Source organism: Larkinella sp. C7, assembly GCF_006149005.1.
Lineage (GTDB): Bacteria > Bacteroidota > Bacteroidia > Cytophagales > Spirosomataceae > Larkinella.
The window spans coordinates 1,209,948-1,257,546 of sequence record NZ_VBSL01000001.1; the positions used below are offsets into that span (position 1 = coordinate 1,209,948).

The 47,599-nt window shown below is 54.3% G+C and carries 32 protein-coding genes (1 of these 32 running past the window's edge); 14 read left to right on the plus strand and 18 right to left on the minus strand.

What is annotated here, in order from left to right; translation table 11 throughout:
- The 10 genes from FH871_RS04875 to FH871_RS04920 form a co-directional block, all read right to left on the minus strand.
- On the minus strand, positions 1 to 973 hold the 5' portion of the coding sequence (locus FH871_RS04875; protein WP_138990169.1) for a bile acid:sodium symporter family protein. The gene continues 140 nt to the left of window position 1, outside the view; 973 of the gene's 1,113 nt are visible here — the first part of the coding sequence; the start codon lies at positions 971 to 973; the stop codon falls past the left edge of the window.
- 208 nt (positions 974 to 1,181) lie between these two features.
- A complete protein-coding gene (locus FH871_RS04880; RefSeq protein ID WP_138990170.1) occupies positions 1,182 to 2,462 on the minus strand; it encodes an amidohydrolase/deacetylase family metallohydrolase in 1,281 nt (426 codons plus the stop codon).
- Positions 2,463 to 2,503: 41 nt separating this feature from the next.
- The gene (locus FH871_RS04885; protein ID WP_138990171.1) at positions 2,504 to 3,736 is read right to left on the minus strand and encodes an aminotransferase class V-fold PLP-dependent enzyme; all 1,233 of its coding nucleotides are present in this window, start codon (positions 3,734 to 3,736) and stop codon (positions 2,504 to 2,506) included.
- A 10-nt stretch (positions 3,737 to 3,746) separates the two neighbouring features.
- The gene (locus FH871_RS04890; RefSeq protein WP_229317050.1) at positions 3,747 to 5,195 is read right to left on the minus strand and encodes a sorbosone dehydrogenase family protein; all 1,449 of its coding nucleotides are present in this window, start codon (positions 5,193 to 5,195) and stop codon (positions 3,747 to 3,749) included.
- A 17-nt stretch (positions 5,196 to 5,212) separates the two neighbouring features.
- Positions 5,213 to 5,650: a cytochrome c gene (locus tag FH871_RS04895; RefSeq protein WP_138990173.1), complete on the minus strand. Its 438-nt coding sequence runs from the start codon at positions 5,648 to 5,650 to the stop codon at positions 5,213 to 5,215.
- A 358-nt stretch (positions 5,651 to 6,008) separates the two neighbouring features.
- Positions 6,009 to 7,766: a c-type cytochrome gene (locus tag FH871_RS04900; RefSeq protein ID WP_138990174.1), complete on the minus strand. Its 1,758-nt coding sequence runs from the start codon at positions 7,764 to 7,766 to the stop codon at positions 6,009 to 6,011.
- Between the two features lie 37 nt (positions 7,767 to 7,803).
- Positions 7,804 to 9,051 (minus strand): amidohydrolase/deacetylase family metallohydrolase, encoded by a 1,248-nt coding sequence (locus FH871_RS04905; protein ID WP_138990175.1) that lies wholly within the window; start codon positions 9,049 to 9,051, stop codon positions 7,804 to 7,806.
- A gap of 27 nt (positions 9,052 to 9,078) precedes the next feature.
- Positions 9,079 to 10,299, minus strand: a complete 1,221-nt coding sequence (locus tag FH871_RS04910; RefSeq protein WP_138990176.1) for an aminotransferase class V-fold PLP-dependent enzyme — start codon at positions 10,297 to 10,299, stop codon at positions 9,079 to 9,081.
- A gap of 72 nt (positions 10,300 to 10,371) precedes the next feature.
- Positions 10,372 to 10,833, minus strand: a complete 462-nt coding sequence (locus tag FH871_RS04915) for a RidA family protein (protein WP_138990177.1) — start codon at positions 10,831 to 10,833, stop codon at positions 10,372 to 10,374.
- Positions 10,834 to 10,936: 103 nt separating this feature from the next.
- Complete coding sequence (locus FH871_RS04920; RefSeq protein WP_138990178.1) at positions 10,937 to 12,067, minus strand: FecR family protein; 1,131 nt, start codon at positions 12,065 to 12,067, stop codon at positions 10,937 to 10,939.
- Between the two features lie 290 nt (positions 12,068 to 12,357).
- Here FH871_RS04920 and FH871_RS04925 point away from each other — a divergent pair, with 290 nt between their 5' ends.
- Both FH871_RS04925 and FH871_RS04930 read left to right on the plus strand, forming a co-directional pair.
- Positions 12,358 to 13,581, plus strand: a complete 1,224-nt coding sequence (locus FH871_RS04925; RefSeq protein WP_138990179.1) for a DUF5009 domain-containing protein — start codon at positions 12,358 to 12,360, stop codon at positions 13,579 to 13,581.
- Positions 13,582 to 13,702: 121 nt separating this feature from the next.
- Positions 13,703 to 15,229 carry a gliding motility-associated C-terminal domain-containing protein gene (locus FH871_RS04930; RefSeq protein WP_138990180.1) on the plus strand — a complete coding sequence of 509 codons (1,527 nt, stop codon included), beginning with the start codon at positions 13,703 to 13,705 and terminating at the stop codon, positions 15,227 to 15,229.
- Positions 15,230 to 15,261: 32 nt separating this feature from the next.
- Here the strand turns inward: FH871_RS04930 and FH871_RS04935 are convergent, their stop codons facing one another.
- Both FH871_RS04935 and FH871_RS04940 read right to left on the minus strand, forming a co-directional pair.
- Positions 15,262 to 16,887, minus strand: coding sequence for a S8 family peptidase (locus FH871_RS04935; protein ID WP_138990181.1), 1,626 nt, complete (start codon positions 16,885 to 16,887; stop codon positions 15,262 to 15,264).
- A 212-nt stretch (positions 16,888 to 17,099) separates the two neighbouring features.
- Positions 17,100 to 17,723 (minus strand): RNA polymerase sigma factor, encoded by a 624-nt coding sequence (locus FH871_RS04940; protein WP_138990182.1) that lies wholly within the window; start codon positions 17,721 to 17,723, stop codon positions 17,100 to 17,102.
- A 240-nt stretch (positions 17,724 to 17,963) separates the two neighbouring features.
- On the opposite strand from FH871_RS04940, the gene FH871_RS04945 reads away from it, so the two are divergent.
- Positions 17,964 to 19,085, plus strand: coding sequence for a FecR family protein (locus FH871_RS04945; protein ID WP_138990183.1), 1,122 nt, complete (start codon positions 17,964 to 17,966; stop codon positions 19,083 to 19,085).
- Positions 19,086 to 19,157: 72 nt separating this feature from the next.
- Here the strand turns inward: FH871_RS04945 and FH871_RS04950 are convergent, their stop codons facing one another.
- On the minus strand, positions 19,158 to 19,337 hold the full coding sequence (locus tag FH871_RS04950) for a hypothetical protein (protein WP_138990184.1): 180 nt from the start codon (positions 19,335 to 19,337) through the stop codon (positions 19,158 to 19,160).
- Between the two features lie 77 nt (positions 19,338 to 19,414).
- Here FH871_RS04950 and FH871_RS04955 point away from each other — a divergent pair, with 77 nt between their 5' ends.
- The 6 genes from FH871_RS04955 (at position 19,415) to FH871_RS04980 (ending at position 30,506) form a co-directional block, all read left to right on the plus strand.
- On the plus strand, positions 19,415 to 22,684 hold the full coding sequence (locus FH871_RS04955) for a TonB-dependent receptor (RefSeq protein WP_138990185.1): 3,270 nt from the start codon (positions 19,415 to 19,417) through the stop codon (positions 22,682 to 22,684).
- 31 nt (positions 22,685 to 22,715) lie between these two features.
- Complete coding sequence (locus FH871_RS04960) at positions 22,716 to 24,383, plus strand: RagB/SusD family nutrient uptake outer membrane protein (RefSeq protein ID WP_138990186.1); 1,668 nt, start codon at positions 22,716 to 22,718, stop codon at positions 24,381 to 24,383.
- A 281-nt stretch (positions 24,384 to 24,664) separates the two neighbouring features.
- On the plus strand, positions 24,665 to 26,527 hold the full coding sequence (locus tag FH871_RS04965) for a glycoside hydrolase family 97 protein (RefSeq protein ID WP_138990187.1): 1,863 nt from the start codon (positions 24,665 to 24,667) through the stop codon (positions 26,525 to 26,527).
- Positions 26,528 to 26,668: 141 nt separating this feature from the next.
- Positions 26,669 to 26,860 (plus strand): cold-shock protein, encoded by a 192-nt coding sequence (locus FH871_RS04970; RefSeq protein WP_114409215.1) that lies wholly within the window; start codon positions 26,669 to 26,671, stop codon positions 26,858 to 26,860.
- 255 nt (positions 26,861 to 27,115) lie between these two features.
- On the plus strand, positions 27,116 to 29,038 hold the full coding sequence (locus FH871_RS04975) for a histidinol-phosphatase (protein WP_138990188.1): 1,923 nt from the start codon (positions 27,116 to 27,118) through the stop codon (positions 29,036 to 29,038).
- A gap of 58 nt (positions 29,039 to 29,096) precedes the next feature.
- Entirely contained in the window at positions 29,097 to 30,506 is a 1,410-nt protein-coding gene (locus FH871_RS04980; RefSeq protein ID WP_138990189.1) for a cellulase family glycosylhydrolase, read from the plus strand.
- Here the strand turns inward: FH871_RS04980 and FH871_RS04985 are convergent.
- Positions 30,503 to 31,630, minus strand: coding sequence for a hypothetical protein (locus FH871_RS04985; protein ID WP_138990190.1), 1,128 nt, complete (start codon positions 31,628 to 31,630; stop codon positions 30,503 to 30,505). The genes FH871_RS04980 and FH871_RS04985 overlap by 4 nt on opposite strands.
- A 352-nt stretch (positions 31,631 to 31,982) precedes the next feature.
- Here FH871_RS04985 and FH871_RS04990 point away from each other — a divergent pair, with 352 nt between their 5' ends.
- The 3 genes from FH871_RS04990 to FH871_RS05000 are packed head-to-tail and all read left to right on the plus strand — an operon-like array spanning position 31,983 to position 36,465.
- Positions 31,983 to 33,431 carry an N-6 DNA methylase gene (locus FH871_RS04990; protein WP_138990191.1) on the plus strand — a complete coding sequence of 483 codons (1,449 nt, stop codon included), beginning with the start codon at positions 31,983 to 31,985 and terminating at the stop codon, positions 33,429 to 33,431.
- Positions 33,428 to 34,981 carry a restriction endonuclease subunit S gene (locus FH871_RS04995; RefSeq protein ID WP_138990192.1) on the plus strand — a complete coding sequence of 518 codons (1,554 nt, stop codon included), beginning with the start codon at positions 33,428 to 33,430 and terminating at the stop codon, positions 34,979 to 34,981. Before FH871_RS04990 ends, FH871_RS04995 begins: the two co-directional genes overlap by 4 nt.
- Positions 34,978 to 36,465 (plus strand): restriction system-associated AAA family ATPase, encoded by a 1,488-nt coding sequence (locus FH871_RS05000; protein ID WP_138990193.1) that lies wholly within the window; start codon positions 34,978 to 34,980, stop codon positions 36,463 to 36,465. The genes FH871_RS04995 and FH871_RS05000 overlap by 4 nt, the downstream gene beginning before the upstream one ends.
- Positions 36,466 to 36,538: 73 nt before the next feature.
- Here FH871_RS05000 and FH871_RS05005 read toward each other — a convergent pair whose 3' ends face one another.
- The 4 genes from FH871_RS05005 to FH871_RS05020 form a co-directional block, all read right to left on the minus strand.
- Entirely contained in the window at positions 36,539 to 37,672 is a 1,134-nt protein-coding gene (locus FH871_RS05005) for a hypothetical protein (RefSeq protein ID WP_138990194.1), read from the minus strand.
- A 345-nt stretch (positions 37,673 to 38,017) separates the two neighbouring features.
- The gene (locus FH871_RS05010) at positions 38,018 to 39,952 is read right to left on the minus strand and encodes a glycoside hydrolase family 2 protein (protein ID WP_229317051.1); all 1,935 of its coding nucleotides are present in this window, start codon (positions 39,950 to 39,952) and stop codon (positions 38,018 to 38,020) included.
- Between the two features lie 79 nt (positions 39,953 to 40,031).
- A complete protein-coding gene (locus FH871_RS05015) occupies positions 40,032 to 41,516 on the minus strand; it encodes a hypothetical protein (protein ID WP_138990195.1) in 1,485 nt (494 codons plus the stop codon).
- 79 nt (positions 41,517 to 41,595) lie between these two features.
- Positions 41,596 to 43,785, minus strand: a complete 2,190-nt coding sequence (locus tag FH871_RS05020) for a M28 family peptidase (protein WP_138990196.1) — start codon at positions 43,783 to 43,785, stop codon at positions 41,596 to 41,598.
- A gap of 136 nt (positions 43,786 to 43,921) precedes the next feature.
- On the opposite strand from FH871_RS05020, the gene FH871_RS05025 reads away from it, so the two are divergent.
- Positions 43,922 to 45,655 (plus strand): DUF885 family protein, encoded by a 1,734-nt coding sequence (locus FH871_RS05025; protein WP_138990197.1) that lies wholly within the window; start codon positions 43,922 to 43,924, stop codon positions 45,653 to 45,655.
- 117 nt (positions 45,656 to 45,772) lie between these two features.
- The coding region (locus tag FH871_RS05030) for a M1 family metallopeptidase (protein WP_138990198.1) at positions 45,773 to 47,599 on the plus strand (1,827 nt) is incomplete at its 3' end.

The window sequence follows — 47,599 nt, forward strand, 5'->3', positions numbered from 1 at the left end:
TGGCCATTTTTCCCATCTGGTTGGCAATCCCCGACGCCAGACCGCCGTTTTGCATCCCGACCTCGATGGCGATGGTTCGGCAGTCGCGCTCGCTCATGCGGAACAACCGGCCCGACCAGTAGCCCAGAAAATAACCGGACAAATTGTGAATCAGAACCAGACCCAGCAGAATGGGGCCGATCGACAGCAGGCTGTTGCGACCCGCCGACGTGATGATCACAATGATAAACGTGATGCCAAACATCGACACATACGGCATGGCGTCGTCCAGCCATTTGGCTTTCCCGCTCAGAAACTTGTTGAACAGCAAGCCCGCACCAATCGGCAGAATTACCATTTTCGTAATGTCCCACATCATCGCCAGCGTGTCGATTTCGACGAAAGCACCCGCCAGCGTCCGCATCAGCAGGGGCGTTACGAAAGGAGCCAGCATGGTGGAAATGGCCGTAATCGTGATCGACAACGCCAGATTGGCTTTGGCTAAATACGAGATCACGTTGGAAGCCATGCCGTTGGGCGAGCAACCGATCAGGATGATACCGGCAGCAATTTCGGGCGGCAAACCGCTGATGCTCGCCAGGGTGTAGCCGATGGTCGGCATGATGATGAAGTGGCTAACGACACCGATCAGCACCCCGCGCGGCATTTTAACCACGCCGACAAAATCATCGAGACTCATCGACGTTCCCATTCCAAACATGATGAGTTGGATCAGGGGCGTAATTAACGTACTGAATTTAAAGCCGTTGTAGGAAACAAAATACGTGGGATAAAACAAGGCCGTGGTGACGGCGGCAAAAATCATAACCGTATAGGAGAACCCTTTCAGGTTTTCGAACCCCCGAAAACCGATGGCGACCGCGAGAAAGAAAGCAATCAGAAACGGACCCGCCAGCGGAAGATTTCCGGTGAACATCAACCCCAGTGCTACCAGCAGACAGACACCCGCCAGACCTAAAATCAGTTTATACATGATACTATTTTCAGAAGGTTTAGGAATTCCCCCCAAATATAACAGTTTGAGGTATTCGGTTTACAGTTTTCGGTAGACTGACGCATTAACCTAAACCCTTGCACTGGTCGGCATTTCAAATGCCGACCGAAACTGTTGCAGATTTAAAATCCGCAACAGCCACAATCAAGATTGCAAATCTCGATTAGCCCCGGAATACCATAAACCGCTACTGCGGCCGCTGACGAACGACAATCGGTTCAGCAATACCGTTGAGGTCGTATACGATCCGGCCTTTGCGGATCGTCATTTCGCAGGTGAGCTTCTGTTTTCCCTCAATCTTGTGGCCGGTGTAATCGAAGAAACCAAAATAACCGGTGTCCCGAACCGCAAATTTGCCGTCCTGCAAATCCAGAATGGCCACGTCCGCTTCCGAGCCTTCGGTCAGGCTGCCCAGTTCGGGCCGTTTGATGGCGAGCGCCGGGCTCCACGTACTGGCTTTGATGACTGCCGGCAAATCCATGCCCATCGCCATGAATTTCGACATTACGTTCAGCATGTCTTTCATGGCATTATTCATGCTACCGGTATGAATATCGGTACTGATGGTGTTCGGAAAAAAACCGCTTTTCAGGGCCGGAATGGCTTGCGAGAACGCGAAACTAATCCCGCCGTAGCCCACGTCGAAAATGACGCCTTTCTTCTGCGCTTCCCACACGAACGGTTTGACTTTGTTGGTTGCCACATCCAGAATCGGCTCGCGGGTGGCCAGTTGGCCGAAACAGTGGGTAAAAATATCGCCCGGACGCAGGCGTCTTAGAAACAATTCTTCGATGGAAAGCGTCGGTTTGCTGCCACCGAAGTCGATCATCACCGGCTTGTTCGCCAGCTTTCCGGCTTCCACCGCGCGGTCGGTGGGCGTCCAGTCGTGGCCGTTAAAATGCGCCAGCTTCACACCGACCACCAGATCGGGGTATTTTTGAGCCATTTCCGCCGTCGCTTTGGGGTCCATGTCGTCGATGTTCTGCTCAAATTTGCCGCCCCGCATCCCGCTGCCGACAATGTTGAGCAACGCCAGCACCCGCGTTTGCGATGCATCGATGGTTTGCTTCTTGAACGCTTCAAAATCCCGCCAGCCCGAGCAACCGGCATCCACAATGGTCGTCACGCCGTTCCGAAACGTAAAACCGTCGGGCGGCAAGGCATTCGGTCCGTTGCTGTAGGTCTGGTCCATGTTCGTTCCGAAAAAAACGTGCGTATGGATGTCGATGATGCCGGGCGTTACGTACAGCCCTTTGGCCTTGACCACCTGCCGGGCGCCCGTCGCGTCGATGTTTTTCGCCACCTTCGCGATTTTGCCGTCCAGAATGGCCACATCCATAATCCCGTTGATGTTGTTTTTCGGATCGATCACGTGACCGCCCTTGATGACGACGTGATAGGGCTGCGCCAGTGCGAGACTGGCGAGAGCGAACAAGCCGGTGAAAATGAAAAGAAACCGTTTTTTCATGGAGTTTAGGGTTAATTCATTGAGGAAGTTGGGGATATTTTTCAAACCGCCTTCGAAAGTTCTTCCTTGATTCGCTTCGCCACGATTTTTTCCTGCCCCGGTTTCATCATCCAGACCGTAACGCCGATGCTGCTGGGGCCACCGCCACCGACTTCGATGGACGGATCGCCGTTTCGCAGGGCTTCCTGCACCTGTTTTCCGGTCACTTTCACCAGCGCCGGGTCCCAGGAGATGCGGAGCGAGGGCGTGTGGTTGCCCAGCGGATTCACGCGCACCTCGGTTTTGATCCCGTTGATGGTTTTGACGGTATTTTCAACGTGCGCAACGCCATCTTCCCACGACTTCCAGAGCTTGGTGTAATCCTGCGAAATAAATTTTTCCAGCGCGACGTACATGCCCAGAATCTCTTCCTTGTTCACTTTCATGCCGCGACCGATGTTGAAACCACGCGGAGGCATGTGCATCCGGGCGGCTGCAATGATGTCTTTCTTGCCCATCAGCAAACCCGCACTCTGGGGTCCACGCATGGCTTTCCCGCCCGAAACCACCACAAAACTGAATCCCATGTCGTTGAATTTCCAGAGGTTTTCGGTTGGCGGCACGTCGGCGGCAATATCGATGGAGGTCGGAATGTTGTGTTTTTTGCCCAGCGCCACCCACTCTTCGTGCATGATTTTACCTTTGTCCGACTGGATGTGCAGAAAGTGCATCAGCGCGGTTTTTTCGTTGATCGCTTTTTCCACATCCTCGACGGTTTCAACCATCACCATTTTACAGCCGGTATTGGTCAGCGCATGGTTATACACAATGTCGTGTCCTTTCTGGCAAATCACTTCGGATTTCATCCCCGTTCCTTCCAGATGCGGCAACGCTTCCACTTTTTTCTGATCCGTTCCGGTCAGAATGCCGGCCAGTCCCAGGGTCATCCCGGAAAAGGCACCAGAGGTTACTACCGCAGCTTCCGAGTGCACCATTTTGGCAATCTTCTCCCCGACTTTATCCTGCAATTCGTCCAGCAAACAGAACTCTTTCGAGGCATAATTAATCGCTTCGAGCACTTCGTCGTGCATCAAAGAACCCGTCATGTAGGTCAGCGTTCCGGCGGCATTGATGAACGTCCGCACACCAAACTCCTTGAACAAATCACGCCTGGGAGCCGCCACCGCAGCCCCTTTGGATAAAGCGGCTTCGGCCGGTAATGAAAAACTGCCCACCAGTCCGCCCAACAACGGGACACTCGACAGGCGTTTAATGAGTTTTCTTCTGCTTAACATACGTGTGTCGTTAATCGGTTAATTTGGATTTCTTACGCTGTTTCTTTGCCGCTTTCGGATCGGCGGGTAAGGTAATTTTCCAGAGGTTGCCGCCCTTGCCGCCGTATTCGATCACATAGACGGTATTTCCGACCAGCAAAGCGTCCGTTGGTTCCGTGAAACCGTCGACCAGGCGGGTGGTTTTAACGGAATAATTGTCTGTGGTTTTGTTGTACGTTAAGTCAAGATGCAACAGGTCCCGCCCCTGTTTTTTCAGCGGATTGATCGCCGTCGAATTGCGTCGCGGCCCGGAATACCGGATCACAAAACCGTCGCCTTTCAGATCATCCGCCAGCACGTTTTTGGTATCGAAAAACAAGGCCAACGGCGAGCTGTGCGCATTGAACGTGCCAACCGGAACGCCCGTTGAATCACCATCCATGACGACGCCGGTCGCCCGGTCGCGGTATTCGTTGGCATCGGGGCCGACGTTCAAAACCGGCCCTGTAAATTTCACCCCTGCCGGTTTTTTCGGAAACTCGGGATCATTCCGGAAATACCGCATCAGCCAGGCGTGGGCGAACTTGCTCAGGAACGGATCTTTTTCCGGATCGGGTTGCCAGTCGGGATTCTGCTGCGGATTGTCGATGCCGCCCATGACCCACGGAAAACCGTAGTGATGCCCTTTCTGGACCCAGAACATATCTTCGGCGTGGTCGTAGTCGCCGGAATTGGAAACCGCAAACAGCCTGCCGTCGCCATCGAACGCCATGTCGTAGGCATTCCGGATGCCTTCCGCGTAGATGTAGCCATCGGCTTTCAGCTTGGCTTCGTCGTTCGGCAGCTCCAGGTTTTTGGCATCGACCGGAAACCGGAAAATTTTGGCGGTCAGCGCATTATCCCGCGCATTCGGATAGACTCCGCCGTTGTCCTGCACCTCGCCGTGGTCGGTTCGCGCGCCGGTATTGACGTAGATGTATTTCTGATCGGGACTGATTTCCAGCGCGTTCCAGCCGTGGTCGAAGGTGGTTTTGTTCGTCCCGTATTCAACCGTATTGAACACAACGGTCAGTTCCGGTTTTTCGCCCGACGCCAGGTCGTAGCGCACCATCCGGCCTTTGGTTCCCTTGTTGTCGTTGACGCTGATGTTACCCGCCAGAAACAGCGTATTTTTCAGAAAAGCCGCCCCCTGCAGGCGCGTAATGCCATGATCTGCTGCCGAAAAAACCTTCTCGGCCACCGGCGGCTGGCCGTTCAGCTTCACCCGGAACACATCCCCGGTAAAGGTCGTGTAATAGATATCGCCGGTAGTCGGATGCTGAATCAGCCGCACGGCTTCGGGGCCAACGGTCATGAAATGCTCGACCTTGATGTCCGGGCGCAGGGCCGTCGGCGGAACAGGAGTTTTGGCATCGGGGCCTTGTGCGTGGAGCAGAACCGGGCAGAATACCACGGCCGTCAGCAGGTTTATTTTTCGCAAAATTGCGTTGAACGCCCTCATTTCGTGTCGGTATTCTTTTTGGTTAATTTACGGAGGTAGCCGACCAGTTGCCACCGCTGTTCTTCCGAAAAAACATCCTTAAACGGCGGCATATTTCCGCGGCCAGTCGACAGTTTCCAGAACAAGGCACCGTCGGTTTGTTTCGTCACTTCCGGGTCGTGGAAGTTGGCCGGTTTGGCCCCCAACGCCCGGCCCGCAGCGCCATCGCCGTAGCCCGCTTCGCCGTGGCACGACGAGCAGTATTCCATGAATAATTCTTCGCCCTGTTCCAGCGTCAACGGCTCGGTCGGGAAGTGGCTTTTCAGCGTATCGGCCCAGACGGGGGCTTTCCATTTCTCCTGCTTCGGATCATCGGTTTTCGGGTTATCCGTAAAACTCATTATCCCTAAGCACAACACACAGAAACCGGCAATCAGTAAATTATTGGAACGCATTTAAATGAAAAGTTAAGCGTAAAGGGCAGTCAGTTTTAATAGCCAGTTGGTATTTGATTTTAACTAAATAAACAGGGGCTAATATCCCGAAGGGATTTAACAGCGTAGGGCCGCCGGAGCGGTAGCAGATCCGGCAATTTCCCCTTTCAGCGTGCCTTTAGGTACGCGATCCTGTTGTTACCGCAAACCGTTACGTACCTAAAGGCACGCTGAAAGGGTAGTGATTTTTTTATGCTACCGCTCCGGCGGCCCGGCGACGCTACGCTGTTATTCCCCTACTGGGGCATAAACGGACCTTTTATGAATTGATTATCAATTAACTACATCTGAATATTCAACCTCATGAAAACATCACACTTCATTTCTTTTTCCTGATCGACTTCCGAACGGCTTTCACCTCGTCGGCAGAAACCGCACTGGCCGAATTGCCAAAGCTTTGGCGGACAAACGTCAGCACCTCGGAAATGTCTTCATCTTTCAGAAAATCGTGCTGCGGCATCACGTTGTTGTACGACTGGCCTTTTACTTCAATCGGCCCTTCCAGCCCTTTCAACAGCACTTCGATCAGGCGCGTTTTGTCGCCCAGCACCCATTCCGAATCGGCCAGGGGTGGAAACCGCTGCGAGTCGCCCCGGCCGTTGCGCTGGTGGCAGGCGGCACAGTAGACGCCGTAGACTTTGCTCCCCAGAACCGGCTTGTCTTTGTCGAGATTGTCGTTTACTTTATCCGGCGTCCGGATGTGCGACATCGACTTGCGTTTTTCCATCTGCGCCAGTTGCGCCGAACCGAATTTGCTCTTATCACCTTTGTAGGTCACCTTCCAGATTTTCCCTTTTTCGGTCTCGGCAATGTACAGCGAACCGTCCGGCCCCATCGCAATGCCCATCGGACGATAGACCGCATCGCTCACGTTGACAATCGGATCGACCCCGGCAAACCCGTCGGCGAACACTTCCCAATCGGTAGACGGCGACCCGTTTTTGTCGGGAACGAACCCGATGAAATACCCCGCCTGCGGATAGGGTGCGCGGTTGGTCGAACCATGAAACGCAATGAAGGCCCCGTTTTTGTAATGCTCCGGGAAACCGTTCGAGGCTCCCGTTCCCTGGTAAAACACCAGATCGTTCGGTGCCCAGTGGGCCGGGAAACCGATGATGGGTTGCTCATAATCAGCCCCTTTCCCCGCTTTTTTGCCGTCTCCGCCGTACTCCGGATTGAGCAGTTTTTTCTTCTTTTCCTGATCGTAATAATAATACGGCCAGCCCGCATCCATCCCCTCTTTCACCCGCAAAAACTCTTCGGCGGGCAACACCGCGCTTTCCCAGGGCGAATACAAATGAGACCACAACATCAGAAAATCGTCCCGACCGTGGCCGACCGTGTACAGCGTCTGATCGACCGGATTCCAGTCCAGGGCCACAATGCTCCGCAATCCGGTGGCAAAGAGCTTTCCGTCTTTCTGCGTTTGTCCCACTTTGTTGGCGTCGAACCGCCAGATGCCGCCGTGGTCGGCAAGCAGGCCACAGGGATTCAGACCCGGCGAACTCGGAATGCGGTTTTTCTCCTGACACGCGTTCGAACCCGCTCCGAATGGCACATACATATACCCTTTGTTATCAAACGCCACCGGTTTGGTAATGTGCTCGTGCATCCCGTGGGCGTGGTCGTCGGTCAGAATGATTTCCACCGGGCCTTCGGGAATCAGTTTGCCGGGGGTCAGTTTGTAGCGGTACACGATCAGTTCGGAGCTGAAATACAGGTAGCCGTTGTGAATCCGCATCGCCGTGCCGTACGCCCGTTCGCGCGACAGACCACCGAAGCGTTTGATAATGTCGGCCCGGCCATCGCCGTTGGTATCCCGCAAGGCGATCACCGATTCGTCCTTGTCCCGCGCAAACCGTGCTTTCACGTAAATATCGCCGTTGTCGTTGACCGCCAGGTGCCGCGCGCGACCCGCCAGACTATCGACAACGACCGTGGCTTCGAATCCTTCCGGCAGAAAAAGTCCGCCGTTTTCCGCCGTCCGAACCGGGAGGTTTGTATTCGTTTCAGGCCGGACAAAACCGACCGCAGCAAGTAAAGCCAGAAAAAGGCTACGGGTATAGAGTCTTGACATTCAGAAGTTTCAGAGAATAGGACTAGTCAGATTCATTTTAATTCACCACCAGCGGGTTGGCGATCCCATTGAGGTCATACACGATTTTACCGCCTTTGATGGTCATTTCGCACTCGAATTTTTTCTTGCCTTCCACCCGATAGCCGGTTTTGTCGTAGAAACCGAAATTTCCTTCACGCATGGTCAGGATGGCTACATCGGCGATGGCTCCCACCGACAGGTGTCCCAGCATTTCGCGTTTGATCACCTGCGCCGGGGTCCACGTACTGGCTTTGATGACATCCGCCACCGGAACGCCCATGCCGACAAATTTGGACATGATGCTCAGAATGTCTTTCATCGAACCGTTCATGCTGCCGGTATGCAAATCGGTGCTGATCGTGGTCGGGTAAAAACCGGCCTTGACCGCCGGAATGGCCTGTGAATAATTGAAGCTGGCCCCGCCATAACCTACGTCGAACACAATGCCTCTTTTGCGGGCTTCCCAAACGAACGGTTTTACCTTTCCGGTGGCTTCATCCACAATCGTTTGCCGAACATTGCCTTCCAGGAGCGTATACGTGTGGGTAAAAATATCGCCGGGGCGCAGGTGTTTCAGAAACAATTCTTCCAGCGACAACGGCGGGTCGTGCATCCCGAAATCGATCATCACCGGCATGTTCGCCAGTTTTCCGGCTTCCACGGCTTTGTCAACGGGCGTCCAGGTACCGCCCATGAAGTGTGCCACTTTGAAACCAACCACATCGTTCGAATTGCCGAGGGCCATCGCTGCGGCCATTTTGGGGTCCATATCGGTGGTGTCCTGCTCCCAGTTTCCACCCCGCATGCCTTCGCCCACGATGTTCAGCAGCGAAAGCACGCGCGTTTTGGACGAAAAAATGATGTTCTTTTTGAACGCCGGAAACGACTGCCAGCCCGCCCCACCCGCATCGACGATGGTGGTGACGCCCACCCGAAACGTAAAACCGTCGGGCGAAACCGCCGTCAGGCCGTTGCTGAGGTAATGATTCGGTTCGGTTCCGTAAAAAACGTGGCCGTGAATGTCGATGATGCCGGGCGTAACGAGCATCCCTTTGGCATTGACGACCTGTTTGGCCTGGCTGGCGTCGATGGTTTTGGCGACCTGAACAATTTTGCCGTCGGTGATGGCGATATCCATCACCGCGTTGAGGTTGTTTTTCGGATCGATGACCTGCCCGCCCTTGATGACGAGGCTGTAGGTTTGGGCGTCAACCGAACCGCTGATCAGACCGAGTACGGCCAGTAAAAAGGAAAGTTTGCGCATGGGTTTAGGGAACAATAACCGAAAAAATCAGACCGCAGCTTTGGCGAGTTCTTCTTTCAGGCGGGTCGCAACGATTTTCTCCTGACCGGGCTTCAACATCCAGGTGGTCAGGCTGATACCGCCCTGCTCGCCAACGATTTCGATGGACGGATCGCCGTTGCGCAGGGCTTCCTGCAAGGCTTTGGTGGTCAGGTTGATTTTGGCCGGTTCCCACTTGATCCGTAGCGTCGGCGTGTGGTTGCCGAGTTCGGGCCGGATGGTTTCGGTCGTTACGCCATTGACTTTTTTCACGGCATCGGCGATGTGCGCGACGCGGTCTTCCCACATTTTCCACTCCTTCTGCTGATCCTGCCCCACGAATTTTTCCAGCGCGACGTACATGCCCAGGATCTCCTCCTTGTTCACTTTCATGCCGCGTCCGATGGTCGAACCACGGGGTGGCATGCTCAGTCGGGCGGCCGCAATCAGGTGTTTCTTGCCCATCAAAATCCCGGCACTTTGCGGGCCGCGCATGGCTTTTCCGCCCGAAACACACACCAGATCAAAGCCCATTTCGTGGAATTTCCACAGGTTTTCGACCGGCGGCACATCGGCGGCAATGTCGATCATGGTCGGAATGTTGTGTTTTTTGGCCAGGTTCACCCATTCCTGGTGCATGATTTTGCCCTGATCCGACTGGATGTGCAGAAACCACATCATGGCGGTTTTTTCATTGATCGCCTTCTCGACCTCCTCCACGGTTTCGACGAAAACCATCTTGCAGCCGGTGTTGGTCAGCGCGTGTGAATAGCCAACGTTGTGACCCTTCTGCACGATCACTTCGGATTTCATGCCGGTGCCTTCCAGTTGCGGCAGGGCTTCCACTTTTTTCTGATCCATACCGGTCAGCACGCCCGCCAAACCGAGCGTCATGGCCGAGAAGCAACCCGCCGTTACGACTGCCGATTCGGCGTGGACAATGGCCGCAATTTTCTCCCCGACTTTGGTTTGCACATCGTCGAGCATCATAAATTCTTTGGAAGCCGCCTGAATCGTTTCCATCACCTCGTCCTGCATCAGCGAACCGGTCATGGCCGTGTAAGTCCCGGCGGCATTGATGAATGTTCTGATACCCAGCTCTTTCACCAGGTTGCGGGGAGCGAGCGCCGTTGCGGCCACGGCCGATGACAAGGGAGCGGCACTGCCGATGATACCGCCTAAAAGCGGCATGGCCGACAGTCGTTTGAGGATGGTTCTTCTACTGATCATAAGATGGGTTAGCAAAAAGGTGGGGAAACCGCATACCGCCCCCGCCGACTGGAGAGAGCGGTATGCCGCCAATTAAATATAAGCGATGCAGTCCATTTCGACCAGCGAGTCGCCGGGAACACCGCCGTAAACGGCTACCGTCGTGCGCACCGGCGGCTTGCTGCCAAACCGGCCTTTGTAGACTTCATTCATGGCTTTGTAGTCGTTCAGGTCGTGCAGAAAAACCGTCACTTTCAGCACTTTCTCCATCGAAGAACCGGCTTTGATCAGTTCCTTTTCCAACTCCTTCAGCACCTCGTCCGTATGCACTTTGATGTCCCCATCCTTATGGTATCCTTTGCCGGCCACGAAGACCAGATTTCCCATTTTGGTTGAACCGGAAAACAGTGGCACATCCTGATCAGTCACCACGTTAAATACTTCCTTTTCGGGAGCGGCTTCGGCTTTAGCCGCGGTGGTAGCCACACCCAGGCCAGTGACACCGGCAATGGAAGCAAAGAGTCGTTTTAAAATGGATCGGCGTTGTGGTTTCATTAGAAAATTGAAGAATGGATAAATGAATACTAAAAAATTTAAGTAAATCAACCAATTTTTTACCTATCGTGCCAGTGTTTGACCCAAAATGTATCAGCAATTTTTAGAGCGATCCACACCCGTCGCTGTTGACGATAATGTGGGCGTCCAGTTGCTCGTAGCGGGCATTGATCGTATTGCAAATTAAGTCCAGCTTTTCGAAGAGTGGTTCGTCTTCCAGCGAAGCCGTCAGGTAACACGATTTCATGATTTCTTCATCAAACACGATGCGGATGCCGTACGCTTTTTCGAGGGTGGCAAACACTTCGGCAATGGGGGTGCGCCGGAAGCTAAACGGCTGTTTCTGAACCGGTTTTTCCAGCAAGGCCGGTTCGGCCACCAGGCTCTTGACAATCCGGGTGTCGGTCGGTGTGAAGACAATCTGCTGGTTGGGCGTCAGGACGATTCCACCCAGTTTATAATCCTCCTTCTGCTGGGTTACCGTAGCCTGGTTGCCGGCAAAAACGGAGACTTTCCCGGTTTTAACCACCACCTTCACCTGCTTGTTATCCTCAAAAGTCTGCACCGTAAAACTGGTTCCCAGCACTTTCGTGACCAGTCCGTTGGCGTAAACATAGAACGGTTTATTCGGGTCTTTATGAACCTGAAAGAAAGCCTCTCCGACGAGGTAAACCTCGCGGGTTGTTCCCGGAAACGGATCGGAATAACTCACCCGGCTTTTCGGTTTCAATACGAGGGTACTTCCATCCGGCAACTGAACCTGACGCGATGCATTGGTCGTATTGGCCACTTCCCGAAGTGGATTCGACACCTGCGCCACCAGTTCGTCGTAGGTAACGTTACCACTTTTCGGCTCCTTCGAGCGAATTCCATACTGCCAGAACAGACCCAGCATCAGGACGATACTGGCCGCCATTCCATACCGCACCCACTCCGGGCGGAACCAGCGAACCGACGGTTTTTCGTGGCTATCGATGGCTTGACTCAGCCGCTGGATTTCGTTTTGTACTTCCCGGTCTGAAACCGTTGCCCGTTCGCCCGGAAACCGGGTATAGACGTCATTCAGGGTACTCAACAACTGGTAAGCCTTATCGACAAGTTCCTCTTTATCAGGATTTTGAACCAACCATTCTTTCCAAAAATCACGCTCGGCAGGATCGTCCAGCAATTTCCAACGTTGAAAAGACGGATCAATAGCTAATTCTTCAGGCTCGAAATTCCGATAATCTTGCATACAAAACAGTAATACTTTGCTATTTGTATGTAAAGATGCAAGTGTGTACGGCCAATACTCCTTTTTTCGGAATAAAATTTCGAACTGCATTTTCCCCCGTTTTTGTTTCATCCAACCCACGAATGCGCGTACATTTGACGGTGGGCGCTGGGACGTGATGAAAGTTTACGAACAAAATTGGATAGGAACACGGATCCGGCGGATTGAACGGATTTGTACAGATTCAAATTAAAATCCGTTTTGATCGGTCCAATCCGCTTAATCCGCGTTCCCATCAGCCAGCCATATTCATGAACAAAACCGCAACCCATTCTCCCCAATCCACCCAAACCGTCCTGAATCCGGCGCGGGTCGGGGCCATCGACATTTTGCGTGCGCTGACGATGGTGCTCATGATTTTCGTCAACGATCTCTGGTCGTTAACCGGCATTCCGGCCTGGCTCGAACACGTGCCGCCCGGCGCCGACGGCATCGGACTGGCCGACGTCGTTTTCCCGGCGTTCCTATTCATTGTCGGCATGTCGCTCCCCTTCGCAATCGATAACCGGCGAAAAAAAGGCGACACGGATCTTCAACTCGTCGGGCACGTTCTGCTGCGGTCGGTGGCACTCTTGACAATGGGTGTTTTTCTGGTCAACGGCGAATCCATCAACGAAACCGCAACGGGCCTGCCCCGGCTTTTGTGGAATGTGCTGTGCTGTGCGTCGTTTATTCTGGTGTGGAATTCGTATCCAAAATCAGCGCCGAAGTGGCTAAGCACAGGGTTGAAAACCGCCGGTTTGCTGATCCTGCTGGTTTTAGCCGTCCTGTACCGGGGCGGTGATGCCCAAAAAATCACCCGTTTTGAACCGCACTGGTGGGGCATTCTGGGACTGATCGGCTGGTCGTATCTGGCGGCCGCGCTCGTCACGGTTTTTGCCCGAAACCGGCTTTTCATACTCATCGCAGCCTGGTGCGGTTTTGCACTGCTGAGTATGCTATCCCATGCGGACTTGCTACCCAGTGCCCTCGACTTCATCCCGGCAGCCATTCGGGGCGGCACGCTGGCGGGTCTGAGCATGGGCGGGGTGGTGATCGCAACCCTGTTTCAGTATTACCGCAAACAGGACGACAACCGGCGGATGACTCTTGTTTTTCTGGGAACGGCGGTTTTGCTAACCGGCCTGTCCGTCATTACCCGGCCCTACTGGGGCCTATCGAAGCTGGATGCCACGCCAGCCTGGCTGTTTCTGTGCAGTGCGTTTACGATTCTGGCGTTCACGGCCATTTACGGGCTTGCGGATGTGAAAGGGAAAGGCAACTGGTTCCAGTTTATCAAACCCGCCGGAACGGACACGTTGCTCTGCTACTTGATTCCGTATTTTGCCTACGCGACCACGGCGTTTCTGGGAATCCGCCTGCCGGACGTTTTGCTAATCGGCGGCATCGGCCTGCTGAAATCCTTCCTGTTCGCCCTGCTGTGTGTCTGGATTACCCGAATGCTGGGCAAAGCGGGCATCCGACTAAGGCTATAGACGCCTACAACCGCACAACCCAACGAGATTGACTGTGGATAACCCCGGATGGCATCCAAGGTTATTCGCAAAAAGACCGTATATTAGATGTCCCCGATCACTTTAGCGCGTAGACTGAAACATGCGGAGCCGTGCCGTTTGGATGGTGTGGTGGCTGGTTATGTGCCTGCCCGGAGTCGCTATGGCCCAAAATCTGCTCCAGAACGGCGGTTTTGAGGAGTACCGAACCTGCCCCCGTCAGGATAATTTGCTGGGTGAAGCGGTTCCCTGGTACAATCCCAACGGCGCCACGCCCGATTTTTACCACCAGTGTTTTCCGACGGTTCAGATGGAATTGCCACCCCATTCCGGGCAGGGACTGGCCCGGCTCTTTCTGGACGTAAGCTGGGCCGAATACCTTGCCACGCCCCTGAAAAAACCGCTGGTTGCCGACGACTGTTATTTCTTCGAGATGTACGTCGCGACACCAACGCCGAACAAATATTTAAGCGGAACGATCGGTGCTTTTTTGTCCGAAAAACCGATCACTTCCCCGGAAAAAGGATTGCTTCCCGTAGATGCCCAGGTGATTGACAATGCCCTGACCACCAGCATTCCAATGTTGCGCTGGGAACGGATTTCGGGCTACGTCAAAGCCAAAGGCGGAGAGCAATATTTAACCATCGGGAGTTTCAAAAAGCTGCCGGTTTTTCTGGGGTATTTCTACCTTTTCATCGACGACGTTTCGCTGTTGCCCATTAAAATGGACCTCGGAAACGACACCACGCTTTGTGGCCGGAACAGCACGCTCCTGCTCGATGCCACCACGCCCGGTGCCACCGAATACCGCTGGCACGACGGCAGCACCGCACCCACGTTTCGGGCCACCCAACCGGGCCATTATTCCGTCACGGTCACCACGCCCTGCAAAGTCCTGCGCGACACCATCCGGGTGGATTACGCCCTCGATTTCGACCTCGGCCGCGACACGACGCTGTGTGAGGGACAAACCCTGACGCTCAAAACGCCCGCCGGTGTTCCGCCAACGTTCCGCTGGCAGGACGGTTCTACTACCCTGACCTATCCCGTCCGGCAGGATGGCTTATACAGTTTGCGGGTCGAACAGGCTCGTTGCGTGGCGACCGATAGCATTCAGATCCGGTTTGTACCGCCACCCCGGCTGAATCTGGGCCTGGATCAGAACCTGTGCGGGGCAGAAGTGTATACCATCCGGCCCGACTTTGCCGAGGGGAAATTCAGCTGGCAGGACCCATTCGAAGCGGTTGTCAGAACCGTGGGGCAGTCCGGCTTTTTTCAGGCGTCGGTGAGCAACGATTGCGCCACGGTTCGCGATACCGTTCGCATTTCGTACGCCGATTGCGGCTGCGTGTTGTATACACCGGATATTTTTACGCCCAACGCCGACGGACAAAACGATGTCTTTCAACCCTTTGGCTGCGGAGACATTACCATTACGTCGCTGTCGATTTTCAACCGCTGGGGCGAGCTGGTTTTCCAGACCACCGAGCCGCCATTCGCCTGGAACGGGATGTATCAGGGAAAAACCGCGCCGGTTGGCGTGTATGGCTGGCAGATTCGCTACCAGCTTCAGCAGGGCACCGGCGTGCTGGCCGAACAAAAACGGGGCGCACTCGGTCTGACCCGATAGTGCGCCCCGCCTTCCATGAATACCAAAAACCGTCAGCCTTTTTTCGCGGCTGCTGCGGCTTCTTCGGCCTCGGCCAGTTTGACGGCTTCGTAGAGATTCACGATGGCACCGGTTTTCGATAAATCGGTAAAATTGACCAGATCCGTAGACTCGGGGCGAAGCACCTGCCGGTTTTGCACAATGGCCGATTTCTCGATAATCCGCTTCAGATCGCTGTACGTCAGTTTCGGAAAATACGATTTCAGGACGGCGGCAATCCCGCTTACGACCGGAGCCGCCATGCTCGTACCGCTCAGGTTGTCATACCCGTTGCGGGGTGTTGTTGAATAAATGGCCATGCCCGGCGCAAACACATCGACGGTTTTGCGACCATAGTTGGAAAACGGGGCCACCAGGCTTTCGTTGTTTTTGGACGTAATAGCTCCCACCGTAATCAGGTTCGGAATCGCGGACCCATCCATGAACCGGTCTGATGGAAAACTGGCGGTCGTATCCAGCAATTTGTTGTCATTCCCGGCCGCGTGAATCAGCAGAACGCCTTTGGAAAGCGCGTACCGCATGGCGTCGTCGACGGCTTTGCGTTGGGGCGAAACGTCTTTTCCGAAGCTCATGTTGATGATCTGGGCACCGTTATTAACCGCATACCGGATCGCGTTGGCCACATCTTTGTCCCGCTCGTCGCCATCGGGAACGGCCCGAACGGCCATGATCTGAACCTGATCGGCCACACCCTGCACCCCCAGGTTGTTGGTGCGGTCGGCGCCAATGATGCCGGCGACGTGCGTGCCGTGCAGCGCGTCGGGGCCGGTAATGTCGGGATTGCCGTAGGCGGTTTCGGTTAGATCGTCGGGTTTATCGCCCACAATCGAGCGGCTGTCGAAGTCGGGGTTGTAGGCGTATTCCGCTTTGCCTTTCAGGTCTTCCAGTCCTCTGGTCAGTTCGGCCTGAATATCTTCGGCTTGCCCGAATCCCTGCGCACTGGTCATTTCATAGAGAGCGGCAGCCGCTTTTTTCACAAAATCGTTGTCGGTGGCCGGATTGCGCAGCGTCGCGGTGTCCAGTTTGGAGACGTTCAGGGCTTTTTTCAGCCCATCAATGATCGTCACCAGTTGGGTACTGAACGTGCTGTAAGAATCGTATTGCTCCTTATACTCAGCGCGTTTCTTCTCCATCTCCGTTTTATATTTCACGAACTGGTCGAATTCCTTCTGTTGCGCCGGTTTCAGCGACGACCGGTTTTTGCCTTCATACAAAGGGCGCAGCCGGGCGTATTGCCGGGTCACTTCGGCGGTTTCGTACTGGACGTTCCGGCCGTCTTTTCCGCCGATAAAATTCCAGCCGTGGACGTCATCGACGTAGCCGTTTTTATCGTCGTCGATCCCGTTGCCGGGAATTTCCTTCGGATTGGTCCACAGAATTCGTTTTAAATCTTCGTGCGTGGAGTCGATTCCGCCATCGATCACGGCCACGACGACCGGCGTCGGTTTGCGGTGGCTGAGTAACTCGCGGTAGGTACGATCCGTGCTGATTCCCCAGACGCTGTCGGCTTTCGAATCGAGGTGGAACCATTGGGACGTTTGGGCCTGCCCACGGGCGAAACCAAACAGGATGAATGTATAGAGACCCAGGAGTCGGAATACAAACTTTTTGAACGACATAGAAAAGAAGGTTAGCAGTTGTCTATTTCTGTTAACAACTGAAACAGAAACTGGTTCGCGCTGGTAGCAGTCTAGTATAACGAATCGAAGGCGAATTCCGGTATATTTTACTAATTTTAGCCGGAAGCTGCGTTAATTTCACCCAAATCAGGGGATGGTATGGCCCATCAGGCAATAATTTGGTTATTTTGAACGTGTAGCTTTCTGCCCCGTTATTTCAGAAAACAAATTCCCGGTAAAAGTAAAAGCAGTAACCCGGCATACCAGTATTCCTTCAGTTCTTTCAGGGCCCGCCAGAGCAGGTTGGCAACCGCCCCCCGGCTGAGCGACATGACTTCGGCAATGGCCTCGTTGTCCAGATTTTCGTAAAACCGGAGGTAAATAATCTCCTGCTGACGCCGGGAAAGCTGAGGAATGAGTTGCTGAAGCTTCCGGACGTAATACTGGCTGGTTTCGTCTTCGATAATGGCGGTTTCGATGGGCAAATCGCCCACCACGGCGGCATCAAAATCCAGTTCTTCACTTTGTTCCAGCCACTTGTCTCCGGTTTTTCGCCGGAGAATTCTTCGCCGGATCGAAACCAGCAAATAGAGTTTAACCGAATCCGGTTCGCTGATGGTGCGCCGTTTGTCCCAGATTTCCAGAAAGAGGTCCTGAATGCAATCTTTGATGGCTTCGCGATCGCGGGAGAATTTGCTGCCGTAGCCATACAGCCGTTTGTAATACCGCTCGGCCAGTTCGCCTAATGCCACTTCATCCCCTTCCCTGAACTGATGCCACAGGGCCGCGTCGGTTAGCGATTCAGAAGGACGGTTTTGGGAGGATGAGCGAAACATACAGCATGGTACGACTAATTTCTGGTGGTAGCAACCGGCAAACTAAACCCGTATTCCACCAGGAGCCGCCGGTAAAAGAGGCTATCAACCGGTTTTTACCCGCTCCCGGCGCATTCTGCCAACTACAAAAGTCGGGGTACTGCCGGCATTTATAAAAAAATAAAATGATTTTTTTGATTATTTCCGGCACCATGTTGATTCTCCTTCTCTGAACCGCCTTTTTAACGTTCCGCCTTTTTCATGAAGCTCTACCAGCAGGTTGACGATTTTTTGAACGACGCCACCTTCCACGCCTGGATCGACGGCGACCCGGACGCGACGGCCTTCTGGACGGCCTGGCGCAGCCAGTACCCGGAACAACGGGCGGTTTTGAATCAGGCCAAAGCACTGGTATACGCCCTGAAACAACAACCGGTGGATTTGTCAGACGACGAAGTCCGCCAGGAAGTGCAACACCTGGTGGGGCAGTTCCGTCAACGGAAACAGGCCGAGCGGACAAACGACGACGAATCCCGATCTGAACCCATTGTTTGGTGGGGGCAAAACCGGCGAACCTGGCTGAGTCTGGCCGCTTCGGTTCTCGTGATCATCGGATTGGGCTTGCTGCTGCTGCCGAAACTCCCTTCACCGACCCATCAGACGACCTACCGCCCGCCTTTGAGCGCTGGTTCGACGGTGCTTTCAGAGAAAGTGAATGCGACCAACGAACCGCTGACGCTGGTGCTAAGCGACGGGTCGGCCATTACGCTGGAGAAAAACAGCCGCATCCGTTATCCGAAGACGTTTACCGGTTCGTTTCGGGAAGTGTATTTGTCGGGCGAAGCATTTTTTGAAATTGCCCGGAATCCCGAAAAACCGTTCCTGATCTACGCCAACGAAACCGTCACCAAAGTGCTGGGCACCAGCTTTCGCATTCGGGCGTTCGATCACGAACCGGAAGTGGCCGTGGCCGTCCGAACCGGGAAAGTCTCGGTTTTCGCTGAAAAGACGTTCCGGAAAACGAAGACTCAAACCCGCAACGGCGTTCTCCTGATTCGAAATCAGGAAGTGGTCTTTAACCGAAAAACCGAACAGTTGCAACGCGGACTGGTCGCAAAACCGGAGCTGGTGGCCGTGGCTACCCACGTTCAGGAGCTGGATTTCGAAGATGTTCCGGTGACGCAGGTGCTGGCCAAACTGGAAAAAGCCTACGGCGTCGCTATCGATTACAAGGCGGATCTGCTGGAAAAATGCCCGATTACCGCTCAGTTTTCGGATGAAACGCTGTCCGTAAAACTCGGTTTTATTTGCCAGGCCATTGGAGCGACCTATGAGGTTGTGGAGGGCCGGGTGATTATTCACAGCCAGGGTTGCACGCCCTGACGGTTTCCAAACGCTTTTCGTGATTTGTATCTTTTCAAAACCACCTGCCTTGCCTATGCCTGACTAAAAACTCTACTTCTCCTCACCGCCTTCGCGAAAACGTCGCTGGGTTGGCGTGTCCGACTGCCTGACCGGTAATGGTTCCAACAGCATCGTTCCGACACCCGACCGCGCCCCCCAGCCCGTTCCACCCATTTCCTCATCGGATTGCAAGACGCCCTGTTGGGCGTCGATGAGGGATTTTTTGTCCATTTCGAACCGAAACGACTCAAAAAACGACCCAATTTATGAAAAATCCAGACTGGATTTCACCCTCCTTTATCAAGCTTATGAAACTTTCCCTCCTCCAGGTGCTGCTTGCTGCCTGTGTGGTTAGCCTCTCCTTCGCCCGCGATAGCCGGGCTCAGGAAATGCTGAACAAGAAAGTAACCGTACAGGTGGTCGATAAGGATATTAAAACCACCCTGAAGTCCATCGGCAAAGCGGCTCAGGTACGGTTTCTGTACAGCTCGCTGCTCATTCAGGCCGACCGGAAAGTGACGTTTACGGCGGTCGATGAACGGCTGGAAACCATCCTCGACCAACTCCTGACACCGTTGAAAATTAACTATAAAGTGGAGGGCAAACAGATCCTGCTCACCGCCACACCGGCAGTCAAACTACTGCCTGACAACGAAATGGCCCACACCGCCCCGCTCGACCAGCCGGTATCCGGCACTGTAACCGACGAAAAGGGCGAGGGCTTGCCGGGCGTCAACCTCATTCAGAAAGGCACCAGCCGGGGAACGACCACCGATAAAGACGGCAAGTTTACGTTTCAGGTATCCGACGGGAAGGCGGTTTTGGTCGTTAGCTCCATTGGCTATGTAACGCAGGAAATTCCGGTTACCAGCCGACAGGTTCTCACCATTCAGATGGTATCCGATACCAAGGCGTTGAGTGAAGTTGTCGTGGTGGGTTACGGAACCCAGTCGAAACGAAACGTAACCGGTTCGGTGGCAAAAGTAGACATGAAAGTTACCGAAAACCTGCCCAATACGAACGTCGCTCAGGCCCTGCGCGGGCGCGTCGCCGGGGTGCAGTTTATCGACAACGGACGACCGGGGCAAGGCGGCAGCATTCTCGTTCGGGGCCGTCGGTCCATCACCGCCAGCAACGATCCGCTCATTATTCTGGACGGCATTTTTTTCAACGGCAGTCTGGCCGAAATCAACCCGAACGACATCGAGTCGATGGAAATCCTGAAAGACGCCAGTGCAGCCGCCATTTACGGTTCCAAAGCCGCCAACGGTGTTATTCTGATTACGTCCAAACGCGGCAAAAGCGACAAGCCAACCATTCGGGTGAACAGCTACTATGGCGTGGCCGACTGGAGTAACCGCATCAAAATGCTGTCGCCGGAACGCTACCTCCAGAAAACACTGGATTACCGCGCACAAAGCGGACAGGAAGCCAATCCGGCCAACGTGGCCACTTATCTCCAGAATACCGAAGCCGAGAATTACCGCAATGGTACCATCACCGATCCCTGGGATGAAATTTCGCAGAAAGCCGGGGTTCAGTCCTACGACCTGAGTATTGCCGGCCAGTCGGGCCGCACCAACTACCTGGTATCCGGGGCCTTTGTGAACGAACAGGGACTGATTTACAAGGACATGGCGAAACGCGTTACGCTACGAACCAATCTGGAGACGAAGGTGGCCGACTGGCTGACGGTGGGCACCAATGCGACCTACGCCCGGCGGGATTTGTCAGGCGTCGATGTGGCCCTCAACTGGGCGGCCCAGATCAGTCCCTTTGCCAAAATGTATTACGATGACGCCAAAACAGACCCGGTCCACTTTCCGCAGGATGTGCAACTGGTTCCGAATCCCCTTTTTAACTCCATCCGGCGTCAGAATGAAGAAATATACCACAACCTGTTTTCAAATTTCTACGCCAAGATTGAGGTTCCTTTCATCAAGGGACTTAGTTACCGGATCAATTACTCGCCGAATTATCGCTGGCAACACAACTACACCTTCGAACCGGCGTACCAGCGTTTTGGCGAGAACATTCTGGCGAATGCCACGAAATACAACGTCGAAATTTTCGACTGGGTGCTGGAAAACATTGCTACCTACAGCCGCCAACTGGGCCGCGATCATGCCTTTGATGTGACGCTTTTGTATGGCCGCAACCACAGCCAGTCGGAATCGACCACCGCTACGGCTTCCAATTTCTTCAACGGCGCCAACGGCTGGAATAACCTGGGTATTGCCCAAACCCAGCAAACAACAACGGGAGCCTCCGCGCAGGACGGTGTTTCGTCGATGTTGCGGCTGAACTATCATTTCAAAGACCGCTACCTGCTGACACTCACCGCCCGCCGGGATGGCAGTTCGGTGTTTGGTGCCCAGAACAAGTATGCAACCTTTCCATCAGCCGCCCTGGCCTGGATTGCTTCCGATGAGCCTTTTCTGAAGTCGATGCCCTTCATCGACCTGCTGAAGTTTCGCGTGTCGTACGGGTCGGTGGGGAATCAGGCCATTTCGCCTTATCAATCCCTGAGTCGTTCGGCAATCGCGCAGTATGTTTTCGGCGACGGCAGCCCGACCTACACCGGCACCTATCCATCGGGCATGGCCAACACCGATCTGAAGTGGGAAACCACCACCTCAGCCAACGTCGCGGTTGATTTTGAAATCCTGAAAGGACGGGTTGGCGGAACGCTCGAATATTACAATATGGACACCAAAAATTTACTCCTGGACCGTTCCCTGCCGTCCGCTACCGGTTTCAAATCGGTCATCACCAACCTGGGGGCCACCAACAACCGGGGGTTCGAGCTGACGATCAATACCGCCAACCTTCAGCGGGGTCCTTTTGAATGGAGCAGCAACATCGTGTTTTCGACCAACCGAAACCGCATTGTGCACATCTACAGCCGCGATCTGAACGGCGATGGTGTAGAGGACAATGATCTGGGCAATAAGTGGTTCATCGGTCAGCCCGTGCAGGTTGCTTTCGACTACCTCATCGACGGTGTTTACCAGGAGGGCGATCAGCTTCCGACCGGTTATAAAGCGGGTTTTTACCGCCTGAAAGACCTGAATGGCGACGGCAAAATCACCACCGACGACCGCACGGTGGTGGGGCGGCTGGAACCCAAATACCGCTGGGGGTTGACGAACACGTTCCGCTACAGCAATTTCACGCTGTCGGTATTCCTGAACGCCATGCAAGGCTGGATCAGAAGTTATAACCAGATGATTCCGAGCAACAATTTTCCGGGAAGTGCGTCCAATTTCCCGGACAACGGCTGGTGGACGTCCGAAAACAAATCGAACACGATGGCATCGCTGGTGTATACCAATCCGTACGGACACGGGTATTACGTCAGCCGCGATTTTGTTCGGGTGCAGGATGTTTCGCTGGCGTATGAATTGCCGAAAACGCTCCTGAATCGCTGGAAAGTCGGAACCATCCGGGCCTACGTCAGTGGCAAAAACCTGCTCACCTTCACGAAGTACCCCGGTTTTGACCCCGAAATCGGCTCCGAAGCCAGCGGTTATCCCATGTCCCGCACCCTGACGGGCGGTATCAACCTCAGTTTTTAACATTCCTGTCACCCTGAACGGATTTCAATCTATGAAACATATCCTTTTATTAGCGTCAAAACGGCCTCTGACCCTCCTGGGAACGCTGCTGCTGGTTTGCTGGGCCAGTGCCTGCAAAGACAATGTACTCGACGAAACGCCCCGGGCCTTTCTGAATCCCGACGTGGTGCTGGTGGATAAAGCCGGTTTTGAAACCGCCATCATCGCCATTCACGCGGCTGCCCGGGACGAATTATTCGGAACCGACACCGAGAACCTGCACGCCATGAACATCGGCACGGACGCCTACATGCCGGGGGCCGTATCGACGCTGTTGCGCGACTACAACGTTTCGCTGACGCCGACGCTGGCTTCCGTCGATCTGTGGTGGGAATGGGCGTATCTCAAAATGCTGCCGCGTGCCAACATCGTGGTCGATTATGCCGATAAACCGACCGCCAAATGGGCGAATGAAGCTGAAAAGAACGCTATTCTGGCCGAAGCACGGTTTTTCCGGGGCTATACCTACTCGATTCTGGCCAATCTGTACGGTGGCGTCCCGCTGGTGTCGCATGTCGAAACGGCACCCAAAACGGATTATACGCGGGCCAGTCGGCAGGAGGTGCTGGAGTTTGCCCGGCAGGATCTCGAATTTGCCTCGCAGTGGCTCCCCAAAAAACCGGCGGCTCCCGGCCGGATCGTGAAAGCCGCTGCCGACCATTTTCTGAGCGAAGTCTACCTGGCGCTGGGCAACAACGACAAAGCCATTGAAGCCGCTTCCGCCGTGATCAACGACGGTTCGTATAAACTGATGACGCAGCGGTTTGGCAGCAAACTGGACAAACCCGGCGATGTTTTTTCGGATTTATTTCGGGATAAAAACCAGAATCTGGCGGCCAATACCGAGACCATCTGGGCCATTCAGTTCGAATACCAGACACCTGGTGGCGTTGCCTACACCAATGCGACCAACGCCACGGCTTTTGGCGGAAACAGCAGCATGCGGGCCTGGGGTGCCGGGTATCACAACATCAAAGATCCGGAAGGCAAGTCGGGCATGGTCGTTTGCGACAGCCTGGGCCGCCCGGTGGGTTGGGTAATGGGAACGCCCTACGCCAGTTACGAGGTCTGGAAAGAAGATTGGAACGACATGCGGAATTCGGCGTACAACATGCGTCGGACGTTCTATTACAACAATGCCACCTCCCGTTTTTTCGGACAGAAAGTTGATCCTGTGGCCGCCAAAATCGACACGCTGAACTCCGGCTGGTATTATCCGTATACCCGGAAACTCGAAGGTGATCCGCTGGCCGGCAATACCGCCGGGCGGACGTTCGTGGAGTTTTATAAAATCCGGCTGGCTGAAACCTACCTGCTCAGGGCCGAAGCCTACGTTCGGAAAGGCGACAAGCAAAAAGCCGCCGACGACCTCAACGTGCTGCGCAGCCGGGCCAAAGCCAAACCGGTTACGGCCGACCGCGCCACACTCGACTACATTCTGGATGAGCGCGTGCGGGAACTGATCATGGAAGAACCCCGCCGTCGAACGCTCATCCGGTTCGGTTTTCTGGCCAATGCGCCCCTGCTGGTTGAACGGGTAAAGAAATACAATACCAAAACCGGCAGCAACATCGTCGAAAAACACGAATTATTCCCGATTCCGCAGAAATTCATCGATGCCAATCTGGATGCTAAAATCGAGCAGAATCCGGGATATTAATTGAAAAACCGGAAGTAGATAACTGCCCGGAGAACCTTGATAAGTAGGTATGAGCTATCGGGAATCCTGCCCCATCAGGGGTACAACAGCGCAGCGTTGGTAGTAATAGGTCAGTCGCGTACCTCACTTATGGATTGAGACTAATCACGTTCCTGCTACCGACGCTGTGCTGTTGAGTCCCTATGGGATGAATGGCTCGCCTTTTTAATCCTTCGTATTTAACAATTATCTCTGACGCGCTGTGAGATTTGCGTTTGTACCTTTTTAACTTTTCAACCTGAATGACCCGCATTCTTTGTATCCTTTCCTGCCTCATTTTACTTCAGAAAGGGCGGGCGCAAACGCCGGATTCCCTCCGGATCAGTTCGCCCGACGGCCTGCTTACCTGGTCGATGACCCTGCGTGACCTGCCGGAATCGCCCCAAAGCCCGGTGTACGAAACAACGTACCGAAACCAGTCCCTGATTCTGCCTTCGCGGCTGGGGCTGGGCGGCAATCCCGCCACTTCCCGGCCGTTGAACTGGGATAAGAACCTGCGGATCGTATCGGCGACGAAACGGAGTCAGCAATCGAACTGGAAACCGGTCTGGGGCGAACGCGCGGAGATTCCCGATCGCTACAACGAGCTGGTAGTCAGCCTGCGCAACGGGCCGGGGTCGGGGGGCATGATGCAACTTGTGGTCCGGGCCTACGACGAAGGCGTGGCTTTCCGGTATTTTTTCCCGGAAGACCTGCGCATGCAAATTCTGGACGTTGGCCAGGAAATGACCTCTTTCAACCTGCCGCCGAAAACGAAAGCCCTTTACACTGATCACGCGCAGGGGAGCTACGAAGAACGGACCGTGGAGAACTGGACAAAAGCCGCCCAGATGCCGCTTACCCTGAAACTCGACAATGGAACCTGGGCCTGCATCACACAGGCCGAGCAGAGCAGCTACCCGCTGGTGCGGCTCAAAACCGCCGGTCTGAACCAACTCGTTAGTCAACTGGCGGGCGAAATCACCGAAGCCTCGCCCTTTGCCAGTTCGTGGCGGGTGGTGATGGCAGCCGACCGGCCCGGCGACTTGCTGGAACACAACTATCTGATTCAGAACCTCAATCCGCCGAATGAAATCAAGGATGTGAGCTGGATCAAACCGGGAAAAGTGATGCGGGAAGTAACGCTGTCGACCACCGGAGCCAAAAACCTGGTCGATTTTGCGGTGGAACAAAACATCGACTACCTCCATTTCGACGCGGGCTGGTACGGTCATGAATACGAAATCGCGTCGGATGCCACCACCGTGAAGGTCGATCCGCGCCGGAATCCGAAAGGCGATCTGGATTTACCCGAAGCCATTCGGTACGCCAAATCGAAGGGAAAGAAGGTCATTTTGTATGTCAACCACCGCGCCCTCGAACGGCAACTGGATACACTGCTGCCACTCTACCAGCGCTGGGGCGTTGCCGGCATCAAATACGGTTTTGTGCATACGGGTTCGCACCACTGGACGGTCTGGCTGCACGATGCCATCCGCAAAGCCGCCAGACACCAACTGGTGCTGGACATCCACGATGAATACAGCCCGACCGGTTTCAGCCGGACGTATCCGAACCTGCTGACGCAGGAAGGCGTGCGGGGCAACGAAGAGTGGCCCAATGCGACCCACAACACGGTTTTGCCCTTCACGCGGTACGTTGCCGGAGCCGCCGATTATACGTTCTGCTTCAACCAGCCACGGTTGACCAACACCAAAGGCCATCAACTGGCGTTGCCGGTGATCTATTTCAGTCCGCTTCAGTATTTGTACTGGTATGGCAAACCGGCCGATTTCCCGGATCGGCAGGAAATTGAATTCTGGAAAGACCTCCCGACGGTTTGGGATGAAACGAAAGTGCTGGATGGAACGCCCGGCCAGTATGTGTCGGTAGCCCGGCGGAAAGGAAATGACTGGTTTGTCGGCACCATTACCAGCACCGAAGCCCGGAAAATCGACCTGTCGCTGGCCTTTCTGGAACCGGGTAAAAAGTATTCACTCTGGGTGTATGAGGACGACGGAACCGGAAAGATCCGGAAGCAAAACCGGACCGTCACGTCGAAAGATCGGCTGACTGCCAATCTGTTACCTTCCGGTGGGCAGGCTGTGGTCTTGAAAAGAAACTAACGAACTGATCTTCGAAAAACGAGAAAACCAGACAGGACGGTTTTATTCAGCGTGCCGTGCATCAAAATAAATAAAAGACATGATGCGGTTCTGACTTATTCTTGTTACCTTTGGTGAAATTTTAAAATACAATACAATATAATGCAAACAGGAACTGTTAAATTTTTTAATGAACTCAAAGGTTTTGGGTTTATTACCCCTTCGGATTCAGACAAAGACATCTTTGTTCACGTATCAGGTTTAATTGACGAAGTTCGCGAGAACGACAAAGTTCAATTTGAAGTTGAGCAAGGTAAAAAAGGTTTGAATGCCGTTAACGTAGAGGTTATTTAATCGAAAGATATAATAATTTGAAACGCTTGAAAAACATGCTTCCCGGCATGTTTTTTTTTGTTTTATGCCTTCCCCAATTTATTTCGAAATTCGGTGTTCGTTATTCATTATTCGATAGTAAGGTGAAAAATGAAATCACTATCGAATATTGAATAACGAACACCGAATTTCGAAGTTAGTACCGAATAACGAAGTGGAAGAGGTTAGAAAACGCCCTCAAATCCCTTTCCCGGTTGCATCCTCATTTATGCTCCCATGCGACCGGTTTTCCTCTTTCTTTTCCTTCTGTTGTTTATTCCGCTTGCCCAGGCCCAGCACTGGTATAAAGGCAACCTCCACACGCACTCGCTCTGGAGCGACGGCGACGATTATCCCGAAATGATCATGGACTGGTACAAGGCCAACGGCTACCATTTCATCGGTTTGTCGGATCACAACACGTTTCAGGAAGGCGAAAAATGGATCAAAGTGCCGCGCGCTCCCGACCGTCGGCGCACCTTCGAACGGTATTTGCGCACCTTCGGCCCCGATTGGGTGAAATACCAGACCGGCCCCAATGATTCCCTGAAAGTGCGGCTGAAGAACCTGAGCGAATACCGAAACTACTTCGAAGAGCCGGAGAAGTTTCTGATTTTCAAGAGCGAAGAAGTCTCGACGGGTTACCAGGGCAAGCCCATTCACATCAACATGACCAACCTGCAAAACCTGCTGAAACCGCTGCCGGGCAACAGCGTGGCCGAGGTCATGCAGAACAACATCGATGCGGTGGTGGCGCAACGGCGGCAAACCGGCCAACCGATGTTTCCCCACATCAATCATCCCAATTTTCATTACGCCATTACGGCCAACGACCTGATGCAACTCCGGCACGAGCGGTTTTTCGAGGTTTTCAACGGCCACCCGCAGGTGCATAACTACGGCGACAGCACCCGCGAAGGCACCGAGGCCATGTGGGACAAAATCAACCTGACGTTTTTGCGGCAGGGTCGACCGCTGATGCTCGGCCTGGCCACCGACGACAGTCATCATTATAATTTCTTCGGACCCACCTACAGCAATTCGGGGCGGGGTTGGGTGATGGTGAACGCGCCCGAGCTAAAACCCAACACGATTGTAGAAGCCCTGGAAGCGGGCCGGTTTTACGCGACCACGGGCGTCACCTTCGAAAGTCTGACGCAAACCGCTAAAACCGTGACGTTTAAAATTAAAACAGAACCGGATGTCAAGTACCGGATTCAGTTTATCGGGATTCGGAAAGGGCAGGAAAAGGCGGAAATACTGCGAGAGCTGACGGGCACGGAAGCGAGTTATACGCTGACCGACGAGTTGCTGGTGCGGGCCAAAGTCATTTCAACCAAACCCAAATTCAATCCGTTTGAACCGGGTGATGTCGAAACCGCCTGGACGCAACCGATGGCTCCGTTGCAGACTCCGCAGCCACTCGCCAGCGTGGTGCCACTGCCCAACGCCCACGCGCACAATGATTACGAACAATCGCGCCCCCTTTGGGATGCGCTGGATCACGGTTTTACGAGTGTGGAAGCCGATGTGTATGCGCACAAGGACACCCTGTACGTTGCCCACAACCGCCCGCCATTCTGGAACACGGATAAGTCACTCGAAAATCTGTACCTGCGCCCGCTGGCCGAGCGAATTCGCCAGAACGGCGGGAAAGTGTATGCCAATTACAGCGGTCCCGTTTACCTGATGATCGATTTCAAAACCGGGGCCGACAGCACCTACCGGGCTTTGGAGAAAGTGTTGCAACGCTATCGGTCGATTCTGACCACCTGCAAGGGAAACCGCTGCCAGCCGGGTGCCGTTACGGTTTTTATTTCCGGAAATCGCCCCATCGAAACCCTCAAAAAAGCGAAAGAACGCCTGGTGGGCATCGACGGACGGCCCGCCGATCTGGGCAAGGGATTCAGCCGCGACCTGATGCCGGTGGTGAGTGATGCCTATGGCAACCAGCTTCAATGGCGCGGACAGGGCCCGATGCCGGACGACCAGTTTCAAAAACTCCGGCAACTGGTTCAGCGCGTTCACGCCGAGGGCAAGAAACTGCGGCTCTGGGCCTGTCCCGAAGATCCGGCGGTGTGGGCCAAACTCCGCGAAGCCGGTGCCGATTTCCTGAGCACCGATCAACTGGAACTGGCAAGGGATTTTTTGTTAAAATAGACTTGAGAGTGAAGACAAGAGAATTGAGATAGCCCTTTATCCATTCGACTCCTGAACCATGAGAAACCGGTTTCTAGCGACCCTTGCCTTGACTGGCCTATCCGGCTGGCTTTCAGCGCAACCCATCCGTTTACACCCCGACAATCCGCATTATTTCAGCTATCAGGGCAAACCCACGGTGTTGATCACGTCGGGCGAACATTACGGAGCGGTTCTGAATCTGGATTTTGATTTCATCACGTATCTCAACACGCTTCAAAAAGACGGTTTGAACCTGACCCGCACCTTCACCGGTGCCTACCGCGAAGCCCCCGGCGATTTCGGGATCGAACACAACACGATGGCACCGGAAACGGGGCGGTTTGTTTGCCCGTGGCCTCGCAGCGAACAGGCTGGCTATGCACTGGGCGGCAACAAGTTTGATCTTTCGCGTTGGGATGAGGCTTATTTCAACCGGTTGAAGGAGTTTGTGGGAGCCGCTGAAAAACGCGGCATTATCGTCGAACTGGCGCTCTTCTGTCCGTTTTACGAAGAAAAAATGTGGGTCATCAGCCCGATGAATGCCGCCAACAACGTCAATTCGGTTGGAACGGTCGGGCGGAACGAGGTCTACACGCTCGACAAAAACGGCGGGTTGCTGGCCATTCAGGAAGCCATGGTGCGGAAAATCGTGACGGAGTTGAACGGTTTCAGCAATGTGCTGTTTGAAATCTGCAACGAACCGTATTTTGGCGGGGTGCAACTAAACTGGCAGCACCACATCGCCGACCTCATTGTGCAAACCGAGACGAATTTACCAAACAAACACCTCATTACGCAGAACATCGCCAACGGTTCGGCCAAAATCGAAAAGCCGCATCCCGCCGTGTCGGTTTTTAACTTTCACTACGCAACGCCACCCAAAGCTGTCCCGCTCAATTACGGGCTGAACAAAGTCCTGGGCGACAACGAAACCGGTTTTAAAGGCACTGCCGACTCCACCTACCGCAAGGAAGGCTGGGAGTTTTTGCTGGCCGGGGGCGGTCTCTACAACAACCTCGACTATTCGTTCACGTCTGTTCAACCCGACGGCACCTACACACCGGGGCCAAAATCGCCCGGCGGGGGCAGTCCGGCGTTTCGGAAGCAACTGGGCGTTCTGAAAGACTTTATGCAAGGGCTGGATTTCGTTCGGATGAAACCGGATACGGCTTTGCCGGGCGGTTCGTTGCCGTCGCGGGTTCGGATTCACGCCCTCAGCGAAACCAGGAAACAGTACGCTCTGTACGTCTACAACGGCAATCACCCGAAACAGCCCGAGCCGATGGACCTGACGCTGAATCTGCCCGCCGGTCGCTATACGGTCACATACGTTGAGCCGGAAACCGGCCGGAAGCAGAAGGAAAAACTTCGGCATTCCGGCGGTTTGGCAACGCTTAAAACCCCTGCTTTCGGGGCCGATCTGGCGTTAACCGTACAAGCCCGTTAATTCAGCAGAATCTTTTTGGCATATTTAAACTGATGGGTCCGCATCTGGACGATTTTCAGGGTCGGCGTGGCCCGACCCGAGGGCGTTACGTGAAGAATATACCGGGTGGCACTGACCTTTTCAATCGTCCCCAGATTCGGAATTCCCTGCAAATCCACCACCGAAAACGCGGGGTCCGGTGCATTGGTTTTCACTTCAATCCGGCCCCGTTCCTGCGCCAGCACCTCGAAATAGAACCCGTCGGCATCGTATGTCAGTCCCAGAATTTTCGAAAACTCAAACCGTCCGTCGCGGTCGACCAGCCGCAAGCGGTAGTAATTTGTTCCCTTTTGGGGAGCGTCATCCGTAAAACCGTATACCTGCATCGATTCGGAGAACCCTTTTGAAACCACCCGCCCAATGGCTTCAAAGGATTTGGCGTCGGTGCTGCGTTCCACGGCAAAATACGCACTGTTGGATTCGAAAGTGGTTTGCCAGCCCAGCAGCATCTGGTGTTCGACCTGCTTGCCGCTGAACGACGCCAGCCGCACAGGCATGGCCGCAGCATCGTCCCAATTGAAATTGGAAATGAAAATAAACTGTCGCTTCGGGTCGACCCAATCCGGCCCGGCGCAGTATTGAATGGTCACCTCGGTCACCGGACTGCTGAACGCAATCGTGTTGACCGCATTGTTGACGGTACTGTTGATTCCCGTGATGGTATTGCCGCTGACGGTATTGGTTGCTGCCGACCCGATGGCCGGATTAACCGGTGTTCCACCGTTGCTGCCCGAAACCGTTACCACGTCCTGATACTGGCTGTCGCCATCGATCCGGTCAATATCGAGCAGGTTGAAATTCAGGTTACTGACGGGCTGCGAAAAGGTAATTTTGACGGAAATACAATTGCCATTCGTGGGAAAGTTGGCATTTAGCTCCAGCCCGTTGGCGCTCGGGCGCGGATAATCGAGATAAAAGGAACCCGTCAGACCGGTTACATCCACCGTGGCATTGACCGGAATATTCCCGATGTTGGTATAGGTGTTCGTCAACTCCCCTTCCGGATAGGTATTCCAGTTGAGGTCCTGCGCCCAACCCACCGATACCGATAGCCAAAAAATGGCCAATAGTACAAATTTTTTCATGATCTTAATGTTTATTTGTGTGTACATGCGAATTAACAATAATTCCGGTTAAACACAAGTAAAAGTCAAATACCGTAGCAGAAAAAGACAAAAAAGGTGTCCGAGAAGATTCCCAAAGGATTCTTTCTGTAAACAACAAAGAGCGGTTTTACCCGAATCAGTAGCTCCAGCGAATCGTCACCACAGTTACCCCATGTAACTTTTTCCGGAAAATGAGGATACAGAATACCGCTTTCTGCTTTGTTTTTCGCGGGCATCCTCTTTAGATTGGGCCGTTGATCCATTTAACCCCTGCAGTTTCGCAGCCTAACCGGCTTTTTACGTCCGGCGACACCTCCCGGAAAACGACCCTATGAAACCTATTTCCAACGACATCATCGCCCGGCTCTGGAATCTCTGCAATGTGCTGAAAGACGATGGCGTGACGTATCACCAATACGTTACCGAACTGACCTACCTGCTGTTTTTCAAGATGGCGAAGGAAACCGGTACGGAGGGGCAGATTCCGAAGGGCCACCGCTGGGATAACCTGATTGCCAAACCAAAACTGGAACGACTCGAAGCCTACAAAATCACCCTGATTCACCTGGGCGCACACGGGGAGCAGATTGTGAAGGAAATCTTCAGCAATGCCAGCTCGTTCATCAAAAAACCGGCAACCCTGTCGGCGCTGGTGGAAGGAATTGACAAACTGGCCTGGTACAATGCCGGCCGGGAAGATCTGGGGGATATTTACGAAGGGCTACTGGAAAAGAGCGCGAACGAAAAAAAGTCGGGAGCCGGTCAGTATTTCACCACCCGCTCGCTAATCGACAGCCTGGTGACGGTGATGAAACCCACGCTGGATGATCTGATTCAGGATCCGGCAGCCGGAACGGGTGGTTTCCTGATCGCGGCCAATCATTACATTCGTGAACACCAGAATCCGGAAAACTGGAACAAAAACCAGCTTGAAAAATACCGCACCCGGACCTTTTTTGGCATGGAACATGTGCAGGATACGCATCGACTGGCACTCATGAATCTATTTCTCCACGGTATTGATTTCAACCCCGATGCGGGTGGTGTTCACTACGGCGATACGCTGTCGCCCGACGGTCAGAAGCTGCCGGAAGCCACGTTGATTCTCTCCAATCCGCCTTTTGGCAGTAAAAAAGGCGGAGGGTTGCCCGAACGCACCGACCTCCCCTACCCAACCAGCAACAAGCAATTTTGCTTCTTACAGCACATTTACCGGGGCCTCAAACCGGGTGGCCGGGCCGCCGTCGTGTTGCCCGACAACGCGCTTTTCGAAGGCAACATCGGAAAACAGATTCGGGCCGATTTAATGGATAAATGCAATCTCCACACCATTTTGCGCCTGCCGACGGGCATTTTCTATGCACAGGGCGTGAAAACCTGCGTGATTTTTTTCACAAAAGGCCACACCGATCAGGGCAATACGAAAGAAGTCTGGGTGTATGATTTGCGGGCGAACATGCCGCAATACGGAAAACGCACCCTCCTGACCCGGAATCACTTTTCCGAATTTGAAGCCGCTTTTGGCGATGATCCGCTGGGGCGTCCGGAGGCTCTGTCCCGTCGCCGGGACGATACCGGCCTCACCAACCGCTTCCGCCGGTTTAGCCGCGAGTGGATCGCCCAGCACAACGACAACCTGGATATTTCGTGGCTCAAGGACGAAAGCGAAGAACTGCCGGAACCGGGCGTGCTGGCGCTGGAGGTGATGGAAGAACTGGAGGGGGCGCTGGAGGTATTGCGGGAAATCATGGAGGAGCTGGGAGAGGAGGTGGAGGTATGAGCGACGTACCACAGGGCTGGATCAAGGTCAACCTGGGCGCAATCAACGAATTCGCGTCGCTGGTGATCAACCCGGCCAGTCAACCCGATGTTATTTTTGAACTCTACAGCGTACCGGCCTTTCCAACCCGTCAGCCCGAGCGGCTGCCCGGCGCGGCCATTGGTTCCGTCAAACAACTGGTAGAGCCCAACGACATTCTGATCTGCAAGATCAACCCCCGGATCAACCGCGTCTGGAAAGTAAAGCCCAAAGGCGAGCTCCGGCAAATTGCGTCGTCCGAATGGATTGTTGTGCGGTTACCGGTTTTATCGCCTGATTTTTTACGGTATTATTTCAGCACGCCGGTTTTCCGCGAACTGATTTGCCGGGGTGTCACGGGCGTTGGGGGGTCGCTCACCCGGGCACAACCCAAGCGGGTAGCCACCTTGCCGGTTTTGATTGCCCCACTCCGGGAGCAACACCGGATTGTACACAAAATCGGGGCTACCCTGGCCCGAATTGAAGCCTGCCGCGACCGTCTGGACCGGGTGCTGGGCCTGCTGAAAAACCTGCGCCAGTCGATTCTATCGGCGGCTATTTCCGGAAAACTCACTGAGAAATGGCGCGGGAAAGACTTGTCGGACTGGACGCTGGAGCGAGCAGATAAGGTTTGCGCGAAAGTTCAAAACGGCGGTACCCCCGCAGAAGGTTTCCTCGACCACCCCAATATTCCGTTTTTAAAGGTCTATAACCTTGTCAATCAGTCGGTTGATTTCAATTCCAGGCCGCAGTTCATTTCGACGGCCTCGCACGACAAGGCCCTGAAAAGGTCGCAAACCGTGCCGGGGGATGTTCTGATGAACATCGTGGGGCCACCGCTGGGGAAGGTTGCCATCGTGCCCGATACCTATCCCGAATGGAACATTAACCAGGCCCTGACGCTCTTCCGGCCCGGCCCGCGCATTACGAGCGGCTGGCTGTATTACCTGCTTTGCAAAGGCGACAACCTGGCGGCCATCCTGCACGAGACGCGCGGGTCGGCGGGGCAGATCAACATTTCGCTTTCCCAATGCCGCCATTTCAGTTTTCCGGTGCCACCCGTCGCCGAGCAGCACGAAATTGTCCGCCGGGTGGACGCCTTATTTGCCTATGCCGATGCCCTGGAAGCCCGCTGCGTGGCGGCCCGGGCAAAAATTGAGCGGTTGCCGGCGGCCACGCTGGATAGCGCCTTTCGCGGACAATTGGTACCGCATGATCCGGAGGATGAACCCGCCAACTTGCTTCTTCAGCGCATGCAGGCCGACAAAACCGTCCGATCCCAAACGACGCCCTTGCCCAAACGTACCCGAAAACCCAGAATGACCCCACTCTCGCCCGAAACCGTGCTGGAATCCATTCGATTCCTGCCGGATGGTCCGTTTACGTTCGACGAACTGCGCAGTCAGCTCGCCGTTGAATACGATGCCTTGAAAGAAGCGGTTTTTACGCTTCTCTCCGAAAAACAACCGGCACTGAAACAGGTCTTTGACCCCGAAAAACAGGCCATGACCCTGATCCGGATAAAACCATGAAGCTCTTACGCATTCACATCATTTCAGCCGATACGTGTGGCGGACTACTCGATGGGCTCGACATTTCGTTGCGCTCTCAAATGGATGAGCAAACAACTTTCGCCCCCTTGTGCCTGCTGGGTGCCAACGGAACCGGCAAGTCACAGTTGCTCCAGGTTTTGGCCGAAATGTTTCAGTCGGCCTTCCATGCCGTGGTGTGTCAGGAAGAACGCATCGAAGGAAACCCGGGTTTGCAGTTCGAAGTCGACTACCTGATCCGTCCCCACGGCAGTCCGGCAACGGTTCAGGTCCGGATCTCGCGCCGGGCGCAAACGAAACGCCGACCGGTGGTGACGATCCGGAAAATGGTGGACGGAGCCTGGATAAACTGCGAATTGACCGCGCCCGAAACGAAAGAATTGCTGCCCGGTAAGGTGGTTGGGTATTCATCCGGGGATAACGAGACGCTGAGTTTGCCTTTCCTGCTCAGCCGGAGTGGGTATGCGGAGGAAGTACGCGAGAGCGCGATCGATCGTGCCATCCCGCCAACCGGTATTCAGGACACACGCCTGATGCTGATCGACTACGGAACGCATCTGGAAGTGCTGGTTGCCAATCTGTTGCTGGGCAGTGATGAACAGCGTTCCGCCCTGCTGAAACACGCCCACCTGGACGACCTCCATTCCTTTCGGTGCAGCATTCAACTGGCCCACGGAGCGGCTCCCCGCGCACCGGCCCGCGCCGGCAAGCAGTCGAAACGAAAAGGCATTCAGCTCACGGATGAACTCGAAGAATACCTGACCCGACTGCAGCGCTGTGCTACCTGCTACCAGTATGATGATAAAACCGAAACCTACACCTTTGATTTTCTGGTAGATACCGAAACAAAAACCGCCTTTCGGTTTTTCTGGAAAACCGCCTTCGAGCTGTATTCGGCTTTTCACAAGCTCGCCATGCTGAATGATCTCGTGATTCCTAAACACGCCCGCGAACGGTTTAGCAAGGAAACCAAAGCGCGTCGGTTTGCCTCGCGGTTGCCGGAGCCGCAGGATGAAGACAAGGTTTTCCGTTTCGAACGGGTGAACTTTCACGCCCGGAATCATGCGGCTATTGTCGATTATGTGTCTCTTTCCGACGGCGAACATCAACTGGCCCAGCTCCTGGGAACCTTCAGCATGATTTCGTTTTCGAATGTCCTCTTTTTGCTCGACGAACCCGAATCGCACTTCAATCCGGTCTGGCGGATGAACCTGATGGATCGGTTGCGGGAACTGCCGACGTCGGACGGAAAGCGCAGCGACCAGGCGGAAACCATCCGGCAGGACTGCCTCATCACCACACATTCGCCCTACCTTCCCGCCGATCTCCCCAAAGAAAAGGTCTTCATTTTCAGCCGCGCACCCCTTAGCCGGAAAGTAGAAGTGCGCCGTCCGGATCAGGAAACCTACGGAGCCACGTTTGACGCGATTCTCCGGTCGTGTTTTGGCGTTCACACCAGCCATTGAAGAATACGCATAAAACACCCTGCCAGCAAAACCGGCAGGGTGTCTGGTATACACAAATAAACATTAATTCAGGTTATTCATTCAGCAGCACGCGTTTGGCGCAGCCGAAATGGTTCGTTTGCATCTGGACGATTTTCAGTGATGGTGTGGCCAGGCCCGAGGGCGCTACCTGCAAAACATACCGCGTTGCGCCCACTTTTTCAACCGAACCCAGGTTACCAATGCCCCGTAGATCCACCACCGCAAACGCGGGGTCCGGCGCGTTGGTTTTTACTTCAATCCGGCCCCGTTCCAGCGCCAGCACCTCAAAATAGAACCCGTCGGCATCGTACGCCAGCCCCAGGATTTTCGAGAACTCAAACCGGCCATCGCGGTCGACCTGCCGCAAGCGGTAGTAGTTGATTCCCTTTTGGGGAGCGTCATCCGTAAAACCGTATGCCTGCATCGATTCGGAAAAACCCTGGGAAACGACCCGGCCAATGGCTTCAAAGGATTTGGCGTCAGTGCTGCGTTCCACAACAAAATAGGCACTGTTGGATTCAAAAGTGGTTTGCCAGCCCAGCAGCATCTGGTGTTCGACCCGCTTGCCACTGAATGATGCCAGCCGCACGGGCATGGCGGGTTCATCATCCCAGGTAAAATCGCCAACATAAATTTCCTGCGATTCTGGAAGAGCAAAAGCCGGTCCGGCGCAGTACTGAATGGTTACTTCGGTGACCGGACTACTGAACGTGACCAGATTTGTGGCTAATGGCGTATCGCTGTTCGTACCCGTGATGGTATTGCCGCTGACCGTATTGGTAGCCGCTGACCCAATACTCGGACTAACCGGTGTTCCACCGTTGCTGCCCGAAACCGTCACAACATCCTGATAGTCACTGTCCCCATCCGTAAAATCAATATCGATGAGGTTAAAACTCAGGTTACTGACAGGTTGCGAAAACGTGATTTTCACCGATACACAATTGCCGCTGGCGGGAAAATCAGCCGCGAGCCGCAAACCCGTCGGACGGCCGTTGGGTTCATTCGCATTGAGCGACGACGTACTGCCCGTCGTCACAATCCCCACACTGACCGGGGCATTACCAACCGTTGGATAGGTGTGATTGAGTGTGCCATCCGGATAGGTATTCCAATCCAAATCCTGCGCCGATCCCCCCAGGCTGAGCAGGATGAAAGAAATCAGAAGTAGAAATTGTATCTTCATCGAGATAGTTGTTTGTAGTTGCAAGCAAGTAATCGTTTTTTATTTTAATACGCAAGTAAACCGCAAAATTTTGGCCGGAAACGGATGAGAAGAATCTCAAAACAGAAATTATACCCTGATAATCAGCCTAGACCAGGCGCGAAACCTCTGTTTTCAAGTAAAATTGATGCGGAATCCCGCTCGTTTGGGGAGTTACTAAAACGATACGCCTGCACAACAATAGAAACAGCCCTGCAACGGGCGACAACCAGCGGGTGCCGCCCGTTGCAGGGCTGTTTCTATTCACTCACAATCCGGTAAATTGAATGTCCCTGCCAGACTTTTGACCGGTCTGGAAAACCGCCTTTATTTAAACAACGGCGCGTGGATTTCCCGCAGTGTCTCAATCGGAATCTTGATGATTTCCCGGTCGTAGGTCAGCAGGCCGTTGACCTCGCCTTCCACATCCGTCGTTTGGGTATACACCGCTGCCGAAACGCCATTTTTCTGGTACATTTCCACCATTTTGGCGTATTTGGTGCGATACGCTTTCAGAACCGCATCCTTATCCTGATAGGTTTGATACCCCCAGTTCCGTTTTTTTGGGTCCCACAAATGCCCGGTGATCGGCCAGCCGATGCCGCCAAACTCACCGACGACAATCACCCGGTCTTTTTTGGCCTCCGGAATATTCGGCACTTCTTCATACGTGTGAATGTCGAAGAAATCGCCCGCACCCAGATCCGACCAGCCGCTGGCGGCATTCACCAACCGGCTGGGATCGAGCGCTTTTACCCAATCCGCCAGCCGAACGTTGTCGTACTGACCCCAGCCTTCGTTGTGTACGACCCAGGTCACAATGCTGGGGTGATTGTGCAATCGATTCATCATCCGGCGCAGTTCCAGTTCAAACTGTTCCTTGCCTTTCGACCGGCGCAACGGTTCGACGACCTCCTGGCGACCCATGTCCTGGCCGCTCAAAAAACCGGACGGCATGTCCTGCCAGACCAGCAAACCCAGGCGGTCACAGTGGTAATAATACCGGTCGGGTTCTACCTTGATGTGTTTCCGCAGCATGTTGAAACCGGACTTTTTCAGGAAATCCAGCTCAAAAACCATCGCTTCATCCGACGGAGGTGTCAGCAAACTCCCCGGCCACCAGCCCTGATCGAGCGGACCGTTTTGAAAAACCGGTTTGTTGTTCAGCAACATCATGGGCTGCCCGGCGATCTTGCCCGGCCCCATCGACATTTTCCGCATCGCGAAATAGCTCGTTATGGCATCGACAGCATTGCCCGTTACCTCGGCTTTGGCATAAGCCGACCGCTCGGCGTCGTTGTGTCGCGGGCGGTTGCGGTTTTCGGTTCCGGGAAAGGGGTCTTTTACCGTCACCAGTTCGGCTTTCAGGTTGTAGAGAAACGGGCTGTCGGGCGACCACAGTTTCGGATTTTTAATGGGCAGATACGCCACCCGCCCCGACCGAACCAGCAGGCTCGCAACGGTTTGGGTTCCGTCCAGCGCCGTCAACCGGATGGCGCTCGTTGGGTTGGTGAGGGGTCGGTTTAGCAGCACTTCCACCCGCAACCGGCTGGAATCCAGTTCCGGGGTGAGCCGAACCTCTTCAATGTAAGCCGGGTTGGGAACCGGTTCGAGCCAGACGGTTTGCCAGATGCCCGACACCGGCGTATACCAAATGCCTCTGGGGTCGAACACCTGTTTGCCGCGCGGTTGTTCGCCGTCGGTGGTAGGGTCCATCACGCCCAGAATCAGTTGATTCTGACCCGATTTCAGAAAATCCGTAATATCGAACTCAAACGCATCCGAGCCGCCGACGTGTGAGCCGACCAAACCGCCGTTGACCCACAGATTGCATTCGTAATCCACCGCACCGAAGTGCAGCAACACCCGCTGCCCGTTCCAGTCGGTGGGGATCGTCACATTCCGGCGGTACCACAGCCGTTGGTCCGATTTGAGTGATTTCGTTACTTTTGAAAGCGTTGATTCTACGCAGAAGGGCACCAGAATTTGCCCGTCGAAATTGGCGGGCTGGCCCTCGGTTTTGGGCCGGATGGCGTATTCCCACATCCCGTTCAGGTTCTGCCAGTTGGCCCGTACCAGTTGCGGACGCGGGTAGTCGCGCCAGGCGTTTTCGGGCGTCACCTGCTTTTCCCAGCGACTCAGAATGGCCGCCGTGGCCGGACCGGTTGTGTTGGTTTGTGCCCGAACGGACGGAAGGAGAAGCGTTGCAAGGAATAGACAATACGTGACACGGTCGAACGTGTGTCGAATCAGGTGTTTCATGGGATTCAGGAAGTTGATCTGCAAAGATAGAATACTTTCCGTTGCTCAGACATTCGCCGGACAAGCAATGCCCGCCGGGTCAACGGATGGCGAAGGAATACAGATCAGCATCCCGAACGATGAATTTCAACCGAATTTTCCGATCGCCCAGTTCGTTGACAGTTTTGCCGTTTTTCCAGCTTACCAGGCCATCGATTTGATCACCGACCAACAATTCCGACTCTTCAAAACCGGCAATGGCCTTCCCATTTTCATCCAAAACCGCCACTTTCACGTAACCCACCGACGAAGTTGCGTAATTAGCGACCAGGTTATTTCCCTGAAGAACAAGCGGCTTCGTCACGATGCTTCCTTCTGTATAACCGCCATGCAGGGAAGCAAAACCGTCCGTACGCAGGGTCATGCGCTCCAGAAAAACCGCCCGGGTGCCGTAGGCGCGGGTGACGAAAAATGACATTTCGGCTGGACCGGTTGCAATGACGCCCATCGCCGGAATGTTACTCCGCGCCCCCCAGTTTTTCTGTTCGGAACCCGGCCGGACAAACGACTCCATGAATTTCCGGTTGTAAACGGTTCCGCCCCTAGAAGTCATAAAAACGCCATCGGCAACGCCCTTCCACTGGGTTTTGTCAGTCCCGTTTTCGATCAACTGCGCATCCGAAAGCACCTTTAACTGGGGTGAAAAGCGAAAAGGCATGGAAATCAGAAGCTGGGGTGCTCTGAAATAGGGTTGTGTGGTGTTGGTGTACAGATGTTCCCGTTCGGTGTCGCCGAAGGTCATCATTTCCGGTTTTGACCAATGGATGAAATCGCGGGACGTGGACCGGGCAATGGACCGAATGCCGCCAGCGGGATACAGTTCACCCGGTTTTCTACCCGTCCAGGCGCGGAGGTAGATGGCGTAAACTTTTTCCGCAGGCACCCACGTCAGTACATTCTGGGAGTCCAGTGCATAATCATGGAACAAAGCCGCGGTATCCCTGGCGTAGCGTTTCCAGTGAATGCCATCCGGCGAAACATACCGGAACAACCCGCTCGACGGAATCTTCGTGTTCGACTCTCCGCCAACAGCTTTGTACCGTTCGTCGGCCGGAACACCGGGCCGGTTGTCGTAAAGCACCGCCAGATTATGCGTACTCCGCTGAGGATTGTCGCCCAGTACCACGTTGTTCTCCAGCGTGCCGTTCACCTTGAAAAGGTTCAGTTTCGGTTTCATCCAGTGAATACCGTCCTGACTTTCAGCGTAACACGTAACCTGCTGATCACCTTTGCCTTCATATCCGGCCAGCCCCCGGTAATATAGCTGAAAGCGGTCACCGGCGTTTACAACAGACACGTACGTACAAAACTGTCCTTCCCAGGGTTCGGTAAATTGCAGCGCTTTTCCGGCCGAGACCGGGGTTCCCAGACGCAGTTCCAGGTTGGTGCGTGTGTCGATCAGGTAATCGTCGACAAATAGCTCCCGCTGGTCTCGGAGAATAATGGGTTGGTTTTGGGCAAATCCAACGAAAGACGCACAAAGTGAACCGATAAGAATCACGGTTCGAACGCTGAAAAAGGTCATGGTAAGGGGTTCGGGTTAGTAGCAGGATGCCTTCGGACAATCAAAAATCTCCTCAACTGCCCGAAGGTACCAAAAACCGCTATTTTTTCCCTCCGCCCAGGGTTGCCGGATTGCCCGAAGCCATGCCTTCCACCAGCGTTCCCAACCGGTCGCTCAGCGTCTGAATGGCTTTCTTGTAGCGGGCTTCCAGATCGGGCAGGTTGGCGGTCGATTTCAGCGACGCTTCGTAGAGCAGTCCCGGCAGCATCCACGACGCATACCCGCTGTTCGGGTCCGAGGAGGCATACAATGAGCGATACCACGACCCGAACGCCATGCCTTTGGGATCGATAAACGACTGTTCCAGTTGCCGCATGGTCTTGTTCAGTTCGGCCAGTTTATCGGTGCGACCCGCCTGCAAATAATTCTGGCGGGCGGTTTCGGCGGCTTCGGCGTTCTTTTTCAGATCGACCACCGCCGTCAGCAACGGTTCGATGGAATAGGTCGGCGAATAGGCTTTGATGGCTTTTTCGGCGGCTTTCAGGTGCGTCGAAAGGTCGTTGGCGTAGCGCACCAGATCGTAGGGCAGCACGTCGGCATTCGCCAGGCGCAACGTCATGGTTCCCACCACCTGCTCCACCATTGGCCCCATTTTGTAAGTCGGATCGGCAAATTTATCGTAGAAAAACAGGTCGTCGTAGGACGAATGGTACAGCGTCGGCCCACCCGTTCCGGCATTCAGCGACGGAATGCCGACGTGCATGTAGGGCGCAATGTGATCTGAACCACCACCCAGGTTGCCAATGACCGGCTCGTTGACGACCGTAGCCGGTGCCGATGAGGCAATCCCGACGGTGCTGCCACCACGGCGACCGCCCTGCCCCAGCCAATGCTCATAGACAGTTTTGTTGGAATCAGGATATTGAACAGACTGAGTCGCTTCGATCAGAATCTTTTTCAGGGACGGCGACGCGCTGGCCCCGAAATTCCGGCCCGACACGGCGGCATCGTAGTTCATGTAGGCAACGGCTTTTTGCGTCAGTTCGTCCCGAAACTGCTCCGCCCATTCCGCCGAGCCGATAACGCCGAACTCTTCGGCATCCCAGTGCGCTATTTTGATCGTGCGCCGGGGTTTTTGACCGGTTTTCGCCAGTTTGCCCAATGATTCGGTCAGACTCAGCAACATCGCCGTGCCGCTGTTGGGGTCAGTAGCACCGAACGACCAGGCGTCGTAATGGCAACCGGCAATGATCCATTCGTCGGGGAATTCCGTTCCAACCATTGTTCCAACCACTTCGTAAATCCGCGTGATGGCTTTTTCCTGCTTCACCATCAGCCGCACTTTCAGGGCCGAACCGCCTTCCAGCCGGTACGTAAACGGCAAACCGCCCTGCCAGCCCGTCGGAACGGCCTTGCTGCCCGTCATGCGTTTCAGAATTTCGGTGGCCGAACCGTACGGAATGGGCGTCACCGGAATGGTGTGCAGGGCAACATCCTTCGGATCGAGCCGTTTGATCTTGGTTTTTCCGTCGATCGGCAGCGCGGGTTCGCCGGGCGTCAGCGGGTCGCCGGTGTACGGAACCGTCAGCAGCGAGCCGCGCTGAATGACGCTCTCGCTGGGTTGTGGCCCTTCCGGAAACGTCAGTCCTTTCGTATACCCGTTGTCGGCCGGATCGGTGTAAATAATGACCCCGGCAGCTCCGGCGGCCTGGGCAAACAGGGCTTTGTAGCCCCGGAAATTGCCGCCGTAACGCGCCATAACGATCTTCCCCTGCACCGAAATGCCCATCGCTTTCAGTTGTTCGAAGTCTTCCTTGCGTCCGTAGTTGGCATAAACGATTTCCGCCGTCACATCGCCCGAACCGGAATAGGCGTTCCAGCCCGGCATCAGGCGCGGGTCTTTGGCGTATTTGTCTTCCGAAAAAAGATACTCCCGAATGTTCAGCGGCTGGCGAATGGGTTCCACCAGTTCAACGGCAATTTCACCCGGGCCTTTGGGCAGATAAATGTCGTGCGGATAAATATCGACCTGCCAGCCCGCTTTCCGCATGGTTTCGGCGATGTAGTCCCGAACCTTCTCATTTTCGGGTGTTCCGGCCACGTGGGGCACACTGCTCAGCATTTCGAGGTGCTTTTTAAAAGCGGCCGACGACTGGTGTTTCTTGAATTCGGCTTCCGCTTTTTCCTCAGTGGCCTGACGAGCGGGGGTAAAACCGGTAAATTTTTGGGCCTGTGCCGCGGTCAGACTCAACGCCAGCCAAAGCACTGAGTAAACGGAGTTGTGTTTCATAGATGAGCAGGTTGTTCAGGTTAACAGGCCTAAAAGTTACAGAATAGTTGGCAAAAATCGTTTTTGGCCGAATATTTTCCGGTTTTTATTATACAATAACTACTTTAGTGAATTGAAACCACCGATGAAACCGCCCATGAAACCACCGTTTACCCGTTCCTTCCTTTCCTTTCTGCTTTTTGTCGGGCCACTGGTGGCTTTCGCTCAACCGAATCCGACGAACGGATTATACCGGCAAACGAGCGATGTTCATCATCTGTTGACGAACTATGAAGCCGATCGGGGCAGTCTCAGCCGGTTTTACACCCTTGAAAATTCGCCCGAACGGCGGGAGCGTTTCAAGACGTTTCATGCCGATTACCTGCGGCAATTGCAGCAACTGGATTTCGACCGGATGAGTACCGACAGCCGGGTGGATTATCTGCTGTTTCAACGAAATCTGAAGAAAGCACTTCAGGAATTAGCGGACGAAGAACGCGAGGTTAACCAGACCAAAGACTGGTTTCCATTTGCGGACAAAATCTATGCGCTGGAAAAACTCCGTCGGCGCGGAATGCCGCTGGTGGCCGAGCAGGTGGCTGCGGATCTGAACGCCATTGGGAAACAGATCATCACGGTTCGAAAGGTGGTTGAGAAAACCGAGAAGATCGAACCGGCGCAGGCCCGGCGCGCCGAAGGAACCGCCAAAGGCTTGCAGGCCGCCCTGAAAAGCGTCTTTACGTTCTACAACGCCTACGACCCGCAGTTTAGCTGGTGGGTGCCCGAACCGTACCGAAAAACCGATAGTCTGTTGACAACCTATACGGCTTTGCTGACCAAAAAAGTCAGAGAGGCCGCCCCAACCAAAGACGACGGCAGCGGTATTTCCGGCATTGCCGTGGGCCGTGAAGAATTGCTCCGGCAGCTCCAGTTTGAACTCATTCCGTATTCGCCGGAAGAACTGATCGACATTGCCAACCGCGAATTTGCGTGGTGCGACCGGGAATTGCTGAAAGCCTCGCAGGAAATGGGGTTTGGCACGGACTGGAAAGCCGCTCAGGAGAAAGTCAAGAATACCGCCGTTCCGGCCGGCAAACAGCCGGAACTGATCCTGCGGCTGTATGAGGAATCGATGGCGTTCCTGAAAAAAAACGACCTGGTGACCATTCCACCCATCGCCGAAGAAACCTGGCGAATGAACATGATGGCAGCAGCCCGGCAGAAGGTGTCACCGTTCTTTCTGGGGGGCGAATCCATCCTGATTTCCTATCCGACAAACACTATGGAACACGAGGATAAGCTGATGAGTATGCGGGGCAACAATCCGCATTTCTCGCGCTCGACGGTTCACCACGAACTGATTGCCGGACACCACCTGCAGGGGTTTATGAACAACCGGCACAAGACCTACCGCAATTTCGACACGCCGTTCTGGACGGAGGGCTGGGCCTTGTACTGGGAAATGATTCTGTGGGACATGAAGTTTCCGCAGTCGCCCGAAGACCGGATCGGGATGCTGTTCTGGCGGATGCACCGCTGCGCCCGCATCATTTTTTCGCTGAATTACCACCTCGGCAAATGGTCACCGCAGCAGTGTATCGACTTTCTGGTGGACCGCGTTGGGCACGAGCGGGCCAACGCCGAGGGCGAAGTGCGCCGGTCGTTCGTGGGTGGTTATCCCCCACTCTACCAACTGGCTTACATGACGGGCGGTTTTCAGTTTTACGGTCTGAAAAAGGAGTTTGTCGACAGTAAAAAAATGACCTACAAGCAATTCCACGACGCCATTCTGCAGCTCAACGCCATGCCGGTCGAAATGATCCGGGCCATTCTGACCAACCAGAAACTGAGCAAAGATTTCAAAACTTCGTGGCGGTTTTATGAAAAGTGAGCGGTTTTTGCGGACTCAAACGGAATCGTGTCGGAAAATTTGGGACACTTCTGCTTTCGTTTTATCTTTAAAGCGCACTTCATCCACTTTTTCTACGCTAAAGACTTTTACGAACCCATGAGACGAAAAATCACCGCGCTGGTTGCGGTATGCATGACCCTGACCGTCCGGATTTGGGCGCAGGCTCCCTCCACGACTCCCTACAAGGCCAACGATCGGTTTGAACAATTAGGCCCCCAACTGCCCACCCCCAACACGTTTCGGACGGCCACCGGTGCACCGGGCCGGGATTTTTTCCAGAACCGTGCCGATTATGACATCAAGGTGGAACTGGACGATATAAACCAGAAAATCATTGGTTCTGAACTGATTACGTATTACAACAACTCACCCGACGCCCTGAAATACCTCTGGCTCCAGTTGGATCAGAACCTGTTTGAAAAGAATTCAACGGCGAACTTAGCCACCCGGTCGGCGGTTTCGACCAGTGGTAGCAGCCTGACCCGGTTGCACAACCTCAACAATGCCGAGCCCGGTGCCCAGATCGATCCCCAAAAAGAATATGGCCATAAGATAACCGCCGTTCGGGATGCGACCGGGAAACCGCTGAAGTATACCATCAACGGAACCATGATGCGGATCGATCTTTCCGCTCCCCTAAAACCGGGACAGAAATTCGGGTTCGGCGTCGACTGGAATTATAACATCACGGCTTACTACGGCCGGAGCGGGTATGAATATTTCGAACAAGATGGCAACCGGAACTACTTCATTGCCCACTGGTTTCCGCGTTTGTGCGCCTACGACGACGTGAACGGCTGGCAGAACAAGCAGTTTCTGGGACAGGGCGAGTTCACGCTGATTTTTGGCAATTACAAGGTGGCCATCACCGTTCCCAACGACCACATCGTGGGTTCAACCGGCGAATGTCTGAACTACAAACAGGTGCTGACGCCCACGCAGTTCCAGCGGTTGCAGAAAGCATCGACCTCGAAAACGCCACTTAAAATCGTGACGCAGGATGAAGCCATCGCGGCTGAGAAGGGCAAACCAACCGGCAAGAAAACCTGGATTTACAAAGCCGACAACGTCCGGGATTTTGCCTTTGCCTCGTCGCGCAAATTCATCTGGGACGCCATGCAAACCGACGTCTACGGCGATGGAAAAAAAATCTGGAGCATGTCGTTTTACCCCAAGGAAGGCAATCCGCTCTGGGAACAATATTCGACGCGGGCCGTCGAACACACGCTGCGTTCCTACGGAAACCGCACCTTCAAATACCCGTATCCGGTCGCCATCTCCTGCCATGCGACGCGCTACGGCGGCATGGAATACCCGATGATCAGCTTCAACGGCGGTCGGCCTGAACCGGATGGCACCTATTCGGAGAGCAACAAAGCCGGGATGATCGGGGTGATTATTCACGAAGTGGGTCACAACTTTTTCCCGATGATTGTCAACTCCGACGAGCGGCAGTGGACCTGGATGGACGAAGGACTGAACAGTTTTTGCCAGTATCTGGCGGAAAAAGAATGGGACTATAATTTCCTGAGCGGGTATGGCGAACCGCAACGCATTGTGCCGTATATGAAGTCGGACCCGGCCACACTGTCGCCCATCATGACCTCGTCGGACAACATCATTCAGTTTGGCCCGAATGCCTACGATAAACCCGCTGTGGCCCTGAACATTCTGCGCGAAACCGTTATGGGCCGCGAACTGTTCGACTACGCTTTCAAGGAGTATGCCAATCGCTGGGCTTTCAAAAACCCCACCCCGGCCGATTTCTTCCGCACCATGGAAGACGCTTCCGGCGTCGATCTGGACTGGTTCTGGAAAGGCTGGTTCTACGGCGTCGAACCCATCGATCAGGATCTGGTCGAAGTCGACTGGTTTACACTCAACACCCAGAATCCCGAAATTGAAAAAGCCCTGGCCCGCGCC

Bases quoted from the DNA above. Each gene is read 5' to 3' on its own strand.
- FH871_RS04880 (WP_138990170.1), bottom strand. From the start codon at position 2,462: ATGAAAAAACGGTTTCTTTTCATTTTCACCGGCTTGTTCGCTCTCGCC.
- FH871_RS04885 (WP_138990171.1), bottom strand. From the start codon at position 3,736: ATGTTAAGCAGAAGAAAACTCATTAAACGCCTGTCGAGTGTCCCGTTG.
- FH871_RS04895 (WP_138990173.1), bottom strand. From the start codon at position 5,650: ATGCGTTCCAATAATTTACTGATTGCCGGTTTCTGTGTGTTGTGCTTA.
- FH871_RS04900 (WP_138990174.1), bottom strand. From the start codon at position 7,766: ATGTCAAGACTCTATACCCGTAGCCTTTTTCTGGCTTTACTTGCTGCG.
- FH871_RS04905 (WP_138990175.1), bottom strand. From the start codon at position 9,051: ATGCGCAAACTTTCCTTTTTACTGGCCGTACTCGGTCTGATCAGCGGT.
- FH871_RS04910 (WP_138990176.1), bottom strand. From the start codon at position 10,299: ATGATCAGTAGAAGAACCATCCTCAAACGACTGTCGGCCATGCCGCTT.
- FH871_RS04915 (WP_138990177.1), bottom strand. From the start codon at position 10,833: ATGAAACCACAACGCCGATCCATTTTAAAACGACTCTTTGCTTCCATT.
- FH871_RS04920 (WP_138990178.1), bottom strand. From the start codon at position 12,067: ATGCAAGATTATCGGAATTTCGAGCCTGAAGAATTAGCTATTGATCCG.
- FH871_RS04925 (WP_138990179.1), top strand. From the start codon at position 12,358: ATGAACAAAACCGCAACCCATTCTCCCCAATCCACCCAAACCGTCCTG.
- FH871_RS04930 (WP_138990180.1), top strand. From the start codon at position 13,703: ATGCGGAGCCGTGCCGTTTGGATGGTGTGGTGGCTGGTTATGTGCCTG.
- FH871_RS04935 (WP_138990181.1), bottom strand. From the start codon at position 16,887: ATGTCGTTCAAAAAGTTTGTATTCCGACTCCTGGGTCTCTATACATTC.
- FH871_RS04940 (WP_138990182.1), bottom strand. From the start codon at position 17,723: ATGTTTCGCTCATCCTCCCAAAACCGTCCTTCTGAATCGCTAACCGAC.
- FH871_RS04945 (WP_138990183.1), top strand. From the start codon at position 17,964: ATGAAGCTCTACCAGCAGGTTGACGATTTTTTGAACGACGCCACCTTC.
- FH871_RS04950 (WP_138990184.1), bottom strand. From the start codon at position 19,337: ATGGACAAAAAATCCCTCATCGACGCCCAACAGGGCGTCTTGCAATCC.
- FH871_RS04955 (WP_138990185.1), top strand. From the start codon at position 19,415: ATGAAACTTTCCCTCCTCCAGGTGCTGCTTGCTGCCTGTGTGGTTAGC.
- FH871_RS04960 (WP_138990186.1), top strand. From the start codon at position 22,716: ATGAAACATATCCTTTTATTAGCGTCAAAACGGCCTCTGACCCTCCTG.
- FH871_RS04965 (WP_138990187.1), top strand. From the start codon at position 24,665: ATGACCCGCATTCTTTGTATCCTTTCCTGCCTCATTTTACTTCAGAAA.
- FH871_RS04970 (WP_114409215.1), top strand. From the start codon at position 26,669: ATGCAAACAGGAACTGTTAAATTTTTTAATGAACTCAAAGGTTTTGGG.
- FH871_RS04975 (WP_138990188.1), top strand. From the start codon at position 27,116: ATGCGACCGGTTTTCCTCTTTCTTTTCCTTCTGTTGTTTATTCCGCTT.
- FH871_RS04980 (WP_138990189.1), top strand. From the start codon at position 29,097: ATGAGAAACCGGTTTCTAGCGACCCTTGCCTTGACTGGCCTATCCGGC.
- FH871_RS04985 (WP_138990190.1), bottom strand. From the start codon at position 31,630: ATGAAAAAATTTGTACTATTGGCCATTTTTTGGCTATCGGTATCGGTG.
- FH871_RS04990 (WP_138990191.1), top strand. From the start codon at position 31,983: ATGAAACCTATTTCCAACGACATCATCGCCCGGCTCTGGAATCTCTGC.
- FH871_RS04995 (WP_138990192.1), top strand. From the start codon at position 33,428: ATGAGCGACGTACCACAGGGCTGGATCAAGGTCAACCTGGGCGCAATC.
- FH871_RS05000 (WP_138990193.1), top strand. From the start codon at position 34,978: ATGAAGCTCTTACGCATTCACATCATTTCAGCCGATACGTGTGGCGGA.
- FH871_RS05005 (WP_138990194.1), bottom strand. From the start codon at position 37,672: ATGAAGATACAATTTCTACTTCTGATTTCTTTCATCCTGCTCAGCCTG.
- FH871_RS05010 (WP_229317051.1), bottom strand. From the start codon at position 39,952: ATGAAACACCTGATTCGACACACGTTCGACCGTGTCACGTATTGTCTA.
- FH871_RS05015 (WP_138990195.1), bottom strand. From the start codon at position 41,516: ATGACCTTTTTCAGCGTTCGAACCGTGATTCTTATCGGTTCACTTTGT.
- FH871_RS05020 (WP_138990196.1), bottom strand. From the start codon at position 43,785: ATGAAACACAACTCCGTTTACTCAGTGCTTTGGCTGGCGTTGAGTCTG.
- FH871_RS05025 (WP_138990197.1), top strand. From the start codon at position 43,922: ATGAAACCACCGTTTACCCGTTCCTTCCTTTCCTTTCTGCTTTTTGTC.